The following is a 55992-nucleotide window of genomic DNA, read 5'->3' as shown; positions in this document are numbered from 1 at the left end:
TTCGTCACCTCGTTCTCGGGCAACGCCTTCGCCCTGCTGTGGGGCTTCCCGTTCCTCGTGGCGGGCCAGGGTCTGGATGCCGCGACCGCGGGCGGTCTGTTCTCGGTCTACGTCGTGTGCGGCATCGCCTTCGGGCCGATCGTGGGCGCGATCTCGGGTCGCTTCCCCCGGGCCCGCACGGCTCTCGTGCTCTCGCTGGTCGGCGCGCAGGCGGTGTCGTGGGCGGTCGTCCTGGCGTTCCCCGATCGGGCGCCGCTGCCGCTGCTCGTCGTGCTCGCCGCCGCCATGTGCGTCGGGGGACCCGCCTCGATGGTCGCGTTCGACATCGCGCGCGACCACAATCCGCGCGAACGGCTCAGCACCGCCACGGGCGTCGTCAACGGCGCGGGATTCCTCTCCAGCATCCTCGTCATCCTGCTGATCGGCGCCGTCCTCACCCTGCAGGCGGGGGGAGGCGAGTACTCGCCCGGGGCGTTCCGGCTGGCCGAGCTCGTGCAGGTCCCGTTCTGGGTGGCCGGAATCGTCCTTGTGCTGCGGGCCCACCGCACGGTGCGGGCGTCGTCGTCCGATTGAGTCCCCCGCGGACGAACGGTCGGATGCCGCGGACGAACGGTCGGGCGCGCGACGCCGCCGCTCGCGAGCATCGATACATGACCACCACCGCCCCGGTTCCCGTCTCCGTGCCGTCCACCACGCGCTACGGCGGACTCATCGTCGTGATGCTGCTGAGCTTCCTGCTGGTCACGGCCGAGTTCCTGCCGAACGGCGTGCTGACCGAGATGGCCGCCTCGCTCGGCATCACGCCCGGGCAGGCGGGCCAGACCGTCACCGTCACGGCCCTCGCCGGGCTGCTGTTCGCCCCCACCGTGGGCCTGCTGCTGCCCCGCCTCGATCGCCGCACCCTGCTCACCGCCGCCGCGGCCGCGGCGACGGTGTCGAGCCTCGTCGTGGCCGCCGCCCCCAGCCTCATCGCCATCCTCGCCGCGCGCTTCCTGCTCGGCGCCGCGATCAGCGCGTTCTGGGCCATGTCGATCACGGTCGCGGCGCGCCTGTCGAGCCCCGACCGCATCGGGCGGGCCGTGATGTTCGGCTCGGCGGGACTGTCGCTCGCGACGGTGGCGGGTGTTCCGATCGGCGTCGCCCTGAGTGAGGTGCTCGACTGGCGGGTCGCCTTCCTGCTCATCGGTGTCATCACGGCCGTCGTCGGCGTCGCGGTGCGCGTCGTGCTCCCGCCCGTACCGGCGGCCTCGGCGTCGAGCCTGCGCATCCTCGTCGACACGCTGCGGCGCCCGGGCGTGGGCGGCGGCATGATCGGTCACGTGCTCGTCGTGCTGGGCCACTTCCTCGCCTACACGTACGTGCGTCTCGCTCTGGAGCGCGTCCCGGGGGTCGACGGGGGCACAATCGTGCTGCTGCTCGCGTTGTTCGGGGTGGGCGGGTTCGTCGGCAACCTCGTCATCGGGATCGTCGTCGACCGCGCCTTCGTGCGGCTCTCGGTCATCGGACCGCTCGTCATCGCGGTCGCCGTCGCGGTCGTCGTCCTGCTTCCGGCGGCGATCATCGCGGTCGCGGCGGCCGTTCTCGTGTGGGGCTTCTTCTTCTCGTCGTGGCTGATCATCGTGAACACGTGGGTGGGGCACCGCATGCCCGACCGTCTCGAAGCGGGCGGCAGCCTCGTGGTCACGGGCTTCCAGCTCGCCATCACGATCGCGGCGGGCGTGGGCGGAGTGCTCGTCGACTCGGTCGGGGTGGTGACGGTGGATGCCATCGGCATCGCGCTGCTCGTGATCGGCGCCGTGCTGTTCGGGGTCTCGGTGCGCGAGCGCCGCGCGGTCGCGGGCTGAGGGTGGAGCCGGCCGGGCCGCCCCGCCGCGGCCGCGCCGTCTAGGGCGTCAGATCGCGACGGTCGCCCGGCGGCCGGCCCGCCACGCCGACGGGGCGACACCCGCGTGGCGGCGGAACGCGCGGCTGAAGCCCTCGTCCGACGCGTAGCCGAGCACCCGCGAGGTCTCGGACACCGGCGTTCCGGCCTCGAGCAGGTCTTTCGCCCTCTCCATGCGCACCGCGCTCACGTACGCGGCGGGAGAGAGTCCGATGTGCCGGCGGAACCGCTCGGCGAACACCGACCGCGACATCGCGCCGAGCGACGCCAGTTCGCCGATGCTCCAATCGTGACCGGGGTCGTGGGCGATCGCGGCGACGACCCGCGCGAGGAACGGGTCGTCGGCGCGGGGCGGCCAGGCCGCGTCGCGGTCGGTCGAGGCCCAGGCCCGCAGCGCTGAGAGCAGCACGGTGGTCACCATGAGCTTGCAGATGGTCTCGTCGCCCTGTCGCTCGGCGGTCTCCGCGTTCGGGGTCGTGCCCAGGTGCGCCGCCAGCGCCGCCGCCGCGGGCTCCGCGTGCGCGAAGCCGCTGACGAAGACGAACGGCGGCAGGCTGCGCGCGTCGCCCGACGGGGCGACCTCGAGGGGGACGACCGTCACCTCGGCGCCGGACTGCGAGGCCAGGGCGAGCCCGTGGCATCCGAGGCTCACGAACGCGTCTCCGGCCAGCAGGGTCCGGCCGCCGACGGTCGTGGCGACCGACCCGCTCGCGGCGTCGACCGTGCAGGCCGTCCGCGCCGAGACCGATCCGCTGATCTCACCGACGCGCACGTAGACGAGGGCCGCACCGCCGCGCGGCAGCGCGAGTCGCTCTCGGGGGGCGAGCGTCAGTCGATGCGCGCGACCGGGGCGCACGTCGAGCGTCGACAGGGCACGATCCAGCGCAGGCTCCGGCGTCATGCCTGCGCAAACCTCCGCGACCCGCCCGCTATTCCGGGCGACCCGCACGCCCGGGGTCCCGCCCTCCGCGATACGGATGGCCTCCGTCGCCGATCTCGGTGACAATGGAGGGCATGCGATCCCCCCGCCCGCTGCTGTTCGTCGCGCTCGCCGTCGCCGGCGTCGCCCTCTCATCGTGCACGGGCCACGTGGCATCCGAGCCGTCCACCGCCGTCGCCGAGTCGCCGTCGCCGCACGGGAGTCCCTCTGCCACGGCCACGCCGGTGCCTGATTCCGGGCCGGTCGAGGCCTTCCGCGCGTGGTGGACCGCGGTGCGCTCCTCCGACACCGTCGCCGCCTGCGGGGCGCTCACCCCGGGCCTGCAGGAACGGATGCTGACGGAGTACACGACGTCGACGGGACTCGAGGTCGAGGACTGCGCCGAGCTCGTGCGCCAGAGTTCGCTGTTGTACGCCGCGGCGGGGATGTCGCCCGATGTCGATGTCGCCGTCGTGACGGAGCAGGGCGATGACGCCGTGCTCGACGTCACCTACGCGAGCGGAGACTGCGGCACGGTGCACCTCTCGCACACCACCGGGGTGTGGATGCTCACCGAACTCAGCCAGGAGTGCGCCGCGCGCTGACCGTCGCCGACCTCGGGGTCGACGCGCGATCAGCCGAAGAACTCCGCGGCCGTCGCCACGCCGACCGAGATCGAGAGCAGGCCGGCGGCGACGCCCGCGATGAAGCCGGCGGCCGCGAGTTCCCGCGCCATCCGCGCGTTCAGGCTCAGGATGCCGCACACCGCCGACACCGCGGCGAGCACCCACATGCCGATCTGGATCCACATCAGTCCCTCGAGCTCGGCGATCGCGCTGACCGTGACCAGGAACAGGTACCAGGCGATCACGACGACGCCCGTGACCAGGGCGATGACCGACACGACTCGCAGATCGCCCTTGGGTCGCGGCGGCGCGGGCGGTTCGGGGCGGGGCGGGATGCCGAGGGCAGGCTCGAGCGAGTCGGGGAGGTCGTCGTCTGCCATGAAGCGATCCTCGCACCTCGAACGCGATCACGGGCGGCGGTTGCGCGCGCACCCGGCCCCGTTCGGAGAGCCGCCGCCCTGTCGCGCCTAGGCTGCTGCCGGTGAGAACCATCGGCATCGACCTCGCCGCGAGCACCCCCGGCACCGCCTTGGCCGAGATCGTCTGGTCGGGCGGCGGCGCGCGACTCACGCGGCTCGAGGCGGGGGTCGACGACACCGACATCGTGGCGTCGGTCTCGGACGGCGACGCCTGGCTCGGCATCGACTGCCCCCTCGGGTGGCCCGACGCGTTCGTCGACTTCGTCCAGGCCCACCATGCCGAGACGGCCCCCGCGCTCGGACCGGTCGACGGGGGAGCGGACTGGCGGCGCCCCCTCGTCTACCGGCACACCGACCACGTCGTCCGCGAGCGCATCGGTCGCTGGCCGCTGAGCGTATCGACCGACCGGCTGGGCGTCACGGCGCTGCGGTGCGCCGGGGTGCTGCGGCGCCTGGCCGAGGCCGGCTTCGCGGTCGATCGTGCGGGGGAGGGGCGCCTGTTCGAGGTGTACCCCGGCGGCTCGCTGCGCGTGTGGGGCTTCGACACGACGGGGTACCGAGTGGATGCCGCCCGCCGCAGCGCCCTGCTCGACACGGTGCGCGCGCGGGTGCCGTGGTTCGACGTCGGGCCGTTCGCCGCGCTCGCGATCGCCAAGGCCGACGCCTTCGACGCGGTCATCGCCTCCCTCGCGACGCGCGCGGGGGCGCTCGGCCTGTTCGAGCCCCCGGCGCCCGAGATGCTCGCCGTGGCGAGGCGGGAGGGGTGGGTCGTGTTGCCGACTGGGGGGTTGGAGGGTCTTGTGCGGGACTCCCCTCCACGCTAACGTACAACCAAATGGTTGAACAACAACACCTCGACACCGCCGACATCGACCGCGTCTTCCACGCGCTCGCCGACGCGACGCGTCGCGACATCGTGCGGCGCACGCTCGTCACCGAACAGTCGGTGTCGGACCTCGCCGCGGGATACGCCATGTCATTCGCCGCCGTGTCGAAGCACATCGCGGTGCTGGCCGAGGCCCGGCTCATCACCAAGCGTGCGGAGGGGAGGGTGCGACTCGTGCGTGCCGACCCCGCCGCCCTCGCCCGGGCACAAGAACTGCTGCGCTCGTACGAGAACCTCTGGCGCGGCCGCATCGACCGGCTCGATGCGCTGCTCCTCGAGGAACCGGATGCCATGGCATCCACCCCCACGCCCGAACCGACCGAGAACTGACCCGACGAAGGAGTCCGTCATGCCCGTCACATCCGTCGAGAGCGACACCGAAGCGCTCACCATGAGCCTGGTCGCCGACTTCCCCGTCGGTCCCGAGCGCCTGTGGGCCGTGTTCACCGAGCCGCGCCAGCTCGAGCGGTTCTGGGGTCCTCCCGGCTGGCCGGCGACCTTCGACGCGTTCGACTTCTCGGTGGGCGGGCATGCGAAGTACCACATGACCTCGCCCCAGGGTCAGCACGCCGGTGGGGCGTGGGAGTTCACGCGCATCGACGAACCGCGCGGATTCGAGGTCATCGACTCCTTCGCCGACGACAACGGCGACCCGATCGAGGGGATGCCGTCGATGCGCATGGTCTTCTCGTTCGAGGCCACGCCCGAGGGCTCACGGCTGACGAACGTGAGCCACTTCGCCTCGGCCGAGGCCCTCGAGCAGGTCGTGGCGATGGGTGCCGTCGAGGGCTCCACCCTCGCGATGAACCAGCTCGACGCCTTGCTGCTCGGACTCCGCGAGTTCGCCCAGGGCACGGGCACGCAGCTCGAGGTGCTCGGCGACCAGCACGTGCGCATCACGCGCCTCATCGACGGCCCGCGCGAGCTGGTGTGGCGCGCGCACGTCGACCCCGCGCTCATGCGGCAGTGGATGCTCGGCCCTGACGGCTGGCGTATGACCGTCAGCGAGGTCGACGTCTCGGTGGGCGGTCGGTACCGCCTCGCGTGGGAACCCGAGGCCGGTACCGAGGGCGAGGGCTTCGGCTTCGACGGCGAGACCCTGCTCATCGACGAGCCGCGCCGCATCGTGCAGACCGAGCACATGACCGGCACCGAGTACCCCTCGACCACGAACGATCTGTCGTTCTACGAGGAAGACGGAGCCACCCTCGTGACGCTGCTCATCGAGTACCCGGATGCCGCGACCCGCGACGCCGTCCTCTCCACCGGCATGGTTGACGGCATGGAGCAGAGCTTCGAGAGGATGGAGCGCGTCGTCCTGGCGTAGCCGGTGCACGACTCCTGCAGATCGGCTGTCGCTCGGCGGAAGAGGCCGTGGCGCGTCGGATGTGCAGGAGTCGTGCTGATCGGGCGGGGGGACCCGCCCGGCTGACGACGTTCCGCGAACGGATGCCGCGGCCTCGGGGCTGCGGCATCCCGCCCGCAGACGGGCTCTCGCGGACCCGCGCGCCGAAGCTCGCAGAAGTACGCGAACCTCGCAGATTCCGCGGGGAAGTCTGCGAGCAAGGCGCCGTTCTGCGAGCTCCGGCCTCGCCTCAGCTCTTGATGTACCCGTTCGGGTTCAGCACGTACTTGCGCGGGGCGCCCTTGTCGAAGTCGGCGTAGCCCTGGGGCGCGTCGTCGAGGCTGATGGGCGTGGCGTTGACGGCCTTCGCGATCTGCACCTTGTCGTGCAGGATCGCCATCATCAGCTGCCGGTTGTACTTCATCACCGGGCACTGGCCGGTCGTGAACGTCAGCGACTTGGCCCAGCCGAGGCCGAGTCGCAGCGAGAGCGAACCGACCTTCGCTGCGTCGTCGACCCCGCCCGGGTCGCCCGTCACGTACAAGCCCGGGATGCCGAGGGCGCCACCGGCTGCGGTGACCTCGAACAGTGAGTTCAGCACCGCCGCCGGGGCCTCGTGCGATGAGTCGGAGCCGTGCCCGCGCGCCTCGAAGCCGACCGCGTCGACCGCGGCATCCACTTCGGGGGTGCCGAGGATTTGGTCGATCTGGTCGCGCGGGTCACCCTTCGACACGTCGACGCTCTCGAATCCCAGCGACCGCACCTGCGCGAGGCGTTCGGCGTTGAGGTCGCCGACGAGCACCGCCGCCGCGCCCAGCAGCTGCGCGCCGACGGCCGCGGCGATGCCGACCGGACCCGCGCCCGCGACGTACACGGTCGATCCCGGGCGGACGCCGGCCGTGTAGGCGCCGTGGAAGCCGGTGGGGAAGATGTCGGACAGCATCGTCAGGTCGAGGATCTTCTCGAGCGCCTGCTCGCGGTCGGGGAAGACCAGCAGATTCCAGTCGGCGTAGGGGACGAGCACATACTCGGCCTGCCCGCCGACCCACCCGCCCATGTCGACGTATCCGTAGGCACTGCCGGGGCGGTCGGGGTTCACGTTCAGACAGATCCCGGTCTTGCCCTCTTTGCAGTTGCGGCAGCGGCCGCACGCGATGTTGAAGGGCACCGAGACGATGTCGCCGACCTTGACGAACTCGACATCGGGACCGACCTCGATCACCTCCCCGGTGATCTCGTGGCCCAGCACGAGACCCGCGGGGGCGGTGGTGCGACCGCGGACCATGTGCTGGTCGGAGCCGCAGATGTTCGTGGAGACGGTGCGCAGGATCGCGCCGTGGGGGACCTTCCGGCCGACGTTCGCCGGGTTCACGCCCGGGCCGTCCTTGAGCTCGAACTCGGGGTAGGGGGTATCGATGACCTCCACCACTCCGGGTTCTTTGTACGCCACTGCCTTGTTACCGGACATCGTCGTCCTCTCCGGCCGGTCGACCCGACCTGGTCGCGTCGTGTGGGCGGACCCGCAGCGACACCCGACGCGACGTGCGACCGGATTCGGCCGTGAGCGATGCGGGGGTGCCCTCAGCCAAGACGCCGATGACCGGAACGTCAAGGGATGGCGCGAGACGCCACTCGATGCGTCATCCGCGCGACCCGTCTACTCCGAGGGTGAGGCCCGGCGGACGGCGTCGCGAACGGCCCTCTCGACCTCGGCTGTCACCTCGACCACCGCGAACGACACCGGCCACATCGGACCGTCGTCGAGGTGCGCGGTGTCGTCGAAGCTGACCGTGCCGTAGCGCGTCTTGAACTTCGACGCCGGTTGATAGAAGACGACGACCTTGCCGTCCTTCGCGTAGGCCGGGAAGCCGTAGAAAGTCTTCGGATTCAGGTGCGGCGCCTCCTCCAGCACGATGACGTGGAGGCGTTCGGCCATCGCCCGGTCGACGCCCTCGAGGTTGTCGATCGCCTCGAGGCAGGCCTCGTTCTCCTTCTCGAGCTTCGCCGCGCCCTTGAGCCCCTTCGTGGCCTTGAGCTCCTCGGCGCGCTGTTTCATCGCCGTACGTTCTTCGTCGCTGAATCCTGCTCCGCCTGCTGCCATGGCATCCACCTCTCGTCTGTCTGCGGGCAGGATAGCGCCGTTGTCGGCGCGGATACAGGGCCGTGCGCGACGGCGCGCGAGGCGCCGCGCGAGGCGCGCTCGCTCACGGATCTGCGCAAAGTCAGTGGCGATGGGGTGGATGCCACTGAGGTTGGGCGGATCGCTGAGGTTGCGCCGCGCTGCGCCGGGCTGGGCGGGCCGGCCCCGGCGTGGAGCCGCGGGGGTGCGCGTCCACAACGCGACTCAGGCCAGCCGCAGCCCCTCTTCGAGCGCGACCCAGGCGAGCATCGCGCACTTCACGCGCGCGGTGTACTTCGACACCCCCGACAGCGCGGCGGCGTCGGCGAACGTCTCCTCGTCGAGGGGGATCTTGCCGCGCGAGCGCATCGCCTCGCGGAACTGCGTGATGAGAGCATCGGCGTCGGCGCGCGGCATCCCGTCGTCGCCGCCGTCTTCCTGCAGCAGCGCGACGAGCATCGACGCCGACGACTGCGAGATCGAGCAGCCCGCGCCCTCCCAGGTGACGGATGCCACGCGCTCGCCGTCGTCGGACAGCTCCACGCGCAGGGTGATCTCGTCACCGCAGATGGGGTTGCGCTGGTGCACGGTCGCGCTGCGGGCTCCGGGCTCGGCGAGGCCGAAACCGCGGCGGTTCTTCGCGTGGTCCAGGATCAGCTCCTGGTACAGGGATTCGAGGCCGCTCACGCGCTCACCCCGAAGAAGCCGCGAACGCCGGACACGGCATCCAGGAAGGTGTCGATCTCGTCCTCCGTGGTGTGGATGGCGGCGCTCGCGCGCACCGACGCCGTCAGGCCGAATCGGCGGTGCAGCGGCTGTGCGCAGTGGTGACCGACGCGCACGGCCACGCCGCGGGAGTCGAGGAACTGGCCCACGTCGTGCGCGTGCACGCCGTCGACCGCGAAGGCCTGCAGGGCGATGCGCTCGGCGGCATCCGTGTCTCCGAGCAGGCGGATGCCGTCGATCGAGCGGAGTCCCTCGCGCATGCGTGCTTCGAGCGTCGCCTCGTGGGCGTGAGCGGCGGCGAGATCGTGCTCGCCGAGCCAGCGCACCGCGGCGGCCAGCGCCACCGCCTGCGACACCGGCTGCGTGCCCGCCTCGAAGCGCTGCGGCGGCGGGAGGTACTCGGCCTTGTCGAGGGTGACGGTGGTGATCATCGACCCGCCGGTGGTGAAGGGCGGCAGTGCCTCGAGCACCTCGTCGCGACCCCAGAGCGCACCGATGCCGTAGGGGCCGTAGACCTTGTGCCCCGAGAAGACGGCGAGGTCGACTCCGGATGCCGGCAGGTCGAGCGCGAGGTGCGGAGCCGACTGGCACGCGTCGAGCACCGTCAGCGCGCCGACGCCGCGGGCGAGGGTGACGAGCTTCGCGACGGGGTTCACGATGCCGAGCACGTTCGAGACGTGCGGGAACGCGACGACCTTGGTGCGCTCGCCGATGAGGTCGGCCGCGGCGTGCATGTCGAGCATGCCGTCGTCGAGGACGGGGATGTGGCGCAGGCGCGCGCCCGTGCGCGCGGCGAGCTCTTGCCACGGGATGAGGTTGGCGTGGTGTTCCGCCTCGGTCACGACGATCTCGTCGCCCTCGCCCAAACGCCCCGCGTAGCCGAGGGAACCGGCGATCAGATTCAGGCCGCCCGTGGCCCCCGAGGTCCACACGAGCTGTTCGGGCTCGGCGCCCACGAACTCGGCGACGGTGATCCGTGCGTCCTCGAACAGCTCGGTCGCGTCGGCCGCGAGCGTGTGCGCACCGCGGTGCACGGCGGAGTTCGCGCGCTCGAGGAAGGCGCGCTCGGCATCCAGCACGGCACGCGGCTTCTGGCTGGTCGCTCCCGAATCGAGGTACACGAGGGGCCGGCCGTCGATCTCGGTCTCGAGGATCGGGAAGTCGGTGCGCACGGCGGCGACGTCGAAGGGGAGTGTCACCCCTCCAGGCTACGCGGGGATGCGTCCGCCCCGGCCTGCCGGAGCTCCCGCAGTCCGGCCTTCCCCCTCGACCACCGATCGGGGCCCGGGCCGAACTCCGGAGAAACAGGGCCTCGGGGGGAGTGCGACCGCCGATCGGGCGCTCCGCGCGCGGGATCTCCGGAGTTTCGCACGCTCCGGAGGCGTGAGGTTCGCGCGGCGTCCCGCATGAGAACCGTCAGCGCGACGGATCGCGGCGGGCACGGCGCGTAGACCGGATGCCATGACCCTCACGGCCCTGCTCCCCACCCTCCGATCCAGCATCCCGGCGCCCTTCGACTCCGCGGCGTGGCCCGCGGGTTCCGTGCCCACCCTCGACGACGTCACGGTGCGGGCGATGTCGGTCGGCCGTTACGCCGACATCTGCGGCACGCCCTGCGTGTGCACGGGACCCGCCGTCATCCCGGCGTCGGGTGGGGTGGCATCCGCGACGCTGTCGACGACGGTGATCGTGGCGACGGTGGTGCAGGCCGCACCCGACGCGCTGCGCCTCGATGCGTGCGCCGCGGGACTCGACGTGGTGTGGCGCGAAGCGCGTCTGCTCGGCCGCGTGTCGCGCGCGTACGACGAGCCCTTCGCCGTGATCGACGCGCACGGCAGCGAGGCGTGCGCCCGGGTCGTGCTCCCCGGTGACGTGCGGGTGGGCGACCGCATCGCCGTTCCCTGCCCCGGATGCCACACCCTCGGGGAAGTGCGTTGATGCTGCTGCACTCGATCGTCTACGCCTGCCGCTGCGCACGGGTGCAGGCGGAGTTCGAGGCCTGCGCCGACGACGAGGACACGCCGACGCGGTGACGGTTCAGCCTCGCGCGAGCAGTCGCGCGGGCACCGTCGAGGCTGCGGCGCGAGCAAGGTCGAGGGGGACGCCCGCCGCCGTCGCCATCTCGATCGCGCGCTCCATCGTCAGGGTGGAGCCGGCGAGGGTGTCGGTGCCGGCGAGCACGGGGCGCCCGTCTTTCACCTCGACATCGAGGCCGCCGAGGCGATACTCACCGTCGCCGAGTCCGGTGGCCGACATCGCGTCGGTGACCAGGATGACGCGTCGCGGCGCGGCCGCGAAGAGCGTGCGGATGACCTCGGGGTGCACGTGACCGCCGTCGGCGATCACTTCGAGGGCGACGTGGTCGCGCCCGAGCGCCGCGCCGACGGGGCCGGGGGCACGGTGACCGAGGCCCGGCATGGCGTTGAACGCGTGCGTCACGAGCCGCGCGCCGCGATCGAACGCCGCGGCGGCGACATCGTGATCGGCCTCGGTGTGCCCCACTGCGACGACGACGCCCGCCGCCACGAACGCGTCGACGGCATCCATCGCCCCGGGTAGCTCGGGGGCGAGCGTGACCTGGCGCACGATGCCCTCGCCCGCCGCCAGCAGCCGCTCCACGGCCTCGGGCGACGGCGGCACGAGAGCTGCGGGGTCGTGGGCACCGCGGCGCGCGGGCGCGAGGAACGGCCCCTCCAGGTGAACGCCCGCCACGCCCGGCAGCGCGGGAAGCGCCGCGCGCAGGTCGCGCAGCCGGCGCTCGAGGCGGTCGATGGGGGCGCTCACCAGGCTGAGCAGCAGCCGCGCGGTTCCGTGCGCGCGATGGTGGGCGACGGCGGCGGCGAGCCCCTCGAGGTCGGCGTCGTCGAACGAGTGCCCGACCGCGCCGTGGCAGTGCAGATCGACGACCTCGGCGGGGAGGGGCGCGGCGGCGGTCTCGCTGGTGCTCATGGGATGTTCATCCTCTCGCGCCGGAGGCTCGGGCAGGAGTCGTGCGCGGCGCACCGGCCTCAGAGCACCAGCCGGTACCCCATCCCCTGCTCCGTCAGCAGGTGCACGGGCGCCGAGGGGTCGGCCTCGAGCTTCTTGCGCAGCTGCGACATGTACAGCCGCAGGTAGCCGCTGTCGGCGACCTGCTCGCTGGCCCAGATCTCTTTCAGCAGCGTCTGCCGGGTGACGAGCGAGCCGGGGTTGCGGGCGAGGAACTCCAGCATGCGCCACTCGGTCGGGGTCAGGTGCACGCGGGTGCCGTCGCGCAGCACGGCCTTCGCGGCCAGGTCCACCTCGACCGCGCCGAAGCGCACGATCGCCTCGCCCGAGGCCGGCGTGACCCGCCGGGCGTGCACCCGCAGCCGGGCGAGCAGCTCGTCGATCTGGAACGGTTTGGTCACGTAGTCGTCGGCGCCGGCGTCGAGCGCGTCGACCTTGTCGGCCGAACCGGTGCGGCCCGACACGACGATGATCGGCACGCTCGTCCAGCCGCGCAGCGCCTGGATCACCTGCACGCCGTCGAGGTGCGGCATCCCGAGGTCGAGCAGCACGATGTCGGGATGCGATTGAGCGGCGAGCGTGATGGCCGCGGCACCGTCGGCCGCGGCGACGACGTCGTACCCGTGGGCGGCGAGGGTGATGCGCAGGGCGCGCACCAGCTGAGGGTCGTCGTCGGCGATGAGCACCTTCACGGCGTCCTCCTTCGGATGGCGGATGCCACCGACACCGCGCTCTGATCGGCACCGGCCGCGTCGCCGCCCTCGACGGGGAGGGCGATCACCATCGTGAGTCCGCCGCCGGGGGTGTCTTCGGGGGTGAGGGTGCCGCCCATGCCTTCGGCGAAGCCGCGCGAGAGGGCGAGACCGAGGCCCAGCCCCGCGGTGTTGTCGGTGTCGCCGAGGCGCTGGAAGGGCGCGAACATGTCGTCGCGCCGTTCGGCCGCGATGCCCGGTCCGTGATCGATCACGCGGATCTCGGCCGTGCCGCTGAGGCGGCTCGTGGCGATGCGCACCCGCGTGCCCGCGGGCGAGTAGCGATCGGCGTTGGCGAGCACGTTCACGAGCACGCGCTGCAGCAGCACGCCGTCGGCGCGGAGGGCCGGCAGGTCGGGGTCGAGCGCGAGCTCCACCTCGTCGGGACCGAGGCCGAGCTCGTCGAGGGCGGCGATCACGACGTCGGCCGCGTCGACGGGGGCGAGCGACACGGCGAGCACCCCGGCCTGCACGCGGCTCACGTCGAGCAGGTCGGTCACCAGCAGCGACAGCGTCGCCAGGCTCTCGTCGGCGGTCTCGATCAGTTCGCGGCGGTCGCTGTCGGAGAGCTGGTCGCCGGCGGCGCGAAGCCCCCCGAGGGCCGCGACGGCCGACGCCAGGGGTCGGCGGAGGTCGTGGCTGACGGCCGACAGCAGGGCCGTGCGCACCTGGTCGGTCTCGGCGAGGGCTCCGGCTTCGGCGGCGGTCTCGGCCAGGTCGGTGCGTTCGAGGGCGGCGGCCAGCTGCGCGACGACCACGTCGAGCAGTCGGCGCTCGCTCGCGTCGAGATCGCGGCCGTGCAGCTCGAGCATCGCCCGGTCGGCACCCACCGGCACGGTGGTCGACCGACCGTCGCGCACCGGCTCGCCGTCGGTGGCGATGACCTGACCGTCGGCGGTGATCAGGCGCACGCCCGCGAGACCGAACGCCTCGCGCGCGCGGCTGATCAGGGCGGGAACCGCGCTCTCGCCCCGCAGCACGCTGCCGGCGACCGTGGCGAGAAGCTCCGCCTCGGCCGAGGCGCGGCGGGCGGCGCGGGCGCGACGGGCGGCCTGATCGACGACGATGCTCACCAGCATCGCGATGATCACGTAGAGCACGAGGGCGATCGCGTGCACGGGATCGCTGATGGTGACGGTGTAGAGCGGCGCGATGAAGAGGAAGTCGAGGGTCACGCCCGACAGCACCGCGGCGAACACCGCCGGCCAGATGCCGCCGATCAGCGCCACGATCACCACGAGCAGCTGGTACGCCAGCACGTCGGTGGTGATCGAGTCGTCGGAACCGGTCGACAGCAGAAGGAGCGAGATGAGGGGGCCGCCCACGAGCGCGGTGACGAACCCCAGGATGCGACGCTTCGCGCTCAGCGCGGGCCCGGTCAGGCGGGGGAGGGCGAACCGCCCGCCGGCGCGCGCGTGGTTGACGATGTGCACATCGATGTCGCCGGAGGCGCGGATGACGGTGGCGCCGATGCCGGGACCGGTGAGGGCCGCGCCCAGCCGTCCGCGGCGGCTGACGCCGATCACGAGCTGCGAGGCATTGACCGACCGCGCGAAGTCTACGAGGGCGGTGGCGACGTCGTCGCCGACGACCTGGTGGTACGAGCCGCCGAGCTGCTCGACGAGGGCCCGCTGTGCGTCGAGGGCGCCGGGCGTGCTCGCCCGCAGGCCGTCCTGCGTCGACACGTGCACGGCGAGCAGCTCGCCTCCGGCCGAGCGGGCGGCGATCCGCGCGCCGCGGCGCAGCAGGGTCTCGCCCTCGGGGCCGCCGGTGAGGGCCACGACCACGCGCTCGCGCGCCTGCCACGACCCCTCGATGCCCTGCTCGACGCGGTAGCGCTGCAGGGCCGAGTCCACCTCGTCGGCGAGCCACAGCAGGGCCAGTTCGCGCAGCGCCGTGAGATTGCCCAGACGGAAGTAGTTCGACAGGGCGGCGTCGATGCGCTCGGCGGGGTACACCGACCCGGCCGACAGGCGGTCGCGCAGGGACTGCGGCGCCAGGTCGACGACCTCGATCTGGTCGGCGGCGCGCACCACGGCATCCGGGACCGTCTCGCGCTGCACGACCCCGGTGATCTTCTCGACCACGCCGTTGAGCGAGGCGATGTGCTGCACGTTCAGCGTGGTGATCACGTCGATCCCGGCCGACAGCAGCGCGTCGACGTCGAGCCAGCGCTTGTCGTGGCGCGAGCCCGGGGCGTTGGTGTGCGCGAGCTCGTCGACCAGGGCCAGCGCGGGGCGCCGGTCGAGGACGGCATCCAGGTCCATCTCGTCGAGCGCCACCCCGCGGTGCTCGACGGCGCGGCGGGGGAGCGTCTCCAGGCCCTCGGCCTGCGCGGCGGTGGCGGCGCGGCCGTGCGTCTCGACGATCGCGATGACGACGTCGCGGCCCTCGGCGGCGAGCCGGCGCCCCTCTTCGAGCATCTCGTAGGTCTTGCCGACGCCGGGCGCGGCCCCGAGCAGCACACGCAGATGCCCGCGCCTCACGAGGCGCTCCCGTGGCGTCGGTCGCGCGAGGTGTCCGACCCCGTGGCGGGGATCGCCCGGTCCCGCGGCGGCGACACCCCGTCGAGTGTCCACGACACGCCGCATCCGCGCGCGGCCAGCGGCGTGTTCCGGACACTCGACCGGGGTTGCCCCGACGGGCGACGCACGCGAACCCGCCGTCGCGCACGGAGCGCGACGGCGGGGACCACGACGAGAGCCATGTCAGCGATTCTCGTCGCTCATCGGGCGTCGAGCGCGCGATTGAGCTCGACGACGTTGACGCGCGGGTCGCCGAGATATCCGAGATCGCGGGGCAGGGTGTGCTCCGAGACGAGGGTCGACACCTCCGATGCCGGGATGCCGCGGGCCTCGGCGACCCGCTCGACCTGGCGCTGCGCGTTCGCGACCGAGATGTCGGGGTCGAGGCCCGAGCCCGAGGCGGTCACCGCGTCGGCGGGGATCGTGCCGGCACCGTTCAGGGCGTCGAACGCCGCCTGGTGTTCCTGGATCGAGGCGATGAGGTCGCTGTTCTCCGGCCCGAGGTTCGACCCCGTCGAGGCCGAGGAGTCGTACCCCGCGGCCGAGGGACGCGACTGGAAGTACTGCGGCAGGGCGGTGCCGTCGGCATCCTGGAACGACTGGCCGACCAGCTGCGAGCCCTGAACGCTCCCGTCGGCCGAGCGGATGAGCGACCCGTTCGCCGCGAACGGCAGGGCGACCTGGCCGATCGCGGTGATGAGCAGCATGTAGCCGACGCCGAGGACGACGGTGAAGACGAGCATCGCGCGGACGGCGACGCCGGTGGTCCGCAGGGTGGTGCGCATGACGGGGCCTTTCAGAAACCGGGGAGCAGGCTCACGACGAGGTCGATGAGCTTGATGCCGACGAAGGGGACGAGGACGCCGCCGAGCCCGTACACGAGCAGGTTGCGGCTGAGGATGCTCGAGGCGCTGGCCGCGCGGTATTTCACTCCGCGCAGCGCCAGGGGGATGAGCACGATGATGACCACGGCGTTGAAGATGATCGCGCTGAGCACGGCCGAGGCCGGCGACGACAGCTGCATGACGTTCAGCACCGCGAGGCCCGGGAACACGCCCATGAACATCGCCGGGATGATCGCGAAGTACTTCGCGATGTCGTTGGCGAGCGAGAACGTCGTCAGCGCGCCGCGCGTGATGAGCAGCTGCTTGCCGATGCGCACGATGTCGATGAGCTTGGTCGGGTCGCTGTCGAGGTCGACCATGTTGCCGGCCTCCTTCGCGGCCGAAGTGCCCGTGTTCATCGCGACGCCCACGTCGGCCTGAGCCAGCGCCGGGGCGTCGTTCGTGCCGTCGCCGGTCATCGCGACGAGGTTGCCGCCCTGCTGCTCGCGCTGGATGAGCGCGAGCTTGTCTTCGGGCGTGGCCTCGGCGAGGAAGTCGTCGACCCCGGCCTCGGCGGCGATCGCCTTGGCGGTGAGGGGGTTGTCGCCCGTGATCATCACGGTGCGGATGCCCATGGCCCGCAGCTCGCCGAACCGCTCGCGCAGCCCGTCCTTGACGACGTCCTTGAGGTGGATGACGCCAAGTACGCGGCCGACGCCCGACGAGAGCGTCGCGACGACCAGCGGCGTTCCGCCCGACTGCGAGATGGCGTCGGTCTCGCTCTGCAGCTTCGCGCGCAACGCCTCGGCGACGGGGGCTCCGGATGCCGCGAGCCAGGCCACGACGGCGGACGCGGCGCCCTTGCGCACCTGCGTGCCGTCGACCAGGTCGAGGCCGCTCATGCGGGTCTGCGCCGTGAAGGGCACGGGTTCCGCACCCCGGGGCAGGTCGGCGACGATCCCCTGGGCTGCCGCGAGCTCGACGACCGACACGCCCTCGGGCGTGGGGTCGGCCTGCGACGACAGCGAGGCGTACTCCGCGAGCTCCGGCCCGCCGACGCCCGTCAGGGCGACGAACGCCGACGCGCGACGGTTGCCGTAGGTGATGGTGCCGGTCTTGTCGAGCAGCAGGGTGGTGACGTCTCCCGCGGCCTCGACGGCGCGGCCCGACATGGCGAGCACGTTGCGCTGCACCAGGCGGTCCATGCCCGCGATGCCGATGGCGCTCAGCAGGGCGCCGATGGTCGTGGGGATGAGGCAGACCAGCAGTGCGACGAGCACCGGGATCGAGACGGGGGATGCCGCGTACGAGGCGATGGGGTTCAGCACCAGCACGACGATCACGAACACGATCGACAGGCTCGCGAGCAGGATGTTCAGCGCGATCTCGTTGGGGGTGCGCTGACGCGAAGCGCCCTCGACCAGCGCGATCATGCGATCGACGAACGTCTCACCGGGCTTCGAGGTGATCTTCACGACGATGCGGTCGCTGAGCACGCGGGTGCCGCCGGTGACGGCGCTGCGGTCGCCGCCCGACTCGCGCACGACCGGGGCGGATTCGCCGGTGATCGCCGACTCGTCGACCGTGGCGATGCCGTGCACGATGTCGCCGTCGCCGGGGATGAGCTCGCCCGTCTCGACGAGCACGACGTCGCCGAGGCGCAGGTCGCCCGAGGGGACGTCTTCGGTCGCGGCGGCGGATGCCGAGGGGTCTTCGGCGGAGTACGAGACGACGCGGCGGGCCGAGGTGGTCGTGCGGGTCTTGCGCAGCGTCGCCGCCTGCGCCTTGCCGCGGCCCTCGGCGACCGACTCGGCGATGTTCGCGAAGAACACGGTGAGCCAGAGCCAGACGGCGATACCCCAGGTGAAACCGGCGGGGAGCGTGGTGTCGCCGCCTCCGAGGAACGGCTCGGCGAGAGCGATGAGCGTGGTCAGAGCCGCGCCCACCCAGACGAGGAACATCACGGGGTTGCGCCACTGCGCCGCGGGGTTGAGCTTCTTGGCCGCCCCCGGAAGGGCGGCGACGACCTGGGCGGCGCTGAACGCACGCCGCGGGGTGGGCTGCTCGGGATCGGCGGCGGGGGCCGGAGCGTGGGTGAGGGTGGACATCAGCGGGCAAGTCCTTCGGCGAGGGGTCCGAGAGTGAGGACCGGGAAGTAGGTGAGCGCCGTGACGATCACGGCGACGCCGGCGAGCAGACCCGCGAACTGCGGGCGATGCGTCGGCAGGGTTCCGGCGGTGGCGGGCACGGCATCCTGTGCCGCGAGGGCACCGGCCAGCGCCAGCACGAACACGATCGGCAGGAAGCGTCCGAGCAGCATCGCCACACCGAGCGCGGTGGTGAACCACGGGGTGTTGGCGGTGAGGCCGGCGAAGGCCGAGCCGTTGTTGTTCGCCGCCGAGGTGAAGGCGTAGAGCACTTCGCTCAGACCGTGCACGCCCGGGTTGAGGATCGAGGTCGACTCCACGTCGTCCCGGATGCCGGGAACCCCGAAGCTCAGCGCGGTCCCGGCCAGCACCAGGGTGGGCGTGACGAGGATGTACAGGCTCGCGAGCTTGATCTCGCGCGGCCCGATCTTCTTGCCCAGGTACTCGGGGGTGCGGCCGATCAGCAGCCCGCCGACGAACACCGCGATCACGGCGAGGATCAGCATTCCGTAGAGCCCCGAGCCGACGCCGCCGGGGGCGACCTCGCCGAGCATCATGTTGATCATCGGCATCATGCCGCCGAGGGCGGTGTTGCTGTCGTGCATCGAGTTCACCGCGCCGGTCGAGGTCAGCGTGCTCGTCGACGAGAAGAGCGTCGAGCCGAAGATGCCGAAGCGCACCTCCTTGCCCTCGAGCGAGCCGCCCGCGAGCTGGGGAGCGGTGCCGGCGCCGGCGAGCTCGGCCCACGTCATCAGGGCGGTGGAGGCCACGAAGATCGCCCCCATCACGCCCAGGATCGTGTATCCCTGGCGGTTGTCGCCGACGATGCGCCCGAAGGCGCGGGGCAGCGAGAACGGGATCACCAGCATGAGGAAGATCTCGAACAGGTTCGTCCACGGCGTCGGGTTCTCGAACGGGTGGGCGGAGTTGGTGTTGAAGAACCCGCCGCCGTTGGTGCCGAGGAGCTTGATCGCCTCCTGCGAGGCCACCGGCCCACCCGGGATCGACTGGGCGGCTCCCGTGAGGGTCGTGGCATCGGTGAAGCCGTTGAGGTTCTGGATGACGCCGCCCGCGAGCAGCACGACGGCCGCGACGATCGAGAACGGCAGCAGCAGGCGGTAGGTGCCGCGCACCAGGTCGACCCAGAAGTTGCCGATCACGCCGCTGCGGCGATACGCGAACCCGCGCACCAGGGCGACGGCGACGGCGATGCCCACGGCGGCGCTCACGAAGTTCTGCACGGTCAACGCCGCGAACTGCACGGTGTAGCCGAGCGTCGTCTCGCCCGAGTAGGACTGCCAGTTGGTGTTCGCGACGAACGACGCCGCGGTGTTGAACGACAGTGCCTCGCCCGGTGCCTCGAGACCCAGCGAGAAGGGCAGCACGGTCTGCAACCGCATGATCGCGTAGACGAGGACGACGCCCACGAACGAGAACAGCAGCACCGAGCGCAGGTAGGCCTGCCAGGTCTGCGCGCTGCGGGGGTCCACGCCGATCAGGCGGTAGGCGCCCCGCTCGACGGCGAGGTCGCGCGCGCCGGTGTAGATGCGGGCGATGTAGTCGCCGAGGGGGCGGTACGCCAGTCCCAGGGCGACGATGAGGGTGAGGCTGGTCAACACGATGGACCAGATCATTCCGACGTCCATGTCAGAACTTCTCGGGGCGGACGAGGGCGACCACGAGGTAGACGACGGCGGCGGCCGCGAGCACGGCGGCGAGGATCGTGAAGAACATCACGGCCGGTCCCCGCTGTTCTCGCGGGCTGTCGGGGCAGACGGCGGGGTGGGGCGAGGAGACGAGGCGCGGACCTCGGGGCCCAGCTTCTCGACCCCCTTCGCGACGAGGGCGACCAGCGCGAAGATCGCGACGGTCGCGGCGAGGAAGACGGCATCGAGCACGACGACTCCAGGATCGAGAACAGAACCGCGGGCGGACCGCGGGCGCCGCGGGGCGGCACGTGTTCCGATACAACCGGCGGGAGGTTCGGCATCCGGGCGTCCTCACGGTTTCCCTACGGGTGTGCGGCGGACGCATACGGCGCGCTTACGCGGGGGCTGCACGACTCCGGCAGAACGCGGTGTCGGGGCTCGCGGCCGCGCGGTGGGGTGGGGGTTGCAGGAGTCGTGCGCGCGCAGCGCAGTAGCCCGGGCGCATGATGGAGTCATGCTCGCGTCCGACGGTCCCGGTGTCGCGGTCACGGCGACGCTCGTGATCCCCGCGTCCGAGCTGTCGTGGCGGTTCTCGCGCTCGTCGGGCCCCGGCGGGCAGGGAGTGAACACCGCCGACTCTCGGGTGGAGGTGATGTGGGATGCCGTGGCCTCGACCGCTCTGTCGCGCGCGCAGCGCGAGCGGGTCCTGGACCGCCTGGGGAACCGCCTCGTCGACGGCGTGCTGACCATCGCGGCGTCGGAGCACCGCGCGCAGGCGCGCAACCGCGACGCCGCGCGCGACCGGCTCGCCGCGATCCTCGCCGAGGCGGTGCGGCCGCCCGCCCCTCCCCGCCGCGCGACGAAGCCGACGCGGGGCTCGAAGGAGCGCCGCCTTCAGGCCAAGCAGCGCCGCACCGACGTGAAGCGGATGCGTCGGCGACCGACCGACTGAGGTCGGAGGGCCGGCCCGGCCGCTCCGCCGCGTCAGTCGGCGGTGCCCCCGGAGCCGCCCTCGGCGCGGCGGCGGCGCACCTGCTCCTCGAGGTCGGCGAGGTGCATCTCGCGCTCGAGGTCGGCGATCTGCTGCTCGGTGGTGCGGGACGCGCTCGGCGCTGCCGGTGCGGGCGTGTCCTTCTGCCAGCGGCGCGGGTCGCCGAACGACATCGGCGCGGAGCGCGCCTCGTACTCGCGACCGAGCGCGAACCACAGGATCGAGCCGATCAGCGGCAGCAGCACGATGAAGAAGATCCACGCGAACTTCGGCAGATGTTTCACCTGGTCGTCGCGCCGGGTGATGACGTCGACCAGGGCGATCACCAGGACGGCGACGGTCAGCAGGGCGAGTACTGGCATGGCATCCACCCTGTCGCAGAGTCGCGGCCGCGTCCACCGACGTGTCGCGGGCGGGCCGAACTCCGACGCCCCCACCACGAGGGCGGGGGCGTCGGACGGGACTCAGGATGCCGAGGGGGGCGGCGCCTTGCGCGAACGCGGCGTCGGGGTGTTGTCCACCGGCTGGCCGCCGCGCTGCTGGCCCGGCAGGGGGCGGGAGCGGCGACCGTAGATGACCTCCGACGAGTCGAGCAGCCACGGCACGAGGGTGATCGAGACGCCGTGCACGAGCATGAGCTGGTGCGCCAGGCGACGCGAGCGCCGGTTGTGCAGGATCGACTCCCACCAGTGCCCCACGATATACTGCGGCAGGTAGACGGTGACGATGGCCGAGCCGTTCTTCTCGCGGTACTTCTTGATGAACGTCGACACCGGCGAGGTGTACGTGCGGTACGGCGAGTCGATGATCACGAGGGGGATGGGCACCTCGTGCTCGGCCCAGTCGCGCTGCAGCCTCGCCGACTCCTCTTCGGTGATCGCGACGTGCACGGCGAGGGTCTTGTCGTGGTTGGCGGCCAGGGCGTAGTCGATCGCCTTCGACGTGGGCTTCTGCAGGCGGTTCACCAGCACGATCGCCACGTCGCCCGACGAGCCGAAGTGCACGGTGTCGTCCATCTGGATCTCGTGCTCGACGTCGCGGTAGTACCGGTTCACGCCGATCATCAGCACGGCGAGGATCGGAATGGCGATGAACACCAGCCAGGCGCCGTGCGTGAACTTCGTGACCGTGACGATCAGCAGCACCAGCACCGTCATCGCGGCGCCGACGGAGTTGATCCACAGGCCCGAGATCGCGGAGCGGTGCTCGATGGCCGCGGACTGCTGCTTCGCCGCCTCGGCGGGCAGGAGCTTGAACTCGCGCAGAGCGCGCCGCCAGTGCCGCACCATTCCGATCTGCCCGAGCGAGAACGACACGAACACGCCGATGATGTAGAGCTGGATCAGCGTGGTGAGGTTGGCCTGGTAGACGATCAGCACGCCGATGGCGACGATGCCGAGGATGATCATGCCGTTCGAGTACACGAGGCGGTCGCCGCGGGTGTTGAGCGCCTTCGGGGCGTAGCCGTCGCGGGCCAGGACCGCGCCCAGCAGCGGGAAGCCGTTGAAGGCGGTGTTGGCGGCCAGCAGCAGCACGCACGCGGTGGCGGCCTGGATGATGAAGAACGGGATGCTGCCCATGCCGAAGGTCGCCGCGGCCACCTGCGCCATGAGGCTCGGCTGCGGGTTGTTGGCGCAGTCGAAGCCGATGAGGTGGCAGGGATTCTCGGCGTAGTGCACGCCCGAGATCAGCGCGAGAGCGGTGAGACCCGCGAAGAGCACGATGGCGATGCCGCCCATGAGGCTCAACGTCGTCTGCGCGTTGCGGATCTTGGGCTTGCGGAACGCGGGGACGCCGTTCGACACCGCCTCCACCCCGGTCAGCGCCGAGCAGCCGCTCGAGAAGGCGCGCAGCACGAGCAGGATGAGCGCCGCCTGGGTGAGCGACTCGGCCTGCACGGCGTAGTTCGCGCTCGAGGCCTCGGGAGCGTCGCCGAGGAACGTGCGGGCGAGGCCCACGACGATCATCACGCCGACCGACCCGATGAACAGGTAGGTGGGGATCGCGAAGACGCTCGATGCCTCGCGCACGCCGCGGAGGTTCACGATCACGATGAGGATCACGAAGCCGACGGCGATCTCGACGCGGAACGGGTTGAGTTCCGGCAGTGCCGAGATGATGTTGTCGACCCCGGATGCCACCGACACGGCCACCGTGAGCACGTAGTCCACGAGCAGGGCCGCGGCCACGACCACCCCGGGCACTTCGCCCAGGTTCTTGCTGGCGACCTCGTAGTCGCCGCCGCCCGAGGGGTAGGCCTTGATGAGCTGCCGGTAGCTCAGCACCACCACGATGAGGAGCACCACGACGGCGACCGCGACCCACGGGCTGAGGGTCAGCAGGGCCGTTCCGCCGATGAGCAGGATCATCAGGAGCTCCTGCGGGGCGTACGCCACCGAGGAGAGCGCGTCGGAGGCGAAGATAGGCAGCGCCATCTTCTTGGGCAGGAGCTGGTCGTCGAGTTTTTCCGACGTCAAAGGCTCGCCGATAAGGATGCGCTTGGCCATCGGCGTCTCGACGCCGGGCTCGCGACTTTCTTCAGTCACGGCGCGTGACACTACGCGCACTGGACGGGCGGCGCAATCCGACGCGCACGTCGTTCATCGCATGGCAGTCAGACCGTGATCAACGCGACAACACGGTGCCGGGTCGGCTCGAGGTGCGAACCGTGGGTCAGGCCGGGGCGGCCGCCTCGGCGATGAACGCCGCGACCGCGTCGGCGCCGGCGTGGTCGTCGGCGCCGATCGTCACGACGGCGTCGCCGGCGAAGACGATCATCTGCCCGTACGCCCCGTGCAGCCGCCACGCGGCGCCGGGTCCGTCCCACCCGGCCAGGGCGTAGCGACGGTACCCGTCGCCCTGGCTGCCGGTGTCGATCCAGGCCGAGTGAAGGGCATCCACCGTCTCGGCCGGGACGAGTCGTTCCCCCTGCCAGACGCCGCGGTCGCGCACCAGCAGGCCGAGGCGCGCCATCTCGTCGGTGCGCAGGGCGAGGCCCTCGCCGGCGAGGATGCGCCCGTTGTGACAGCGCTTCCAGGCGAGGTCGGCGAGGCCGAGCGGGGTGAACAGCCGGGGGCGCAGGTACTCCTCGACGTCGCCCGTGCGGTGGGCCAGCACGTGCATCGCGGTGTACGTGCTGGCGTTCGAGTACTGGAACACGCGGCCGCGCGACGGGCGCGAGAGGAACTCGGCGGCGAGGTCGGGCCAGTCGGTCATCATCGTCGGCGACCACGGCAGGTCGATGCCGCTCGACATCGACAGCAGGTGGCGCACGGTCACGTCCGGCGCGGCGGTGGGCACGATGCCCGCGACGGGCTCGTCGAGATCGAGCAGCCCGTCCGCGGCGGCGATCCCCGCCGCGAGCACGCACACGGCCTTCGCGACCGAGTGGATCTCTTCGCGCTCGTCGGGCGTCCAGCGGTGCTCGGCGACGTCGTCGCCCACGCGCACGTGCAGCCCGTGGGCGCCGAAGCCGGTGTCGTCGATGTGGCGCACGAGCGCCGCGCGCAGGTCGTGGGCCGGGGTCATCCCCCCAGGCTACGGGCGGGCCGTGTCAACCCGCGGGGTCGTCGGGCGGCGACGCCGCACTGGTCTCTAGGATCGCGGGGTGAACGACATCGTGGGCTCGGGGCTGCTCGCCGTCATCGCGGGCGGGGTGGTCGCCGTGCTCGCCCTCGTGCCGTTCGTCGCCGTGAGCTACCGGCGCCGCGGGGGTCTGACGCTCTGGCGCACGCTGCTCTGGGCGGGGGCGGCGGTGTACTTCTGGGCGATCTGGACGTACACGCTCATTCCTCTGCCCGACGACGACCTCTATCGCTGCGCGGGAGTCAACCTGCGGCCGTTCGAGTTCGTCGACGACATCCGCGCCGCCGTCGCCGTGTCGGGGCGCTACCTGACCGATCCGACGGTGCTGCAGGTGGCGTTGAACGTGCTGCTCTTCCTGCCGCTGGGCTTCTTCCTGCGGGTGCTCGGGGGTCGCGGCATCCTGGTCGCCGGTCTCGTGGGACTCGCGACCTCGGCACTCATCGAGACGACGCAGCTGACGGGCGTGTGGGGCCTCTTCCCCTGCGCGTACCGCGTGTTCGACGTCGACGACCTGATCGTGAACACCTCGGGGGCCCTGCTCGGCTCGCTGGTCGCCTTCGCGGTGCCCGCGGCGCACCGAGGGGTGGCGAAGAGCCCGGATGCCGAGGTGCCCCGCCCCGTGACCCGCCGCCGCCGTCTGCTGGGACTGGTCTGCGACGTCGTGGGCATCTCGCTCGTCGGCGTCGCGGTGTCGGTGCTCGTGCAGGCGGTCACGGTGCTGCTGCTCGGCGAGTCGGCCACCCTGGCGACCGACGAGGCGGCCTCGTGGGCCGGGACGGTGGCGGGCGCGGCGCTCTGGCTGGGGGTCGTGCTGGTGACCGGCCGGTCGATCGGCGACCTCGCGACGCGCGTGCGGTTCACCAACGGCATCCTGCCGGTCTGGGCCGCCCGCCCGCTGCGATTCCTCACCGGGGCGGGCGCCTACGCGGTGCTCGCGGCGCTGCCGGCGCCGTGGTCGATCGCGGCGTTCCTGCTGGCGCTGGTGACCGGCGCACTTCTCGTGGTCTGGCCCGACGGCCGCGGCCTCACCGGCTGGATCGGTCGCCGGCGCCTGGTCGACGATCGGGCCGGGGTGGTGAGTCCCTCGGTCGACACGAGCGCATCCGGGTGACCCGGCTCGGTCTGTGCGGCGTCGACGACGGCGTGCGCGTGCACCGAGTTTTGCCCCTCGGTGGGACACGAGTGAGGCCGCGCCGACCGACGCCGCGGACCGCCCGCTACCGTAACCACATGAGGGAGCCGCTGTCGGCCGCGGATGCACGCATCCTGGCGCTGGAGTCCGATGTCGTGCGCGGGCATGCGCTGAAGCTGCTTTTGCTCGAGCCCGGTGAGGCCCTCGATCTCGAGGCGGTGCGTGAAAGCGTCGCCGCCCGACTGTCGGCGTTCCCGCGCGGGCTCCAGGTGGTCGTCGACGACGGCGACGGACCGGCGTGGATCGAGGCGACCGACGTCGATGTCGCGCAACACGTGCGCCGTCACGCGGCCGACGACCCTGCGGCGCTGCGGGCGGTCGTGGGCCGGCTCATGTCGGAGCCCCTCGACCGCTCCCGCCCGCTGTGGACCATCGACCTGGTGGGGCCCCTCGCCGATGGTCGAGAGGCGGTGGCGGTGCGCCTGCACCACGCCCTCGCCGACGGGCTCACGGCCGTGCGCTTCCTCGAGGCGGTGATCTTCGAGCCGCACGACGCCCCGGCGCACGAGGTCGGCCTGCGCGATCCCGACGCCCGCCCGACGCGGTGGAGCGAATGGGAACGGATGCCGATGACCCTCGCGCGGGAGCTCGCTCACCCCGGCTCGCACTCCCCGTTCGACCGCCCGATCAGCGCGCGCCGCGCCCTCGCCTTCGTCGACGTGCCGCTCGCCGAGGCACGCGCCGTCGGCGCTTCGCGCGCCGACCACGCCACGATCAACGACGTGCTGCTCACGGTCATCGCGGGGGCCCTGCGACGCCGCCTCGTGCACCACGGGCACGTGCCGCGGCTCAACGCCCAGGTTCCCGTGAGCCTGCACGAACGCGGCGAGGACGCCGCGGCATCCGGCAATCGCGACTCGTTCGTCGACGTCGGCCTGCATCTCGACGAGCCCGACGACCTGCGCCGGCTCGACCTGCTCAGCGCCCAGACCCGCGCCCGCAAGCACGCGCACGACGCGCGCGCCCTCGACGAGCTGTTCCACGCGCTCGCGGCGGCCGGGTCGGCCGGCGCGCTGCTGCGCGGTCTCGCCGACGACCCGCGCGAGTTCGCTCTCGCCATCTCGAACGTGCCCGGGCCGCGCGTGGCGGTATCGGTCGCCGGCCGCCGGGTGGGCCACGTGTACACGTCGTCGGAACCGGGGCCGAGGCACGCCCTGCGCGTCGCCGCGATCTCGAACGACCGCTGGCTCGGGGTGGGGTTCTGCGTCGACCCCGAGGCCGTGCCCGACGTCGAACTGCTGGCCGAGGCCGCGCACGACACGTGGGACGCCCTGCGCGCGGGCACGCGGTGAGCGGCGCGCGCTGAGACGGTCGCGTATCGCTCGGCGTCGGCGCCGCTGAGCGCGCGGGGCGGCACCCGCCCGGTCGCGGGGCACTTAGGCTTTTCGAGAAGGAGGCGCATGTCGTCGAGAGCGGGGCGGGCCCAGCGCGCAGGACGCGGAGTCGCTGCGGCGACCCTGGCGACTTTCGTCGCGACCGTCTCGCACGCCTCCGTCGCCGCTGAACTGCCGTCGCTGATGAACATCGCGGTGGCGCTGTGCCTGGCCGCGCCCGTGTGCGTGCTCCTGGCCGGCCGCTCCCTGTCGTGGCGGCGGCTCTCGCTCGCCGTCGTGCTCAGCCAGGCGGTGTTCCACGGACTGCTCGCCCTCGACCTGCGCGGGGGCGGCTCCGCCGCACCGGTGGGCCACCACGGTGCGGTGACCTCTTTCCTCGATGCCGCGGCCTCCGGCTCGCTTCCCCCCGACCACAGCGGGCACTCGCCGTGGATGTGGGTCGCGCACGCGTGCGCCGCGGCGCTCACGATCTTCGCTCTGGGAACGGGCGAGCGCGCGCTGCGCGCCATCGCCGGCTTCCTGCTCGCGACCTTCCGCGCCCTGCGGCCGGTCGCGTCGCCTCCGGTGGCGGTGAGCGTTCCCGCCCCGGCGGCCGAGCCGCCGCTTCGCGCGACGGGTATCGCCGTGCTGTCGGTGATGAGGCATCGGGGTCCGCCGCTCGCGGCGTGACCTCGAACCCTCATCCTTTCGCGCGACGCGACACTGTCGCGCGCGCAGCGTCAGAAAGCAGCACCATGTCCCGTACCCCCTTCCTTCGTCGTGCCCTCGTCGGCCTCGCCGCCGGCGCGGCCCTCGCGATCGCGGTCCCCCTCGCGGCATCCGCGCACGTCACCGTCAACCCCGACACCGCCACCCCGGGCAGCTACGCCACGGTCAACTTCCGCGTTCCCACCGAGTCCGAGACGGCGTCGACCGTCAAGCTCGAGGTCACCCTGCCCACCGACACACCGTTGAGCGCCGTGCTCGTGCAGCCCGTCCCGGGCTGGACGGCCACGGTCGAGAAGGGCGCCCTGCCCGCGCCCGTCGAGGTCGACGGCAACACCCTCACCGACGCCGCGCTGAAGATCGTGTGGCAGGCCGACCCCGGCGTCGGCATCGGTCAGGACCAGTTCCAGGTCTTCTCGGCCGTGCTGGGACCCGTGCCCGACACCGGTCACGTGGTGCTGCCCGCCGCGCAGACCTACTCCGACGGATCGGTCGTCGACTGGGCCGCGACGCCCGACGAGGTCGCCGCCGATGACACGCTCGAGCCGGCTCCGGTGCTCTACATCAACGACACCCCTCCCACGGGCGCGCACAGCCACGGCACGGCGTCCGCCGCGCCGTCGCACGAGCACGACGCCGGTGAGGCCTCGTCGGCCTCGGGCTCGGCATCCGAATCGTCGGGTGTCGCGCTGGGACTCAGCATCGCCGCGCTGATCGTCGCCGCCGCCGGAGCGGTGCTCGGCGCCCTCGCCCTGTCGCGTCGCCCGAAGCGCAGCTGACCGTGCGGGCACCGCGCGCCCTCGGGCGCTCCCTGGCGGTCGCGGCGATCGCGCTGGGCGCCGTGCTCGGCGGGGCTCAGGCCGCGTCGGCGCACGACAGCCTGGTCTCGACCTCGCCCGCCTCCGGCGACACGGTGTCGACGGTGTCGGAGGTCACCCTCGACTTCAGCGCCAATCTGCTGGGGTACGACGGCGGCAACATCGTCGTCGTGCTGGGACCCGACGGCCGGCACTACGAGGCCGACTGCGTCGCGCTCGCCGGGCCCACGCTGAGCGTGCCCGTCGAGCTGGGGGCACCCGGCGACTACACGGTCGAGTGGCGCGCGGTGTCGTCCGACGGGCACCCGGTCTCGGGGACCTTCCCGTTCACCTCCACCGCCGCGGGCACGTCCGTGGGTTCGGACGACTCGCCCTGTGCGAGCGCCGTCGGCTCCGCGGCTGCGCCGGCCGAGTCCGCGTCATCCGAGACCGGCGGACCGTCGGGCCTCACGGTGGGGCTCCTGGTCGGTGGCGGCGTCGTGGTTCNGGCCGGGGGGAGGAGTGAGGGGGTGGCCGGGGAGCGCTGCTCCCCGGCCACCGTTCGCGGAAACGTGTCGAGTGGGATGCCGCACCCGGGCGCCGGGGGCGCGACCTACAGGCTCTGCCCCGGCACCGAGAACGTGTCGCAGGCGTTCACGCCGCCCTCACGCCCGGTGTCGAACCAGCGCTGACGTTGCTCGCTCGAGCCGTGCGTCCAGCTCTCAGGGTTGATCGCCCCGCCCGATTCCGCCTGGATGTGGTCGTCGCCGACGGCCGAGGCCGCGGCCAGCGCATCCGTGATCTGCTGCTGCGTGGGCGGCTCGAGGTACGGGGTGCCGTCCTCGTCGACCTGCTCGCCCGCCGCGGCCACCCAGGCCCCCGCGTAGCAGTCGGCCTGCAGCTCGGTGCGCACGCCGTTGCTGTCGGGACCTGTGCCGTCGTTCGGGTACTGCTCCATGACGCCGGTGAGGTTCTGCACGTGGTGGCCGTACTCGTGGGCGAGCACGTACAGCTGGGCCAGCGGGCCCGCCGTGGTGTCGTACTGCTCGCGCAGCAGGGCGAAGAACGTGGGGTCGACGTAGACCGTCTGCTCCGGCGGGCAGTAGAAGGGCCCGGTGGCGTTCGAGGCCGTGCCGCACTGCGTCGAGGTGGCACCGTCGACGATGATCAGCTGCGGCGGGGTGTACCCGTCGAGGCGCTCCTGCCAGAACTGGTCGACGCTGAGCGAGGCGGCCGCCAGTCGACACGAGTCGTCGGTGTTGGCATCCTGGCCCGTCTCACAGCTCGTCAGGGCCTCACCCCCACCCGCGGGGGCCGCGGGCGCCTGGCCGCCGCCGATGAGCCCGGTCAGGTCGGTGCCGGTGAACAGCGAGAAGAGCAGCACCACGATCGCCCCGAGGCCGACCGTTCCACCGCCCACCGCGGCGATCGTGCCGCCGCGGCGCTTGGCGGTGTTGTTGCCGACGCGGGCGTTGTCGTTGAAGGTCACGTCCGACACCGTAACGGGCGCGACGCCCGTGACGACAGGGCTGGTGCTCGGCGCGATCGGCGCGCTCGTCGTCGCGCCGCACTGTCCACCCCTGCCCCCACTGCTCGTAAGATTTCGCGTAGCGCGCGTTCTCGCCGTATTTCGCTCATACGTATTCACGAAATGAGATCGTTACCCGCGGTTGTGTGCACTAAGGCTTCCCTAATGGCTGTGCATACGTATACGGTTTGGCCATGTCATCCACCAGAACGCGTGCTTTCGCACTCGTCGCCACGGTGGCCTTGGGCGCACTCGCCCTCTCCGGATGCGGCGCGGGCAGCCGTACGGGGAACGAGAACGCCACCGAGGTCAGCTGCGACTACACCGCACCCGAATCCGCGACCACGGTCAACGTGCTCGCATACAACTCCTCCGCCATCGACCCGTTCACGAACACGATGGTCTCCAGCTGCACCAAAGACGACGTGACGGTCAAGCACGACCCGATCGACTTCGGCGGGCAGGTCACCAAGACGACGGCGACGCTCTCGGGCGACACCGGCACCTACGACATCGTCGAGACGTACGGCTTCGTCATCCCGGGTCTCGCGACCGAGGAGAAGCTCGTCCCCCTCGACGACCTGTTCGCGAAGTACGCCGACCAGTACGGGCTCAATGAGATCAGCGAGTCGATGCGCACCGGCATGTCGTACGACGGCAAGCTCTACGCCCTGCCCATGCAGGCGCAGATGTTCGTCATGGCCTACCGCGCCGACGTCTTCGACGAGCTCGGCCTCGAGATCCCGACTACGTTCGACGATGTCGTCAGCGCGGCCGAGGCCATTCGCGCCTCCGGAAAGATGCAGTACCCGGTGGCGCTGCCCTGGCTCGCCACCGCCGACGTCTCGACGAGCTTCCAGGCCGCGATGAACTCCCTCGGCGGCGACTTCGTCGACGAGTCGGGTGAGGTCACCCTCGACGGCCCCGAGGCCAAGCAGGCGATCGAGGGCATGCTGTCGCTCGTTCCGTACATGGACCCGCAGGTCGCGACGTTCGACCAGCCCAAGGTGCAGCAGCAGATGTACAACGGCACCGCGGCGATGTCGATCATGTTCTCGGGCCGGATGAACGACCTGACGCTCTCGACGAACAGCAACCTCGCGGACTCGTTCGCGTTCGCTGCCCCACCGAAGGTCACCGCCGACGCACCGTACGCCTACAACCGCCTGTCGATCGACGGATGGTCCATCCCGTTCAACACGGCGCTCGACCACGACATGCTGTTCGTCATGATGGCCTCGGCCGTCAGCGAAGACGCCTCGACCGCGTCGGTGCCTGCGGCCTACCCCGCCCGCGAGGGCATGGTGACCGCGGAGAACTCGCCCTACGGTGAGGCGGCGAACGACTCGATCGCTGCGGCGATGCCCCCGATCGTGTCGCCCATCCTGGCCGACCTGACCAACGAGATCCGCCCCATCCTGGTGCAGATCCTGTCGGGCAACGTCTCGGTCGACGACGGTCTGGCGCAGATGCAGGCCGCGGGCGAAGCCTTCGTCGGCTGATCCGCCCACCACTCGAAGCGACAGATCGATGACCGCGGCCTGGATGCGAGTCCAGGCCGCGGCCGATCGAGGGGAGACCTCCTAATGAAGGCACGCGAATTCTGGTTGCTCTTCGCGCCGAGCCTCATCATCATGGCCGGGCTGCTGGTGGTTCCGCTCGTGCGCACCGTGCAGTGGAGCTTCGAAAGCGTCCGTTACGGCAGCCCGGGGACGTTCGTCGGACTGCAGAACTTCGCCGACGCGCTGACCGATCCGCGCTTCGGCAAGGCGGTGCTGTTCACCGTCACCGTCACCGTCGTCACGACCGTGATCCTGATCGTTCTCGGCTACCTCATCGCGACCGGGGTGAACCGCCTGTCGCTCTCGCGGCCGCTGGTGCTCGGCATCATGCTGGTGTCGTACGTGCTGCCGAACCTCGTGGGCGCCGTCGCCTACTCGTGGCTGTTCGACGACAACTTCGGCGGGGTGGTGAACCGCCTCATCGGGCTCATGGGCGGCACCCAGGTGCTCTGGTTCACCGACCAGGTGCCCAACGCCCTCCTCGTCATCTCGAACACCGTGTGGCACATGCTGCCGTTCGCGATGCTGATCATCCTCGCGGGACTCCAGGGCGTGCCGGTCGAGTTGCGCGAAGCCGCGCGGATCGACGGGGCCAACGCCGTGCAGACTCACCTGAGCGTGATCATCCCCACGCTCCGCGGGGTGCTGGGCTTCGTCACGCTGATCTCGATCATGGATGTGCTGCGCATGTTCGACAACCTGATCCCCCTGTCTCCCCAAGCCCAGGCGATCGGCAACGAGTCGATCATGCTCTACGTCTATTCCGTCGCCTTCGCGGACGGGGCCACGAACCTCGGCCTGGGAAGCGCGATCAACGTGCTGACCATACTGCTCATCCTGGTCATGCTCATCCCGTTCATCCGCGGCATCTTCAAGGAAGCGAGGGCCGAGCGATGACGCTCACCACCGGAGACCTCTCCACCCGCGCCATCACCACCGGCGACATCGACGGCAAGAACCCCCGGGGCCGCCGTCGACGGCTGAACCGTCCACCGGTCGTCACCGGTGCTCTGCTCGCGGTGCTCTGCGTGGTCATGCTGAGCCCGTTCATCTGGATGATGCTGTCGGTCACGAAGCCCACGAACGTCGCCTTCGCGAACCCACCGGTGCTGTGGGACTACCAGCCGACGGTGCAAGCCTTCGTCGACCTCTGGGAGACCACCTACTTCGCCGACTACCTCGTCAACACCCTCACGGTGGCGATCGTCTCCACCATCGTCGCCCTGATCATCGGCATCCCGGCGGCGTACGCCCTGTCACGGTTCCCGAGTTACGTCTCGGCGTTGCTGCTGGTGCTCGCGCTCATCTTCCGCGCGCTCCCGCGCTTCTCGGTGGTTCTGCCGATGTATGACATCAGCCGCGCCCTCGGCATCTACGACACCACCGTCGCCCTGGCCATCGCCCTGGTCGCGATCAACCAGCCGTTCACGATCTGGCTGCTGCGCAACTTCTTCGCCGAGATCCCGCGCGAGCTCGACGAGGCGGCCATGATCGACGGCTGCTCCCGCATCGGGATGTTGCGGCGCGTCATGATCCCCCTCATGGGTCCCGGCATCCTCACCGCCGGCATCTTCGTCTTCCTCTTCGCGTTCCAGGAGTACCTGACCGCCCTCGTGCTCACCGACTCGTCGTCGAAGACCGTGCCGGTGTTCATCGCGACGCAGCTCGGTCAGACGCTGCCCATGCTGCAGCAGGCGGGTGCGGCATCCATGCTCCTCACGATCCCGGTCGTGGTGATCGCGTTCGTGGCGCAGAAGTACCTCGTGGCGGGGTTGAGCGACGGTGCGGTGAAGGGCTGACGTGCAACCGTTGGTCCTGCTGGCGGGGATGAACTGCACGCGGGACCTCTGGACGCAGGGCGGTCTCGACGACGCACTGACCCCCGACCTCACCATCGACCACCTCGATCGCCAGATCGACCGGCTGCTCGACGAGTTGCCCCCGGTCTTCGTGATCGGGGGTCTGTCGCTGGGGGCGATCGTGGCGATGTCGCTCGTCGTGCGCGCCCCGCACCGGGTGGCCGGCCTGCTCGTGGCCGCCGCCAACGCGAAGGCCCCCACCGACGCGCAACGCTCCGCGTGGCGGGGCTGGGAGGACCGGCTCGCCGCCGGGGAGTCGCCCCGCGCGCTGCAGCGCGGCATCCTCCCCGCGCTGCTCTCGTCGCGGGCACGGGCCGAACGCCCCGACCTCGTCGAGCGCACGCTGCGCATGGGCGCGGACACGCCGGCCGACGCCCTCGGGGCGCAACTGCGCCTGCAGGCCACGCGCGTCGACCTGCGTCCCGCGCTCCGATCGGTGAACGTTCCCACGCTGGTGGTGTCGGGGGCCGAGGACGCGCTCTGTCCGCCGGCGTTTCACGAGGAGATCGCCGAGGCCGTGCCCGGCGCGCGGCTCGAGACCGTCGACGCCGGACATCTGATCCCGCTCGAGCGCCCCGACGCGTTCGGCGCGATCGTGCGCCGCTTCCGCACCGAGGTCAGTCGCGCGCGGAGCGCAGGTTGCGCAGGTGCCCCATGAGCGACGCCGCGAGGTTGTAGACCACGAGGCCCGCGCCGTCGGCGAAGGCGGCGGCCGCGGCGGCCGGGGAGCCCACGATGTCCATCCGCAGGGATCCGGCGGCGGCGACGGCCGCGTTCACCCGCACCGTCGCCTCGGCGACGGGGAGGTCGTGGGGCCCCGACGAGGCGGCGAGGTCAGCCGGGCCGATCATGATGCCGTCGAGGCCGGGGGTGCGAACGATCTCGTCGGCCGCCGCGATGCCCGCGGGCGACTCGATCATGCCGAGCACGAGGGTGTTGGACAGGTACCAGTCGCGGTGCGCGGCGGGATCGGTGAGGCCGAAGCGACCGGCCCTGCTGTACGTGGCGAAGCCGCGGGTGCCGACCGGCGGGTAGTGGCTGGCCGCGACGACGGCGGCTGCGGCCGCGGCGTCGTCGAGATGCGGCATGAGAACGCCCTCGGCCCCCTGATCGAGGACGCGCAGGATCATGCCGGCATCCCCCTCTCCGACGCGGACGAGCACGGGGATGCCGTGGACGGCGGCCACCGCGATGTGCTGGCGGAGAGCGACGACGTCGGCCGGGCCGTGTTCGGCATCGAGGAGGACGAAGTCGAAGGCCGAGACGGCGATCATCTCGACCAGCTCCTCGGCCGGCATCCGCAGGAGAGCACCGATGAGGCGTTCGCCCGCCAGGGCGCGCGCACGGAGCGAGACGGGACGGTCGTCGTCGGGCATCACGCGATCATCCCGGCGGAGAGGTCGACGTCGGCGCCGCACATTCCCGGCATCGCGAGCATCGCGACGACGGCCGAACCGACCTCGTCCTCCGTGACCATGCGGCCGAGGGCCGCGCGCGAGACGAAGGCCTCCTCGGCCTCCTCGACGGTGCGGCCGGAACGCTCGGCTTCGAGGCGGAAGTTGCGGGACATCCGGTCACCGGCGACAGGACCCGGCGACAGGCTGTTGACCGTCACGCCCGCGGGGCCCACCTCGAACGCGAGCGAGGCGGTGAGGCCGAGGATCGCCATCTTCGAGGCGGTGTACGGCGTGCGATGGGCCAGGGGGCGCTTGCCCGACACCGATGCGACATTGATGACGTCGCCCGCTCCGCGAGCGACCATGCCCGGCAGGAATGCTCGCGCCATGAGAAAGGTCCCGCGGACGTTGACGGCGAAGACCTCGTCCCACTCGCCGGCGGTGACGTCGGTCAGCGCGGCCACGGGGCCCGCGATCCCGGCGTTGTTGACCAGGATCGACACCTCTGCGCCCTCGAGGTGATCGGCCAGGCGCCGCACCGAGACCTCGTCGGCGACGTCGCAGGTGAGCGCACGGGCCCTCTCGCCGAGGCGCGCGACGACGGCGTCGAGCCGGGTGGCATCGCGGCCCACGATCACGACCTCGGCGCCGGCCGTGTGCAGGGCGGTGGCGATGGCGGCGCCCAGGCCGCTCCCGCCGCCCGTGACGAGGGCGATGCGGCCCCGAAGGTCGCTCATCGGGTCTCCGCCGCGCGGCTCTCCTCGATCCACGCGAACGAAGTGCCCGCGTGGCGCGCGGCGCGCGCGTCGCCCGAGCGCGCGTGCCCCTCGAACAGCTCGACGCGCGCGGCGCGGCCGCACACCTCGCCCAGCAGGGCGGAGGAGGCGGTGTCGGTGATCTCCTGGTACGTGATGGTGCGCAGGTACTTCCCTACCCAGAGACCGCCGGTGTAGCGCGCCGCCCCGAGGGTGGGGAGCACGTGATTGGTGCCGATGACCTTGTCACCGTACGAGACGCACGTGTTCTCGCCGAGGAAGAGGGCGCCGTAGTCGTGCATCTTCTCAAGGGCCGCGCGCGGTTCCTTCGTGAAGACCTGCACGTGCTCGAACGCGAAGGAGTCGGCTAGGGCGTACGCCTCGTCGAGGTCGTCGACGACGACGACCTGGCCCCAGTCGCGCCAGGCGGGCTCCGCGTAGTCGCGGGTCGACATGCCGGGAAGAAGCTGTTCGACGATCTCCATCACGCGCTCTCCCAGGGCGGTCGAGGTCGTGATGAGCACGGCGGGCGACTCGGGGCCGTGCTCGGCCTGCGAGAGCAGGTCGACCGCGGTGAGGAAGGGGTCGGCGTCGTCATCGGCGACGATGAGGATCTCGGTAGGGCCGGCGAAGAGGTCGATTCCCACCTCGCCGAAGAGCTGGCGCTTCGCCTCGGCGACGTAGGCGTTGCCGGGGCCGGCGATGAGGTTGACGGGGGCGATGGTCTCGGTGCCGACGGCCATCGCGGTGACCGCCTGCACGCCGCCGAGGATGTAGATCTCGTCGGCACCGGCCAGTTTCATGGCGGCGACGGTCGCGGCGGGGATCTCACCGCGGATGGGCGGGGTGCACGCGACGACGCGCTCCACGCCCGCCACCTTGGCCGTGATGATCGTCATGTGGGCGGAGGCCGTGAGGGGGTACTTCCCGCCGGGGATGTAGGCGCCGGCGGCCTGGACGGGCACGTGCTTCTGCCCGAGGTGGACGCCCGGCAGCGTCTCGACCTCGATGTCGACGAGGGAGTCGCGCTGGGCCTGGGCGAAGCGGCGCACTTGGTCCTGGACGAAGCGGATGTCGTCGATAACCTGCGGATCGAGGGTTGCCATGATCTCGACGATCTGATCGTCGTCGAGGCGGAACGGGCCGTCCCACCGGTCGAACTCGGCGGCGTACCGGCGGACGGCCTCGTCGCCGTTTCCGCGGATGTCGGCGATGATGCCGCTCACGCGGGCCGCGACGTCACTCTGCGCGGTGTCGGTGAACGACTTCGTCGGTGCGTTCTTGAGGTGGAGGGGCATCGTCGCATCCTTTGCTCTGCATACGTATGTTGCCATCATGACTGCGTATGCACAAGAGGTCAAGCTTTCGATAGACTGCGACCCGCAGCATCGCGTCGGCAGGGGGAGACATGGCCGTCACCAGCAGAGATGTGGCCCGACTCGCCGGAGTGTCGCAGCCCACCGTCTCGCGCGCCCTCCGCGACGACCCGCGGGTGTCCGACGAGACGAAGAAGCGCGTGCGCGACGCGGCCGACCTCCTCGGGTATGTCCCCAGCGAGGCGGGACGGGCGCTGTCGTCGGGGCGCACCCGTCGCATCGGACTCCTGGTCACCGACCTCGACAACCAGTTCTACGCGCACATCATCGCCCCCCTGCACCGTGAGCTCGACGCCCGCGGGTACCAGCTCGTGCTGCACACCGAGACGACCGACGAGTCGGTGGCCGAGCGGCTGATCGCGAACGGTCTCGACGGGGTGATCCTGGCGACGACGACCGTGGAGTCGGTCGTTCCGCTGCGCCTGCGCGACCGCGGGCTCCCCTTCGTCTACTTCAATCGCACGGCCGCCTACGTCGATGCGGATGCCACCGTCGTGGCGCCCGAAGCGGGATTCCAGGTCGCCGTCGATCGCGCGCTCGCGCTCGGCCATGAGCGCATGGGAGCCGTTCTGGGCCCGCAGAACACCAGCACCGGCCAGTCGCGCGAACGGGCCCTGCGTTCGGCCCTCGGGGCGCGGGGGATCTCGCTCGACGCCGCACGGGTGCGGTTCGGGCCGTTCGACACGGCATCCGGCGACGCGGCGACGGCCGAACTCCTGGCCCTCGACGAGCCGCCGACGTTGATCTTCTGCGGCAACGACGTCGTGGCCTACGGCGCGCTCAACGCGGCGCGGCGCGCGGGGGTCCGCGTGCCCGACGATGTCTCGATCATCGGCTTCGACGATCTGCCCGCGGCATCCTGGCCGATCATTCAGCTCTCCACGATCGCGTACGACTTCGTGCGGATGGCGCGGGAGGCCGGTCGCCTGATGGTCGAGCGCATCGAGGATCGCCCCGACGCCTTCGCGCACGTGGAGTTCGAGACGACGTTCATCGAGCGGCGCACGCTGGCGGCGGCGCTCTCGCGCTGACGGTCGTCGCCGCCGGCTCCGGCCGCGCGATCGGTCTCTTCGCGGACTGTCCCGATCCCTTGCGTCGTCGTTGTGCATACGCATACACTGCCAACATCGTCCCCGTCGCGCCCGTATCGGCGCCCCAGCCCAAGGAGAACCGAGTGCCCCTCGACCCCGTCGCCTACCAGCCGTACGCGGACCCCGACGACTTCATCCGCGAGGTGACCGACCTCATCTGGGTGGACCGGTCGATCAGCTTCATCCGCGAGAACTACGAGCCCGACTCGATCGTGCACGGGGCGTACGGCACCTCGAACACCCGCGACGAGGTCATCGAGGGAACGCTCATGCGTATCTCGGCCACGCCCGATCGCACGGGGCAGGCCGAGGACGTCATCTGGGAGGCGCGCGGCGACGACGCGTTCCTCAGCTCGCACCTCGTTCTCTCGGGTCACCTGCAGTCCTCGAACTACAGCCGCACCATCGCGAACTGCCTCTACCGCCGGGGGCGCATGGTCGAGGAGTGGGTCGTCCGCGACACCCTCGCCGGTGCGCTGATCCTGCAGAGCGACCTCGATGAGCTCGCCCGTGCGCAGGCGTTCCGCGGCTACACCGGCACCTGGACCGAGCCCGCGCCCGCGGACCCGGTCGCGGTCGGCGACTCGGGCCCCCGCCCCGACGACCACCGTTCCGAGGTGGAGCGCGTCATCGAGATGATCCAGACCGTTTGGAACGACCGCGACCTGCAGAAGGTCGACACGTTCTTCCACCGCGACCTCGTGCTGCTCACGGTGGGCAATCGTCTCGTCATCCGGCCCGAAGGCTACCGACGGGCGCTGCTGCGCTTCCTCGAGTCGTTCCCCGCGGGACGGTTCGAGATCCGCGACATCCAGACCAACTACGACGTGCGGTACGCCGGCCTTCGCGTCGCGGTCACGTGGAAGTTCGTCGGCGACTACAACGGCGTCGCCAACTACGGCCCGCTCACGGGGCGCCCGGTCGACGTGCTCGGTATCTCGCAGTTCACCTTCCATCAGGGTGCGCTCGTCAAGGAAGTGCGGCTGTGGGATGACATCGCCCTGCGGGCGCAGATCGCCGGAACGCGGGGCGACGAGCCCTTCGCCCTCGGAAACATCTACTGAATCAACGGAGGAAGAACATCATGAGTACCGATCGTCTGAGCCACGACACCGTCGTCGACGGGGCCGAGATCGAACGCCGCACCATTCGCAAGAGCGACTGGGCGCCGCACCGCGCCGCCTTCATCGACTGCCGGACGCCCGGCTCCGACCGCAAGGAGAACTACGCGTTCATCGGTGGCGGGGTCTCGCAGAACGCCGGCCAGATCATCAACCTCACCGAGGAGCACGGCTTCAACACCGGCGCCGCCGGCATGCCCAACGGCATCTCGAACAACCTGCACCTGCACTTCACGGCCGAGGTCTTCGTGAACCTCGGCGGCGAGTTCCGCCTGCGCTGGGGTATCGACGGCACCCAGGGCGAGTACGTCAGCACCGACGGCGACATCATCTCGATCCCGACGTGGATCTTCCGCGGCTTCACGAACGAGGGCCCCGACGACGGCATCCTCTGGACCGTCCTCGGTCGCGACGTCACCGGCGGCATCATCTGGGGCCCCTCGGTGCTCAAGGAGGCGGAGTCGTACGGTCTGCACCTGACCGCCGACAACCAGCTCATCGACACCGTCGCCGGCGATGAACTGCCCGATGATGTCGCCCTCATCACGCCCATCCAGCAGAAGTACGTCGACGAGCTGACCACCTACAGCGTCGAGCAGATGCGCGGGCGGGTCATCCAGCCCGGTGACCGGGTCTACAGCTCGAACGCGCTGCTGTGCGCGAGCCTGCCGGGCGGAGCCGCCGAGCTCAGTCTCGCGATCGGCTACGGCATGACCGAGGACCGCCGCCAGGTTCCCCGTATCCACGAGCCGCACTCCTTCAACATGGCGTGGGTGCGCGCGGCCGCCGACGAGGGCCTCCTCCGTCACCGCCACGACAAGAACCAGGCGCTGCTGGTGAAGAGCGGCCGCTGGGCGGTCACCCTGAACGGCGACCCGGCCACCACCGTCGAACTCTCGCCCTCCGACTCGTTCTCGGTGCCGGCCGGCGCCTGGCGCGCGTTCCGGTGCATCGAGACGGGGGAGTCGGGTGCCGGTGAGTTGCTCGTCGTGAACTCCGGCGACGACCGCGTGTACCTCGAGTGGGCCCCCGAGGTCGTCGACGCCGCCCGCGACGCCGACTGGATGATCGACCCCAACGGCTACCTCGCCCCCGTGGGCGTCATGGTCACCGCGACGGAAGACGACTGATCACGGAGCGCGAACTCCGGGTCGCCGCGACCTCTCCCCCCGTGCGGGTCGGAGAGGTCGCGGCGAACCTCGTCGCCGTGCGCGAGTCGCTGGCCGACGCCGCGGCGGCCGGGGCGGCGCTCATCGTCGCGCCCGAGCTCGCGATCAGCGGGTACGTCTTCGCCGCGGCCGCCGAGGCGCGGGCGTCGTCGCTGCACCGCGACGATCCGCGGTGGGCCGAGCTCGCCGCCGTGCTCCCCGAGGGCGTCGTGGCCGTCGTCGGCTACGCAGAGGTGGCGGCGGGCGAGCTGTACAACACGGCCGCGGTGCTGACCCGCGACGCCCGTCTCGGCGATTACCGCAAGGCGCACCTGTGGGGCGAGGAGTCGCTGTTCTTCACGCGCGGTGACACGGCGGGCGCCGTCTTCGACACCCCGGTCGGGCGTCTCGGCGTCGCCCTCTGCTACGACAACGAGTTCCCCGAGGTGCCGCGTCGGCTCGCGCTCGCCGGCGCCGAGGTCCTGGCGCTGCCGGTGTGCTGGCCCCTCGTGCCGCGGCCCGCGGGCGAACACGCCCCCGAGACCATCCAGGCGATGGCCGCCGCCCGGTCCTCACGCCTCGCAACGATCGTCGCCGACCGCCACGGGGCCGAGCGCGGCGTCGCGTGGACGGGTGGGACCGCGATCATCGACGACGACGGATGGATCGCGAACAGCCCGACGGGCGGCGCGGGCATCGTGGTCGAGACGCTGCGGGTACGGCATCCGTCCGACAAATCCCTGCCGCCGCACAACGATCTCTTCGGGGACCGGCGGCCGGAGCTCTACTTCTGACGCCCTACTCCACGGCCGCGCGCCCGGGATGGGCGTCCAGCTTCGCCCGGAGCATCTGCTGGGCGAGGTCGGCCATGCGCCGCGCCCCGGGTGAGAGGTACGCCCCCTCGCGCTGCGCGAGGGCGATCGTGTCGTACAGCGGTTCGGCGAACGGCGTGAGCGTGATGCCGGTGGGGAAGCCCGCCGACTCGGCGATCGTGCGCGACACGATCGTGTCGGCGGCACCGGCCGCGACCAACCCGAGCGCGGTCTCGACGTTCTCGACCTCGATCGCCGGGTCGATCGTGCGTCCCTCGAGGCGCGCGCGTTCGCGCAGTTGCCGCCGCGTCGGGTCGCTCCATCCGGCGTAGGCGTCGTAGAGCACGAGCTTCGCGTCGGCGAGCTGCGTCGTCGTGACCGGCTTCGTCGGCGCATCGGTGCGCCCCGAGGCGTAGAGCACCTCGTCGCGGAAGAGCGGGGTGATCGTCAGCCCCGTCTCATCGACCGGTAGCACCAAGAGTCCCGCCTCGATCTCGCCGGCGGCGATCGAGCGCGCCACCAGCGCCGAGTTGATCCCCACCAACCGCACGGTGACCCCCGGATGCCGCTGGTGGAAGCGCTGCACGAGGTCGGAGAGGTCGTAGTACGCGGCGTTTCGGAGCACCCCGAACGTGCACGTGCCGCCCTCGAGCGCGTTGCGGGCGCGCATGGTGTCGATGCCGCTCCGGATCGCCGCGACGGCCTGCTCGGCATGCTCGCGCAGGGCGAGGGCCGACTCGGTGGGAGCGAGCCGGCGACCGCCGCGGGTGAACAGCCGCACGCCCAGTTCGCGTTCCAGCCGGGCCACGNGACTCGGTGGGAGCGAGCCGGCGCCCGCCGCGGGTGAACAGCCGCACGCCCAGTTCGCGTTCCAGCCGGGCCACGAGCTCCGAGACCGAGGCCTGCGTGGTGTCGAGCTCGACGGCGGCGGCGGGGAACGACCCGGTCTCGAGGGCCGCGAGGAAGGCCGTCAGCTGGGTGATCGTCACAATCCAATGGTAAAGCCTATGGCATCCATCGTTCCTATCGTTCTTGTGGGGGAGGATGCCGAGACCCTAGCGTTCCCGTATGCAGTTCACGCCCGCGCTTCTGGAGCGCCTCAACGGTTCCTTCCACCACCTCAAGACCCCGCTGATCGATGCGCCCGCGGCCCAGCGGGATCCCGCCGTGATCGAGACGGTGTCGGCAATGCTGTCCGACATCCAGAGCCGCGGTCTCGACGCCGTGCTCGACTACGCCCGCTCGCTCGACCGCTACGCCGGCGGCGACATCGAACTGTCGGAGGAGCAGATCACGACCAGCGGTGACCGCCTCGCGCCCGATCTGCGCGCGGCCATCGAGCTGGGCTCGGAGCGCACGCGCGCCTTCGCCGCCGAGCAGCGGAGCCACCTCACGGACTTCGAGACCGAACTGCTCCCCGGTCTCGTCACGGGGGCGCGATACGTCCCCGTCTCGCGCGTCGGCGCCTACCTGCCCGCCGGACGCTTCCCCCTCACCGCCAGCGCCTTCATGACCGTCGGCGTCGCCAAGGCGGCGGGCGTTCCCACCGTGATCGCCTGCACCCCGCCGCAGCCCGACGGCGGGGCGAACGACGCGGTCGTCTACGCCGCCCACCTGTCCGGCGTCGACCGCGTCTTCGTGCTCGGGGGCGTGCAGGCGCTCGCCGCGATGGCCTTCGGGCTGCTCGGCGACCTGCCCGTCGACATGCTCGTCGGCGCCGGCAACGCGTACGTCGCCGAGGCCAAGCGGCAGCTCTTCGGCACCGTGGCCATCGACCTGCTCGCCGGCCCCTCCGAGGTGGCGGTGCTCTCCGACGACAGCGCCGACCCCGAGATCGTCGCCGCCGACCTGCTCGGGCAGGCCGAGCACGGCCCGAACTCCCCGGCCGCGCTCGTCACCACCTCCGACGCGCACGGACGCGCGGTCATCGCCGCCGTCGAACGTCAGCTCAGCACCCTGGCGACCGAGCCCATCGCCGGTCCCGCCTGGCGCGACTCCGGCACGGTCACGGTCGCCGCCGACCGCGAGACCGCGGTCGTGCTGATGGACGACCTCGCCCCCGAGCACCTGGAGGTCATCTCGACCGACGACGCCTGGTACCACGACCGCCTCCGCAACTACGGGTCGATCTTCCTCGGGCCCTGGAGCACGGTCGCCTACTCCGACAAGGGCATGGCCGGCACCAATCACGTGCTGCCGACGGCCGGTGGCGCCAAGCACAGCGCGGGGCTCTCGGTCTCGCGCTTCGTGAGGCCGCTCACCTACCAGCGCATCACCCGCGAGGCGACCCCGCAGCTGGCCGAGGCGGTACAGGTGATCTCCGACTCCGAGGGCATGGCCGCGCACAGCGCCACCGCGACGATGCGCCTGGCGACCTACGCCGACTGACGCGCTCGGGACGCGGTCGTTGTCGGGGGCGCATCGGCGGACCTCCCGGATCCCGCGGTGGGAGGAGACGTCAGCCGATGCGTCGCACCGCCGCGTCAGCCGGCGGCGGTGCGGTGCTCTCGCGCACGACGAGCTGCGGGCGCTCCGACGAGAAGCGGCGCCCGGTCTCGCCGGCGATCTCGTTGAGCAGCAGTTGCAGGCCGCGGCGGCCGAGGCCCGCGAAGTCCTGATCGACCGTGGTCAGCGGCGGCGTCCAGAGCGCCGCGAGAGGGTGGTCGTCGAAACCGGCGACCGAGATGTCGTCGGGCACACGCCGACCGGCGGCGACGATCCCGCGGATCACGCCCATGGCGATCTCGTCGTTGCCGCAGAACACGGCGGTGACCGAGGGATCCTCGGCGAGCCGCCGACCGATCTCGATCCCGGACCGCGGGTCCCAGGTCGCGTCGCTGAGCGCGGGGATGACCGCACCGCGACGTTTGAGGGCTCGTCGCCACCCGGTCGTGCGCCCGTCTTCGCGGCGCGACGGCGGCACGCGCACGTGGTGCACGGTGGCGTGCCCCAGATCGAGCAGGTGGTCGGTGAGCTCTTCGGCCGCGCGCGACTCGTCGAGCACCGCCTGCCGCAGACCCGACTCGCGCACCCCCGACAGCGCGACCAGCGGCAACGACACCGGGATGCGGTGCAGGGCGGCGACACCGGGCGGGTCGAACTTAAGCACGCAGACGCCCGCGAGCGGCTGGGCCAGAGTGGCGGCGATCGCCCGGTCGATCTCGCCCTCGTCGGTGCTCTCGACGACGGTGATCATGACCGTGTAGTCCTCGGCGCGGGCGGCCTCTTCGATACCGCGGATCGTCTCGGCGTAGCCGTACTGCGACGTGTCTCCGGCGATGACCGCGATGACCTGGGCCTTGCGCGACGCCAGCACCCGGGCGGCGGCACTGGGGCGGAAGTCGAGGGCCGCGATGGCCGCCTCGACGGCCTCGCGCTTCGACGTGCTCACCTTCGCCGCGCCCGTGAGCACCCGCGAGACCGTGGGAGCTGATCGTGCGCGGGTGGGACCCGGGATGCCGATCCACTCCACCACGGGGCCGGCGATCGCGCGACGGGCCGGATCGCCCGCGGCGGTGTCACTCCAGAATGAACGCGCGCCCGTTGATGAACAGGGTGTCGGGCTCGGAGGCATCCATCTGGAAGACGGCACTGCTCTCGAAATCGGCCTGCTCCCAGGCGACCAGTCCCATCGGCGCGACGGCGGAGGTGACGAGCAGCCCTCTGGCGAGGACGGAGAGCATCTGACGACGAGTCATCGGGAATCCTTCTCTAAGCCGTCGACGCCGACGGCTCCTTCGCGGGTTCGGAGGAACCCTGGTCGGTGGGTCTGGGTGAGATCTCATCTACGCTAGCCCCGCTTTGTTCTCGGTAACAAGTGGTTTTCCTGAGAGACGACAAGTGGGCCCCGGCCGAAGCCGGGGCCCACCCTCCTCACCCACCGGTGAGGCGCATCAGACCTCAGCCGCAGCTGCGCGTGCATGGTGTCGGACAGCTCCGTCATGACGGGGGAGCCGTTGCCCGCGTCCAGTCCGTCGAGTTCTTCGACTTCCAGACGCAGAACTCCTTGCCACCCAGCCGGGGAAGCCGTCGGACGTTGCGTAGATGGAGTACGTGTCGCCGAACACCGCGATGTTCGGGTCGGTTGTACACCCGGACGTTGTCGTAGCAGCCCCGGAAGTACTCATCCGTGCCGTAGAGCGACCTGCCGAGGTATCCCGCGAGGTTGGTGCCGAGCTCGCTCACCGACGCGTTCGGGGCGAGATTCTCACCGACCTTCACCCCGTCGATGTATATGCGCAGCGTCTTGCCGTCGTAGACGAGGTCGTACTTGTGCCACTGACCACTGGAGATGCTGGCGGTGACGTCGGACTCCGCCTGCCACGTCGCCTTCGTGATGGCGGTACGGGCCTCGGGCGGAGCCGATCTCCACCGAGGTGGAGCGTGCGGATCGCGACGCCGATGAAGGATTGCCCCGCGCGAGTGGTACCGCTAACGTGAGCACCACAATCGGCATCCGTCGTCTCGTCCGACGGGAGCGCACGAACGTTTTTCGAGGTCGTCCTTCCCGGGGGCGACCCACGCGTCGCCGCGGTGACGCAGCACCCCACCGCTTCGCTTCGGTCCCCACCGTCGAAGCTGCGCGTACAGCGCCAAGAGAAAGGTCTCGAAGATGAGATCACAGGTCACTCGCCCTCCCCGAGCCGCTCGTTCGCGTCGCGTGTCGAAGGCGCTGGTTGCGTCTCTGACCGGCGTGCTCGTCGTCTCGACGATGAGCATGGTCGCGCCCGCCGCTCACGCCGCCGATGTGCCGGCGCCCACCGCGCACTACGACATGTCGCACTCGGGCACGTCGCTTCTCGACGTGTCGGGCAACAACCGCAACGCCTCGCTCACCGGGTTCACCGACGCGTCGTTCGCCGACGCCGAGGGCGATGCCGTGCTGCGCTTCAAGGCCGACGGCTACGCGGCGCTTCCGAAGGGCCTGGTCACCGGCAGCGACAACGACTTCACCGTCGAGTACACGGTCGCCGCGCAGTCGGCGGCGAACCACTTCGGCTGGGTCATCGGCGACGGCATCGGACCGTGGAACACCACGCAGCTCGGCAACCACATCTTCCTCAGCCCGCGCTCGGCGCAGGGCGGTTACACCGACCAGGCGCTCGCCGCCATCCGCGTCAAGAGCGGCAGCAGCAACGGCGAGACGCGCATGCCCGCCGGCGGCGGGCTCAACCCGGGGTTCACGACCCTGACGATGGTCGGCAGTGGCAACACGTTGACGCTGTACCGCGACGGCAGCGTCATCTCGACCCTCACGCACGCCAATTCGCTCAGCTCGATCATCCCCACGGGCACCGTGCTCGGCTACCTCGGCCGGTCGCTCTACCAGGGCGATTCGCTGCTGCGCGCCGACGTCACTGACGTCAAGTTCTGGGACGCGGCGCTCACCTCCGAGCAGGTCGGGTCGAGCATGCCCACGGCATCGCAGAAGTCGTCGACCACCTCGGCGCTCCTGCGCGGCGACGTCGCGACGAACATGCTGCGCTCGAACACCTCGCTCGACAGCGTCTCGAGCAACCTCAACCTCGCCGCGTCCGTGAACGGCGTCGCCTTGACCTGGGCGTCGTCCGACCCCGCCGTCGTGTCGACCACCGGTGTCGTCTCGCGATCGATCAGCGCCAACACCCCAGTGACCCTCATGGCGACGAGCTCGCTCGGCACCCTGACCTTCGACGTCACCGTCATCGCCCCCGACGTCGCCACCGATCTGGATGCCATCTCCCTGGCATCCCGCACGACCGAGAACCTGCCGCTGGCGACGAAGGGCTCCGTCAACGGCGCCGCGATCAGCTGGACCTCGTCGAACCCCGCCCTGGTCACCTCGACCTCGGCCGCGTACGTCACTCCGGCCGTCGGCGCCTCCGACCCGTACCGTCGCGGCGGTGTCGTCGCACGCCCCGCGTACGGCGCGGGAGACGCGAAGGTCACGCTGACGGCGACGGCCACCCTGAACGGGCAGTCCGCGCAGAAGACCTTCGACATCACGGTCGCCGAGAAGGGACGCTGGGCTCCGGATGCCGGATACGCAGCGGCGTACTTCAAATCCGACGGTGACGAGAAGATTTACCAGGCGGCGACGTCGGGCAACGACTTCTTCTCGTTCTCGCCGGTGAACTCGGGCCGGCCCGTCATCACCTCGACGACCGACACGAAGGGTCTTCGCGACCCGTACATCCTGCGGTCCAAGGACGGCGACAAGTACTACATGGTCGCCACCGACCTGTGCATCAGCTGCGGCACGGGCTGGGGCCCGGCGCAGTCGAACGGGTCGCTCAAGATCGAGGTCTGGGAATCGACTGACCTGGTCACCTGGGCCCGCACGAACGGCGCCAACGAGGGCATTACCATCAACCAGCCCGAGGCGGGCATGACCTGGGCGCCGGAGGCGTACTGGGACGACGCGCTGCAGTCGTACGTCGTGCACTTCTCGTCGCGTCTGTACAACAGCGCGGCCAAGACGAACACCGACAACCTGCACGCCCGCGTGTTCTCGGTGCTCACGCGCGACTTCAAAACCTTCACCTACCCACCCGCCGAGTGGCAGAACACCGGCTTCGCACGCATCGACTCGACCGTGCAGAAGATCGGCGACTACTACTACCGCTTCACCAAGAACGAGGAGGGCGGTGCGGCCGACGGCCTCGAGGCGGGCAAGGACATCTTCCTCGAGCGGTCGAAGGTGCTGACCGCGCCGACGACGAGGTCCGACTGGAACGCTGATCCCGAGACGACGTGGCAACTGACGGACACCAACATGACGCGCCTCGAGACGAACGAGGTGGGTGAGGGGCCGCAGATCGTCAAGCTCAACGAGGGTGACCCGAACAATGCCGGAGGCGACGGATACGCCTTCCTCGTCGACAACTTCGGTGCGGGCGGGTACCGCGCCTTCGTCACCACCGGCGCCGCGATCGCGAGCAGCTCGCAGAACGACCGCTTGTCACGTCGTGCCGACTGGAACGTCCGCCCGGTCGGCGGCCTGCCCGCCAGCCCACGCCACGGTTCGTTCGTGAGCGTGAACCAGTCGGTCCTCGCCGCCATGCGCGACTGGACATCGGTCAAGGCGGTCGCCTCGACCACGACGCTCACGAGCGAGGGGCGAACGGCCACCGCCGTCGTCGCCGCCGCCGACCGGGGCGACGTCGCGGGCACCGTGACCTTCTCGGGCGAAGGGTGGACGCAGACGGTGAAGCTGAACCAGCGATCCGCCTCCGTCGAGGTGCCGGCCACGGTGCGCTCGGTGACGGTTCGCTACGACGGGTACGCCGACGGCCGTGTCACCGCTTCGTCGTCCGAGGCGCTGTCACTGGGTCTCGACCTGTCCGCCGCCGTGGCGAACCGCTGTGTCGCCGGCAAGGTGACGCAGGTCGTCACGGTGATCAACGCCGACTCCGTCGCCGCCGATGTCACGGTCGCCGGTGCCTTCGGCAGCAAGAAGATGACCGTCGCGGCGGGCAAGACCGCGTCGGCGACGTTCTCGACGCGCGCGACATCGGTCGACGCCGGCACGATGTCGATCGACGCGGTCGCCAGCGGCACGAAGGCCCGCGTGACGACGCTCGCTGTGCCGACCCCCCGGGGCAGCTGCGGCTGATTCTGCGCCGCTGGCGGGTGGCCCGATTCGATCGGGTCGCCCGCGGGCGCCCGAGGCTTCCCGAGCAGTCCGCGAGTCGGGAGACCACCGCTGTGGCCAGAAGAGGGGTCACGGTTCGAACGCGCGCCCTCCGTCGCGGGACCCTTGATCTCGATTTCTCGACCGCCATCAAAACACTTGTCTTCGGACAGTGTTCTCGCTAACATTCAGGATGTCGCGGGGCGGAGGATGTCCCGGATCCTTCCCGTGACGACCGGAGCGTCCGGTGAGCTTGCTAGTCGTTCGACGTCGGTGTCGAACGAAGAATCGGAGTACACAATGAAGTTTTCCAAGGGTGCCGCGGCTCGTATCGCCGTGGCTGCTGCCGGTGGCCTGATGCTCGTGGGCACGGCTGGTGCCGCGTTCGCCGCCGAGGTCGGAGACCAGGACGTCGACGTCAACGTGCAGATCGCGCCTGTCGTGGGTCCGGGCAGCCTGAGCCTGACCGTCGCCGGCACGTCGTCCACGCTGACGGAGTCCCCGTCCGGCGACGCCCAGGTGCGCCAGTTCGACGGCGCCCTGCCAACCGTCACCGTCACCGACACCCGCGACGTCGCCGACATCCCGGCGGACCGATTCTGGTACGTGGTCGGTCAGGCCTCGGCCTTCACCGGCCCGGGCGGCGCCACCATCTCCCCCTCCCACCTCGGCTGGATCCCCAACATCGTCGATGGCGGTGACACCGGTCTCGTGGCCGAGGGTGAAGAAGTCAAGACCTCCGAGGACACCGGCGCCGATGCGGTCGGCCTCGTCGACAAGGAGCTGCTGTACACCGCACTCGAGTCGGCCGCCGTCAAGGGGGGCGGAGAGTCTTCGTGGACCGCCGACGCCGCCCTGGTGTTGAAGACCGATGCCGGTGTCACGCCGGGCGCGTACTCGTCGACGCTGACCCTGTCGCTGTTCGAGGACGCGGTCCCCCCGGAACAGCAGTAACTTGACGAACAGAGGGGCCGGGTCCTCGCTGGACTCGGCCCCGAACTTCGTGCACAGCGACACATGTCGACCGTCTTCAAAGAAACTCCGGGGTGGTGACTCGGCGTCATGTTCTGGAAAATCCCTCTTCTCGTGCGTGTGACGGCTGCCCTGGCCGCGCTCGTCGCTCCTGTTCTGCTTCTCCCCCTCGCCGCGCAGGCGGATGCTGGTGCCGACATCACATGGTCGGTCACCCCTGCCGATCAGTCGGGCCCGGACGACCGGGGTGTCATCGAGCAGCAGTTGGATCCCGGCGCTTCGCGCGAGGATTACCTGGCGGTGCGAAACCTGAGCCGAACCGAAGTGGTTTTCGCGCTCTCGGCGGCCGACGGCTACTACACGGCGAACGGACGGTTCACGATGTTGCCCTCCGACCGTGAGTCCGTCGGCGCGGGACTGTGGATCGATCTGCCCGACACGGTCACGGTCGGGCCGAACGCCACCGTCGTCGTCCCCTTCACGACTACCGTGCCCGAGGGGGCCATCCCGGGCGATCACGCTGCGGGTATCGCCGCGTCCGTCACCTCGGCGGGGACGGACGCGAGTGGCTCCGAGGTGGGCGTGGAGAGTCGCGTGGGCTTCCGGCTGATGACGCGTGTCACCGGAGACATCGTGCCGTCCTTCTCCGTGACGGGCGTTGACTCGGCGTACGACATGACGTGGAATCCGTTCCGTCCAGGCTCGGCCCGCACCACGTTCACGGTTTCGAACACCGGGAACGCCAGTCTGCAGCTGGGCGGGACCGTGGGGGCGGGCACGGGATCGGCGGTCTTCCCCGTCGAAGGAGCACCGCGCCAGGAACTGTTGCCGGGGGAGTCGCGCACGTTCGCGGTGGCAGTCAGCGACGTCTGGCCCACGGTCTTCGTCCCGGGATCCGTCGATCTCGCTCCCACGGCACGCGATCTCGGGCACAACCCCGTCGCCGTCTCGCCCGGGTCGGCATCTGCTCCGCTCTGGGCCATCCCCGTTCCGCAGGCGCTCGTTCTTCTCGGAATCGGGTTCATCGTCGCGGCGCTCTTCTGGAGACGTCGCCGTTTCGCGACCGCTCTCGACCGCGCGCGCGAAGAGGGACGCGCGGCGGCGAGCCACGGCGCAGCGTCGTCAGATCCTCCCGTAGGCGGCGCGGACGACGGGTTCGGCTCTCCGGTGCCGTCGTCCCCGACGCCCGAGGAGGTGTCCCGTCGCGCGCGCCGCCTGGGCTCGGGCGGGTCCTCCACAGGGAGTTCGTCATGATCCTCGCTCCCGCCGCGGCGTCCACGGGCGACGGCGGTGTGAACATCGATGTCGACATCACCCCCCTTCCCACGCCGATGCCGAGTCCTCCGGTTTCACCCACGCCCGTCGACGGCGTGCCGTCTCCGTCCCCCTCGGAGGTGCCCGACGTCGGGTGGCTGGCCCTCACGGGCGTCGAGCCGGTCTGGTGGCTCATCGGCGGTGCCGCGCTCCTCCTGATCGCCGGAGTCGTTCTGCTCGTGGCCCGTCGGCGCGCACGACCGTGATCCCCTCGCCTCGCTCTCTCGTTCCGTCTCGTCACCGTCGCGTCGAGCCGCACCCGAAAAAGCCGGCGCAATTCTGAGGGTCGCACAACAATCCCGGCGCACTCGGCGCGTAATATCTTTGTGATCGCTATCTCTCTCGATGGGCTCCGCGGTGCGCCGCCTTCTTCAGAGTGGTCGGCGGGCGCCATGATCACGACGTCGGGATCGGAAGAACACCATGCCCCAATCCTCGAGTCGCGGGTGGCAGCGGCCCAGCATCTATGACGTCGCCCGCCGCGCCGGTGTGTCGCATATGACGGTGTCCCGCGTCCTGAACGCCCACCCGAACATCCGGGAAACCACCCGCACGCGTGTGCTGCAGGCGATCGACGAGATGAACTACACGCCGAGTTCGATCGCTCGTGCCCTTGCCACTCGGCGTGCACGTCGCATCGGCGTGCTCATCGACGGCCCCGTTCAAAACGGTCCGAACAGCACCTTGCGCGCGCTCGAGATCGCCGCCCGCGAGGTGGGCTACGCCGTGAGTGCCTTCTCGATCGGCGACGACGACGCGTCGCAGATGGACTCCGGTGTCGTGGAACTCGTCACTCAGGGGGTCGATGCCCTCTGCGTCATCGCTCCGCGCGAGTCGTCTCTCGACCTGCTCCGCCAGCAAGCCACGGGACTGCCCACGATCGTCATCAAGGCCGAGGCGGACGAATCGTGGCACACGGTCGGCGTCGACCAGCGCGCGGGTGCCCGTCTCGCCGTCGATCACCTGGTGGGGCTCGGGCATCGCACCATCGCGCACCTGGCCGGCCCGTTGGACTGGCTCGACGCCCGTGAGCGTGTGCAGGGGTGGAGGAAGTCGTTGGCGGAGGCGGGCCTGCCGGAGGGGCCTTACGTCATCGGTGACTGGACCTCGGATTTCGGGTTCGAGTTCGGGCGGTCATTCGATCTGGGAGAGACGACCGCCGTCTTCGCCGCCAACGACCAGATCGCCCTCGGCGTCGTGCACGGGCTGCATAGTCGCGGGCTTCGGGTGCCGGATGACGTCAGCGTCGTCGGCTTCGACGATCTGTCGGATGCGCGCCATTTCCTCCCGCCGCTCACCACGGTGCGGCAGGACTTCGCGGCGCTCGGCAAGCTTGCGCTGCAGCAGATCATCGCTGCAATCGAAGGCGACATCGAGCCCAGCCATGACATGATCCAGCCGAACCTCATCGTCCGCGAATCGACGCAGGCGGTCACGCCGCGCTGAATCGGCGAACCGCGGCGGGGGATACGCGCACCCGTCACGTCGTGATCGATTCGTGATGTTCGGGGGCTGATTTCGCCGAAATCTCACTTGCATTCGCGATTGTTAGCGCACACACTGGACCTTGCAAGAGAGTGCTGCCACACAGCTGCACGACATTCCTCTCCAACCCGAATGCTGGAGAGATCTCAAGGAGGAGAACCTATGTCCATTTCGAAGCGCATGCGAGGCGTCGTCGGTCTGTTCGGTGCGGGTGCGGTTGTGCTCAGCCTGGCGGGCTGTGCCGGCGGTGCGGATGCAGGCAGCGACGCGAGCAGCGAAGGCGACGTCACGACCGTCGGTTTCGTCGCCGTCGGTCCCGAGGGTGGATGGCGCAACGCCAACGAGCAGGCCGTGAAGGACGCCTTCTCGGCGGACGCCGGCTTCGACCTCAAGTACGCCCCGGCCGCCAGCCCGAGCGACCAGAAGTCGCAGCTCGACGCCTTCACGACCTTCGTCAACGACGAGGTCGACGTCATCCTGCTGACGGCCACCGAGGCCTCGGGTTGGGATTCCGCCCTCGAGCTCGCGAAAGAGGCCGAGATCCCCGTCGTGCTCCTCGACCGTGGTGTCGACGCGTCCGACGACCTGTACGTCACGCGTATCGCCCCCGACAACAAGCAGGTCGCGGCATCGGTGGGCTCGTGGGCGGTCTCCGCCTTCCCGACCGGCGCGAACTACTTCGTCCTCGAGGGCGTCCCCGGCCTCTCGGTCGTCAACGAGCGCAACGAGGGCTTCGACTCCGAGGTCTCCAGCGCCACCGGCTTCACCAAGGTCGGCGCTCAGACCGCCAACTGGAAGACCGACGAAGGCAAGTCGGTCGTCGAGACCGTTCTGAAGGCCAACAACAACGACATCCAGTTCATTTTCGCTCAGAACGACGAAATGGGTATCGGTGCAGCTCAGGCCGTCTCCGCCGCGGGTCTGACCCCCGGCACCGACGTGAAGATTGCCACCATCGACGGCACCAAGGGTGCGCTCGAGGCCCTGTCCGCCGGTCAGCTGAGCTTCGTCGCCCAGTACAACCCGTTCTTCGGTGACACCGCCGTCGACGCTGCCAAGAAGGCCCTCGCCGGCGAGACGGTCGAAAAGACCATCATCGTCAAGAGCGCGACCTTCGACTCGCCCGCCGCGGCCGACACCGCGCTGTCCGAGGGCCTGGGCTTCTAAGCCCCGTCCCACCCGCTCGACAGCACCACTTCAGGAGTGGGGGCGGCCCGCCGGGCTGCCCCCGCTCCGCATTCCCCACCCGCTCCGTACCAGCGAGGAAGTTCGTCAGCGATGGCAGAATCCCTACCGATCGTCGAAGTCCGCGGCGCATCGATCACATTCCCCGGCGTCAAAGCCCTCGACGAAGTCAACTTCCGACTGCTGCCGGGAGAGGTCCACACCCTCATGGGTGAGAACGGGGCGGGAAAGTCCACCCTGATCAAGGCGCTGACCGGCGTCTACCAGATCGACTCCGGGTCGATCCTGATCTTCGGCGAGGAGCGGCGCCTCACAGGCACCGCCTCGGCGCAGGCGGCCGGCATCTCGACCGTCTACCAAGAGGTCAACCTCTGCACCAACCTCACCATCGGTGAGAACGTCATGCTGGGCCACGAGATCCGCGGGCCGTTCGGCATCAACTGGCGCGCCACGCACGCTCGCGCCAAGGAGGCGCTGACCGGTATGGGTCTCGGCCACCTCGACTCCCGTGCTCCGCTGTCGTCGATCTCGATCGCCCTGCAGCAGCTCGTCGCCATCAGCCGCGCGATGGTCACCGATTCGAAGGTGCTCATCCTCGACGAGCCGACCTCGAGCCTGGATGCCGCCGAGGTCGAGGTGCTCTTCACCGTCATGCGTCGCCTGCGCGACCAGGGCGTCGCCATCCTCTTCGTCTCGCACTTCCTCGATCAGGTGTACGCGATCAGCGACCGCATCACGGTGCTCCGTAACGGCGGTTTCGTGGGCGAGTACCTGACCCGCGACCTCGACCGCACCCAGCTCATCTCGAAGATGATCGGTAAGGACATCGAGACGCTGCGCGCCCTCGGCTCCAACCGGCAGGTCGACGCCCGTGACCGCAGCGAGACCCCCGTGTACGCCGCCGAGGGCATCGGTCGCGCCGGGGCGCTCTCCCCCACCGACATCGAGATCCACAAGGGCGAGGTGGTCGGCTTCGCCGGCCTGCTCGGCTCCGGTCGCACCGAACTCGCCCGCCTCATCGCCGGCGCCGACCGTTCCGACTCCGGCACCGTGCGCCTCAAGGGCAAGAAAGTCACCGTCAACTCGCCCGTCTCGGGCCTGGGCAACCACATCGCCTACTCGACCGAGAACCGTCGCGACGACGGCATCATCGGCGACCTGAGCATCCGCGAGAACATCATGCTCGCTCTGCAGGCGAAGCGTGGCTGGTTGCGTCGCATCCCCGCCAAAGAGGTCGACCAGCTGGTCTCGACCTACATGGAGCGGTTCAGCGTCCGGCCGAACGACCCCAACCGTCCGATCCGCCTGCTCTCGGGGGGAAACCAGCAGAAGGTCCTCCTCGGCCGCTGGCTGGCGACCGACCCCGAACTCCTGCTGCTCGACGAGCCCACGCGCGGCATCGATGTCGGCGCCAAGGCCGACATCCAAGAGACCGTCGCGGAGCTTGCCGAGGCGGGGATGAGCGTCGTCTTCATCTCGTCCGAGCTCGAAGAGGTCGTTCGCCTGTCCGAGCGCATCGTGATCATGAAGGACCACGAGAAGGTCGGCGAGATCGTCAACGGCCCCGACGTCACGGCGGAGCGCGTCGTGTCGATCATCGCGGCAGAAACCGAAGAAGAGGCGGAGGCCCAGACCGCGGCCCTCACCGAGGGAGAAACCCACTGATGTCCGTTCTCAAGTCGCTGCTGCGCACCCCGTGGTTCTGGGGCGTCATCGGTATCGTCCTGCTGCTGTCGCTCAACGTCATCAAGGATCCGACCTACCTCGCCGTCGGCATCAACCCGACGACCCAGCAGCTCTCGGGCAACCTGCTCGACATCCTGCGGATCTCGGCGCCGATCATCATGATCGCCCTCGGCATGACCTTCGTCATCGCCACCAAGGGCATCGACCTCTCGGTCGGCTCGATCATGGCCGTCGGTGGCGCCGCCGCCATGGAGCTGCTGCGGTCGCTCAACGCGTCGACGTCGATCGGTGCCATGTTCATGGCGATCGGCCTCGCCCTGCTGCTCGGCGCGGTGCTCGGTCTCGTGAACGGCCTGCTGGTCTCGGTCGTGGGTCTGCAGCCGTTCATCAGCACCCTCGTGATGATGCTCGCCGCTCGCGGTATCGCCCGCGTGATCACCGGTGGACAGAACACCAACTCGCAGAACCAGCCGTTCCAGCAGATCTCCAACGGCCAAGTGTTGGGCCTGCCGATCAGCTTCGTCGCGGCGATCGTCATCGTCGTCATCGTGGCCGTGATCATGCGCCGGACCGCTTTGGGACTCATGATCGAGTCGATCGGTGTGAACCCCGACGCGAGCCGCCTCGCCGGCATCCGTCCGCGCCCCATCCTGATCACGGTCTATGTGCTCTCGGGCA

At 70.6% G+C, this 55992-nt stretch carries 55 protein-coding genes and 1 pseudogene (1 of these 56 only partly in view); 30 read left to right on the top strand and 26 right to left on the bottom strand.

Translation table 11 applies throughout. From position 1 onward, the window contains the following. A protein-coding gene (locus IFR11_RS13520) for an MFS transporter (RefSeq protein ID WP_191916505.1) crosses the window boundary here: on the top strand, window positions 1–573 show its 3' end. 693 nt of this gene lie to the left of the window's left edge; only the last 573 of its 1266 coding nucleotides appear in the window; its start codon lies off the left edge, out of view; it ends in the stop codon at window positions 571–573. A gap of 77 nt (window positions 574–650) precedes the next feature. Continuing rightward, window positions 651–1844, top strand: coding sequence for an MFS transporter (locus IFR11_RS13515; protein WP_191916504.1), 1194 nt, complete (start codon window positions 651–653; stop codon window positions 1842–1844). A 48-nt stretch (window positions 1845–1892) separates the two neighbouring features. Here IFR11_RS13515 and IFR11_RS13510 read toward each other — a convergent pair whose 3' ends face one another. Beyond that, window positions 1893–2783: a helix-turn-helix domain-containing protein gene (locus tag IFR11_RS13510; RefSeq protein ID WP_191916503.1), complete on the bottom strand. Its 891-nt coding sequence runs from the start codon at window positions 2781–2783 to the stop codon at window positions 1893–1895. Between the two features lie 113 nt (window positions 2784–2896). On the opposite strand from IFR11_RS13510, the gene IFR11_RS13505 reads away from it, so the two are divergent. Next, on the top strand, window positions 2897–3406 hold the full coding sequence (locus IFR11_RS13505) for a hypothetical protein (protein WP_191916502.1): 510 nt from the start codon (window positions 2897–2899) through the stop codon (window positions 3404–3406). 29 nt (window positions 3407–3435) lie between these two features. Here the strand turns inward: IFR11_RS13505 and IFR11_RS13500 are convergent, their stop codons facing one another. Next, window positions 3436–3807: a hypothetical protein gene (locus IFR11_RS13500; protein ID WP_055832164.1), complete on the bottom strand. Its 372-nt coding sequence runs from the start codon at window positions 3805–3807 to the stop codon at window positions 3436–3438. 101 nt (window positions 3808–3908) lie between these two features. Here IFR11_RS13500 and IFR11_RS13495 point away from each other — a divergent pair, with 101 nt between their 5' ends. The 3 genes from IFR11_RS13495 to IFR11_RS13485 are packed head-to-tail and all read left to right on the top strand — an operon-like array spanning window position 3909 to window position 6059. Then, a complete protein-coding gene (locus IFR11_RS13495) occupies window positions 3909–4670 on the top strand; it encodes a DUF429 domain-containing protein (protein ID WP_191916501.1) in 762 nt (253 codons plus the stop codon). 11 nt (window positions 4671–4681) lie between these two features. Further along, a complete protein-coding gene (locus tag IFR11_RS13490; RefSeq protein WP_191916500.1) occupies window positions 4682–5062 on the top strand; it encodes an ArsR/SmtB family transcription factor in 381 nt (126 codons plus the stop codon). Between the two features lie 19 nt (window positions 5063–5081). After that, window positions 5082–6059: an SRPBCC family protein gene (locus IFR11_RS13485; RefSeq protein ID WP_191916499.1), complete on the top strand. Its 978-nt coding sequence runs from the start codon at window positions 5082–5084 to the stop codon at window positions 6057–6059. Window positions 6060–6327: 268 nt separating this feature from the next. Here IFR11_RS13485 and fdhA read toward each other — a convergent pair whose 3' ends face one another. From fdhA to IFR11_RS13465, 4 genes are all read right to left on the bottom strand, one after another. Next, entirely contained in the window at window positions 6328–7545 is a 1218-nt protein-coding gene (gene fdhA / locus IFR11_RS13480; RefSeq protein ID WP_055832152.1) for a formaldehyde dehydrogenase, glutathione-independent, read from the bottom strand. A 189-nt stretch (window positions 7546–7734) separates the two neighbouring features. Then, on the bottom strand, window positions 7735–8178 hold the full coding sequence (locus IFR11_RS13475; protein WP_055832149.1) for a hypothetical protein: 444 nt from the start codon (window positions 8176–8178) through the stop codon (window positions 7735–7737). Between the two features lie 243 nt (window positions 8179–8421). After that, window positions 8422–8883, bottom strand: a complete 462-nt coding sequence (sufU, locus tag IFR11_RS13470) for a Fe-S cluster assembly sulfur transfer protein SufU (RefSeq protein ID WP_191916498.1) — start codon at window positions 8881–8883, stop codon at window positions 8422–8424. Beyond that, on the bottom strand, window positions 8880–10121 hold the full coding sequence (locus tag IFR11_RS13465) for a SufS family cysteine desulfurase (protein ID WP_191916497.1): 1242 nt from the start codon (window positions 10119–10121) through the stop codon (window positions 8880–8882). The genes sufU and IFR11_RS13465 overlap by 4 nt, the downstream gene beginning before the upstream one ends. A 262-nt stretch (window positions 10122–10383) precedes the next feature. On the opposite strand from IFR11_RS13465, the gene IFR11_RS13460 reads away from it, so the two are divergent. After that, entirely contained in the window at window positions 10384–10860 is a 477-nt protein-coding gene (locus IFR11_RS13460; RefSeq protein WP_191916496.1) for a hypothetical protein, read from the top strand. A 99-nt stretch (window positions 10861–10959) separates the two neighbouring features. Here the strand turns inward: IFR11_RS13460 and IFR11_RS13455 are convergent, their stop codons facing one another. The 8 genes from IFR11_RS13455 to IFR11_RS13420 all read right to left on the bottom strand — a co-directional run bounded on the left by IFR11_RS13455 (window position 10960) and on the right by IFR11_RS13420 (window position 20056). Continuing rightward, entirely contained in the window at window positions 10960–11871 is a 912-nt protein-coding gene (locus IFR11_RS13455; RefSeq protein WP_191916495.1) for an N-acetylglucosamine-6-phosphate deacetylase, read from the bottom strand. A 59-nt stretch (window positions 11872–11930) separates the two neighbouring features. Next, window positions 11931–12602, bottom strand: coding sequence for a response regulator (locus IFR11_RS13450; protein WP_055832141.1), 672 nt, complete (start codon window positions 12600–12602; stop codon window positions 11931–11933). Beyond that, a complete protein-coding gene (locus IFR11_RS13445) occupies window positions 12599–15148 on the bottom strand; it encodes a DUF4118 domain-containing protein (protein WP_191916494.1) in 2550 nt (849 codons plus the stop codon). Before IFR11_RS13445 ends, IFR11_RS13450 begins: the two co-directional genes overlap by 4 nt. Before the next feature lie 239 nt (window positions 15149–15387). Continuing rightward, window positions 15388–15972, bottom strand: coding sequence for a potassium-transporting ATPase subunit KdpC (gene kdpC / locus IFR11_RS13440; protein ID WP_191916493.1), 585 nt, complete (start codon window positions 15970–15972; stop codon window positions 15388–15390). A gap of 11 nt (window positions 15973–15983) precedes the next feature. Then, window positions 15984–18119, bottom strand: a complete 2136-nt coding sequence (gene kdpB / locus IFR11_RS13435) for a potassium-transporting ATPase subunit KdpB (RefSeq protein WP_191916492.1) — start codon at window positions 18117–18119, stop codon at window positions 15984–15986. Continuing rightward, window positions 18119–19792 (bottom strand): potassium-transporting ATPase subunit KdpA, encoded by a 1674-nt coding sequence (gene kdpA / locus IFR11_RS13430; RefSeq protein ID WP_191916519.1) that lies wholly within the window; start codon window positions 19790–19792, stop codon window positions 18119–18121. The genes kdpB and kdpA overlap by 1 nt, the downstream gene beginning before the upstream one ends. Window positions 19793–19805: 13 nt before the next feature. Further along, the gene (gene kdpF / locus IFR11_RS13425; protein ID WP_191916518.1) at window positions 19806–19892 is read right to left on the bottom strand and encodes a K(+)-transporting ATPase subunit F; all 87 of its coding nucleotides are present in this window, start codon (window positions 19890–19892) and stop codon (window positions 19806–19808) included. After that, entirely contained in the window at window positions 19892–20056 is a 165-nt protein-coding gene (locus IFR11_RS13420) for a hypothetical protein (RefSeq protein ID WP_156459319.1), read from the bottom strand. Before IFR11_RS13420 ends, kdpF begins: the two co-directional genes overlap by 1 nt. 265 nt (window positions 20057–20321) lie before the next feature. Between IFR11_RS13420 and arfB the strand changes: the two genes are divergently transcribed. Further along, a complete protein-coding gene (gene arfB / locus IFR11_RS13415; RefSeq protein ID WP_055832130.1) occupies window positions 20322–20759 on the top strand; it encodes an alternative ribosome rescue aminoacyl-tRNA hydrolase ArfB in 438 nt (145 codons plus the stop codon). Between the two features lie 32 nt (window positions 20760–20791). Here the strand turns inward: arfB and IFR11_RS13410 are convergent, their stop codons facing one another. From IFR11_RS13410 to IFR11_RS13400, 3 genes are all read right to left on the bottom strand, one after another. After that, window positions 20792–21160 (bottom strand): PLD nuclease N-terminal domain-containing protein, encoded by a 369-nt coding sequence (locus tag IFR11_RS13410; protein ID WP_191916491.1) that lies wholly within the window; start codon window positions 21158–21160, stop codon window positions 20792–20794. Window positions 21161–21262: 102 nt separating this feature from the next. Then, window positions 21263–23305 carry an APC family permease gene (locus IFR11_RS13405; protein WP_191916517.1) on the bottom strand — a complete coding sequence of 681 codons (2043 nt, stop codon included), beginning with the start codon at window positions 23303–23305 and terminating at the stop codon, window positions 21263–21265. Between the two features lie 166 nt (window positions 23306–23471). Next, on the bottom strand, window positions 23472–24326 hold the full coding sequence (locus tag IFR11_RS13400; protein ID WP_191916490.1) for a serine hydrolase domain-containing protein: 855 nt from the start codon (window positions 24324–24326) through the stop codon (window positions 23472–23474). Between the two features lie 79 nt (window positions 24327–24405). Here IFR11_RS13400 and IFR11_RS13395 point away from each other — a divergent pair, with 79 nt between their 5' ends. The 5 genes and pseudogenes from IFR11_RS13395 to IFR11_RS16895 all read left to right on the top strand — a co-directional run. Then, window positions 24406–25494, top strand: coding sequence for a VanZ family protein (locus IFR11_RS13395; protein WP_055935375.1), 1089 nt, complete (start codon window positions 24406–24408; stop codon window positions 25492–25494). Window positions 25495–25613: 119 nt separating this feature from the next. After that, window positions 25614–26867 carry a wax ester/triacylglycerol synthase domain-containing protein gene (locus IFR11_RS13390; protein ID WP_191916489.1) on the top strand — a complete coding sequence of 418 codons (1254 nt, stop codon included), beginning with the start codon at window positions 25614–25616 and terminating at the stop codon, window positions 26865–26867. A 108-nt stretch (window positions 26868–26975) separates the two neighbouring features. Next, window positions 26976–27578, top strand: coding sequence for a hypothetical protein (locus tag IFR11_RS13385; protein ID WP_055935380.1), 603 nt, complete (start codon window positions 26976–26978; stop codon window positions 27576–27578). Between the two features lie 65 nt (window positions 27579–27643). Beyond that, window positions 27644–28393, top strand: a complete 750-nt coding sequence (locus IFR11_RS13380; protein WP_191916488.1) for a YcnI family copper-binding membrane protein — start codon at window positions 27644–27646, stop codon at window positions 28391–28393. A gap of 2 nt (window positions 28394–28395) precedes the next feature. Beyond that, window positions 28396–28918 (top strand): annotated as a pseudogene (locus tag IFR11_RS16895) (copper resistance CopC family protein); the annotation flags it as partial. Window positions 28919–29024: 106 nt separating this feature from the next. Here the strand turns inward: IFR11_RS16895 and ypfJ are convergent. Beyond that, window positions 29025–29900, bottom strand: coding sequence for a KPN_02809 family neutral zinc metallopeptidase (gene ypfJ / locus IFR11_RS13370; protein ID WP_055937582.1), 876 nt, complete (start codon window positions 29898–29900; stop codon window positions 29025–29027). 233 nt (window positions 29901–30133) lie between these two features. On the opposite strand from ypfJ, the gene IFR11_RS13365 reads away from it, so the two are divergent. The 4 genes from IFR11_RS13365 (at window position 30134) to IFR11_RS13350 (ending at window position 34018) form a co-directional block, all read left to right on the top strand. Beyond that, window positions 30134–31441, top strand: a complete 1308-nt coding sequence (locus IFR11_RS13365; protein ID WP_191916486.1) for an ABC transporter substrate-binding protein — start codon at window positions 30134–30136, stop codon at window positions 31439–31441. A gap of 84 nt (window positions 31442–31525) precedes the next feature. After that, window positions 31526–32398 (top strand): carbohydrate ABC transporter permease, encoded by an 873-nt coding sequence (locus IFR11_RS13360; protein ID WP_191916485.1) that lies wholly within the window; start codon window positions 31526–31528, stop codon window positions 32396–32398. Next, window positions 32395–33300, top strand: coding sequence for a carbohydrate ABC transporter permease (locus tag IFR11_RS13355; protein WP_191916484.1), 906 nt, complete (start codon window positions 32395–32397; stop codon window positions 33298–33300). The genes IFR11_RS13360 and IFR11_RS13355 overlap by 4 nt, the downstream gene beginning before the upstream one ends. 1 nt (window position 33301) lies before the next feature. After that, window positions 33302–34018, top strand: coding sequence for an alpha/beta fold hydrolase (locus tag IFR11_RS13350; protein ID WP_191916483.1), 717 nt, complete (start codon window positions 33302–33304; stop codon window positions 34016–34018). Here the strand turns inward: IFR11_RS13350 and IFR11_RS13345 are convergent. From IFR11_RS13345 to hisD (IFR11_RS13335), 3 genes are read right to left on the bottom strand one after another with little or no spacing between them, the layout of a single operon-like run. Next, window positions 33978–34736, bottom strand: a complete 759-nt coding sequence (locus tag IFR11_RS13345; RefSeq protein ID WP_191916482.1) for an HpcH/HpaI aldolase family protein — start codon at window positions 34734–34736, stop codon at window positions 33978–33980. The genes IFR11_RS13350 and IFR11_RS13345 overlap by 41 nt on opposite strands. Continuing rightward, entirely contained in the window at window positions 34736–35494 is a 759-nt protein-coding gene (locus tag IFR11_RS13340; RefSeq protein ID WP_191916481.1) for an SDR family NAD(P)-dependent oxidoreductase, read from the bottom strand. The genes IFR11_RS13345 and IFR11_RS13340 overlap by 1 nt, the downstream gene beginning before the upstream one ends. Beyond that, window positions 35491–36810, bottom strand: a complete 1320-nt coding sequence (hisD, locus tag IFR11_RS13335; RefSeq protein ID WP_191916480.1) for a histidinol dehydrogenase — start codon at window positions 36808–36810, stop codon at window positions 35491–35493. Before hisD (IFR11_RS13335) ends, IFR11_RS13340 begins: the two co-directional genes overlap by 4 nt. 110 nt (window positions 36811–36920) lie before the next feature. Between hisD (IFR11_RS13335) and IFR11_RS13330 the strand changes: the two genes are divergently transcribed. From IFR11_RS13330 to IFR11_RS13315, 4 genes are all read left to right on the top strand, one after another. Then, complete coding sequence (locus IFR11_RS13330; protein WP_191916479.1) at window positions 36921–37919, top strand: LacI family DNA-binding transcriptional regulator; 999 nt, start codon at window positions 36921–36923, stop codon at window positions 37917–37919. A gap of 143 nt (window positions 37920–38062) precedes the next feature. Next, window positions 38063–39043: an ester cyclase gene (locus tag IFR11_RS16815; RefSeq protein WP_191916478.1), complete on the top strand. Its 981-nt coding sequence runs from the start codon at window positions 38063–38065 to the stop codon at window positions 39041–39043. 20 nt (window positions 39044–39063) lie between these two features. Further along, window positions 39064–40230 (top strand): cupin domain-containing protein, encoded by a 1167-nt coding sequence (locus tag IFR11_RS13320; protein WP_191916477.1) that lies wholly within the window; start codon window positions 39064–39066, stop codon window positions 40228–40230. Next, window positions 40122–41042 carry a nitrilase-related carbon-nitrogen hydrolase gene (locus tag IFR11_RS13315; protein ID WP_342030305.1) on the top strand — a complete coding sequence of 307 codons (921 nt, stop codon included), beginning with the start codon at window positions 40122–40124 and terminating at the stop codon, window positions 41040–41042. The genes IFR11_RS13320 and IFR11_RS13315 overlap by 109 nt, the downstream gene beginning before the upstream one ends. 4 nt (window positions 41043–41046) lie before the next feature. On the opposite strand, the gene IFR11_RS16810 is transcribed toward IFR11_RS13315, so the two are convergent. Then, window positions 41047–41730 (bottom strand): LysR family transcriptional regulator substrate-binding protein, encoded by a 684-nt coding sequence (locus IFR11_RS16810; protein WP_249405345.1) that lies wholly within the window; start codon window positions 41728–41730, stop codon window positions 41047–41049. A 140-nt stretch (window positions 41731–41870) separates the two neighbouring features. Continuing rightward, window positions 41871–42049 (bottom strand): LysR family transcriptional regulator (locus IFR11_RS13305; RefSeq protein ID WP_342030306.1); only part of this gene is annotated, 179 nt, incomplete at its 3' end. A 79-nt stretch (window positions 42050–42128) separates the two neighbouring features. Here IFR11_RS13305 and hisD (IFR11_RS13300) point away from each other — a divergent pair. Further along, complete coding sequence (hisD, locus tag IFR11_RS13300) at window positions 42129–43448, top strand: histidinol dehydrogenase (RefSeq protein WP_191916475.1); 1320 nt, start codon at window positions 42129–42131, stop codon at window positions 43446–43448. Between the two features lie 70 nt (window positions 43449–43518). On the opposite strand, the gene IFR11_RS13295 is transcribed toward hisD (IFR11_RS13300), so the two are convergent. The 3 genes from IFR11_RS13295 to IFR11_RS16890 form a co-directional block, all read right to left on the bottom strand. Next, window positions 43519–44535 carry a LacI family DNA-binding transcriptional regulator gene (locus tag IFR11_RS13295; protein WP_342030304.1) on the bottom strand — a complete coding sequence of 339 codons (1017 nt, stop codon included), beginning with the start codon at window positions 44533–44535 and terminating at the stop codon, window positions 43519–43521. Window positions 44536–44578: 43 nt separating this feature from the next. Then, on the bottom strand, window positions 44579–44758 hold the full coding sequence (locus tag IFR11_RS13290; RefSeq protein ID WP_191916474.1) for a hypothetical protein: 180 nt from the start codon (window positions 44756–44758) through the stop codon (window positions 44579–44581). Window positions 44759–44999: 241 nt separating this feature from the next. Beyond that, window positions 45000–45398, bottom strand: a complete 399-nt coding sequence (locus IFR11_RS16890) for a LamG domain-containing protein (RefSeq protein ID WP_441005401.1) — start codon at window positions 45396–45398, stop codon at window positions 45000–45002. Between the two features lie 274 nt (window positions 45399–45672). On the opposite strand from IFR11_RS16890, the gene IFR11_RS13280 reads away from it, so the two are divergent. The 8 genes from IFR11_RS13280 to IFR11_RS13245 form a co-directional block, all read left to right on the top strand. After that, a complete protein-coding gene (locus tag IFR11_RS13280; protein WP_191916473.1) occupies window positions 45673–48654 on the top strand; it encodes an immunoglobulin-like domain-containing protein in 2982 nt (993 codons plus the stop codon). A 318-nt stretch (window positions 48655–48972) separates the two neighbouring features. Next, the gene (locus tag IFR11_RS13275; protein ID WP_197978722.1) at window positions 48973–49626 is read left to right on the top strand and encodes a hypothetical protein; all 654 of its coding nucleotides are present in this window, start codon (window positions 48973–48975) and stop codon (window positions 49624–49626) included. A gap of 108 nt (window positions 49627–49734) precedes the next feature. Further along, window positions 49735–50898, top strand: a complete 1164-nt coding sequence (locus IFR11_RS13270; RefSeq protein WP_191916472.1) for a hypothetical protein — start codon at window positions 49735–49737, stop codon at window positions 50896–50898. After that, window positions 50895–51164, top strand: coding sequence for an LPXTG cell wall anchor domain-containing protein (locus IFR11_RS13265; RefSeq protein WP_191916471.1), 270 nt, complete (start codon window positions 50895–50897; stop codon window positions 51162–51164). Before IFR11_RS13270 ends, IFR11_RS13265 begins: the two co-directional genes overlap by 4 nt. A gap of 217 nt (window positions 51165–51381) precedes the next feature. Continuing rightward, entirely contained in the window at window positions 51382–52404 is a 1023-nt protein-coding gene (locus IFR11_RS13260; RefSeq protein ID WP_191916470.1) for a LacI family DNA-binding transcriptional regulator, read from the top strand. Between the two features lie 201 nt (window positions 52405–52605). After that, window positions 52606–53610 carry an ABC transporter substrate-binding protein gene (locus IFR11_RS13255; protein ID WP_191916469.1) on the top strand — a complete coding sequence of 335 codons (1005 nt, stop codon included), beginning with the start codon at window positions 52606–52608 and terminating at the stop codon, window positions 53608–53610. Window positions 53611–53721: 111 nt separating this feature from the next. Beyond that, window positions 53722–55293 (top strand): sugar ABC transporter ATP-binding protein, encoded by a 1572-nt coding sequence (locus IFR11_RS13250; RefSeq protein WP_191916468.1) that lies wholly within the window; start codon window positions 53722–53724, stop codon window positions 55291–55293. After that, on the top strand, window positions 55293–55992 hold a 700-nt coding region (locus IFR11_RS13245; RefSeq protein ID WP_191916467.1), incomplete at its 3' end, for an ABC transporter permease. The genes IFR11_RS13250 and IFR11_RS13245, both read left to right, overlap by 1 nt.

This window comes from Microbacterium sp. CFBP 8801 (assembly GCF_014839455.1).
Lineage (GTDB): Bacteria > Actinomycetota > Actinomycetes > Actinomycetales > Microbacteriaceae > Microbacterium.
This window is presented reverse-complemented; position numbering and strand designations above follow the sequence as displayed.

Coding starts and splice junctions, on each gene's coding strand:
- IFR11_RS13410 (WP_191916491.1), bottom strand. CDS start 21,160: ATGCCAGTACTCGCCCTGCTGACCGTCGCCGTCCTGGTGATCGCCCTG.
- fdhA (WP_055832152.1), bottom strand. CDS start 7,545: ATGTCCGGTAACAAGGCAGTGGCGTACAAAGAACCCGGAGTGGTGGAG.
- IFR11_RS13400 (WP_191916490.1), bottom strand. CDS start 24,326: ATGACCCCGGCCCACGACCTGCGCGCGGCGCTCGTGCGCCACATCGAC.
- IFR11_RS13500 (WP_055832164.1), bottom strand. CDS start 3,807: ATGGCAGACGACGACCTCCCCGACTCGCTCGAGCCTGCCCTCGGCATC.
- arfB (WP_055832130.1), top strand. CDS start 20,322: ATGCTCGCGTCCGACGGTCCCGGTGTCGCGGTCACGGCGACGCTCGTG.
- IFR11_RS13275 (WP_197978722.1), top strand. CDS start 48,973: ATGAAGTTTTCCAAGGGTGCCGCGGCTCGTATCGCCGTGGCTGCTGCC.
- IFR11_RS13385 (WP_055935380.1), top strand. CDS start 26,976: ATGTCGTCGAGAGCGGGGCGGGCCCAGCGCGCAGGACGCGGAGTCGCT.
- kdpB (WP_191916492.1), bottom strand. CDS start 18,119: ATGTCCACCCTCACCCACGCTCCGGCCCCCGCCGCCGATCCCGAGCAG.
- IFR11_RS13515 (WP_191916504.1), top strand. CDS start 651: ATGACCACCACCGCCCCGGTTCCCGTCTCCGTGCCGTCCACCACGCGC.
- hisD (WP_191916475.1), top strand. CDS start 42,129: ATGCAGTTCACGCCCGCGCTTCTGGAGCGCCTCAACGGTTCCTTCCAC.
- IFR11_RS13390 (WP_191916489.1), top strand. CDS start 25,614: ATGAGGGAGCCGCTGTCGGCCGCGGATGCACGCATCCTGGCGCTGGAG.
- IFR11_RS13255 (WP_191916469.1), top strand. CDS start 52,606: ATGTCCATTTCGAAGCGCATGCGAGGCGTCGTCGGTCTGTTCGGTGCG.
- IFR11_RS13380 (WP_191916488.1), top strand. CDS start 27,644: ATGTCCCGTACCCCCTTCCTTCGTCGTGCCCTCGTCGGCCTCGCCGCC.
- IFR11_RS13475 (WP_055832149.1), bottom strand. CDS start 8,178: ATGGCAGCAGGCGGAGCAGGATTCAGCGACGAAGAACGTACGGCGATG.
- IFR11_RS13510 (WP_191916503.1), bottom strand. CDS start 2,783: ATGACGCCGGAGCCTGCGCTGGATCGTGCCCTGTCGACGCTCGACGTG.
- IFR11_RS13460 (WP_191916496.1), top strand. CDS start 10,384: ATGACCCTCACGGCCCTGCTCCCCACCCTCCGATCCAGCATCCCGGCG.
- IFR11_RS13355 (WP_191916484.1), top strand. CDS start 32,395: ATGACGCTCACCACCGGAGACCTCTCCACCCGCGCCATCACCACCGGC.
- hisD (WP_191916480.1), bottom strand. CDS start 36,810: ATGCCCCTCCACCTCAAGAACGCACCGACGAAGTCGTTCACCGACACC.
- IFR11_RS13365 (WP_191916486.1), top strand. CDS start 30,134: ATGTCATCCACCAGAACGCGTGCTTTCGCACTCGTCGCCACGGTGGCC.
- IFR11_RS13260 (WP_191916470.1), top strand. CDS start 51,382: ATGCCCCAATCCTCGAGTCGCGGGTGGCAGCGGCCCAGCATCTATGAC.
- IFR11_RS13345 (WP_191916482.1), bottom strand. CDS start 34,736: ATGCCCGACGACGACCGTCCCGTCTCGCTCCGTGCGCGCGCCCTGGCG.
- IFR11_RS13505 (WP_191916502.1), top strand. CDS start 2,897: ATGCGATCCCCCCGCCCGCTGCTGTTCGTCGCGCTCGCCGTCGCCGGC.
- IFR11_RS13330 (WP_191916479.1), top strand. CDS start 36,921: ATGGCCGTCACCAGCAGAGATGTGGCCCGACTCGCCGGAGTGTCGCAG.
- IFR11_RS13250 (WP_191916468.1), top strand. CDS start 53,722: ATGGCAGAATCCCTACCGATCGTCGAAGTCCGCGGCGCATCGATCACA.
- IFR11_RS13485 (WP_191916499.1), top strand. CDS start 5,082: ATGCCCGTCACATCCGTCGAGAGCGACACCGAAGCGCTCACCATGAGC.
- kdpC (WP_191916493.1), bottom strand. CDS start 15,972: ATGCGCACCACCCTGCGGACCACCGGCGTCGCCGTCCGCGCGATGCTC.
- IFR11_RS13490 (WP_191916500.1), top strand. CDS start 4,682: ATGGTTGAACAACAACACCTCGACACCGCCGACATCGACCGCGTCTTC.
- kdpF (WP_191916518.1), bottom strand. CDS start 19,892: ATGTTCTTCACGATCCTCGCCGCCGTGCTCGCGGCCGCCGCCGTCGTC.
- IFR11_RS13360 (WP_191916485.1), top strand. CDS start 31,526: ATGAAGGCACGCGAATTCTGGTTGCTCTTCGCGCCGAGCCTCATCATC.
- IFR11_RS13265 (WP_191916471.1), top strand. CDS start 50,895: ATGATCCTCGCTCCCGCCGCGGCGTCCACGGGCGACGGCGGTGTGAAC.
- IFR11_RS13405 (WP_191916517.1), bottom strand. CDS start 23,305: ATGGCCAAGCGCATCCTTATCGGCGAGCCTTTGACGTCGGAAAAACTC.
- IFR11_RS13340 (WP_191916481.1), bottom strand. CDS start 35,494: ATGAGCGACCTTCGGGGCCGCATCGCCCTCGTCACGGGCGGCGGGAGC.
- IFR11_RS13290 (WP_191916474.1), bottom strand. CDS start 44,758: ATGACTCGTCGTCAGATGCTCTCCGTCCTCGCCAGAGGGCTGCTCGTC.
- IFR11_RS13270 (WP_191916472.1), top strand. CDS start 49,735: ATGTTCTGGAAAATCCCTCTTCTCGTGCGTGTGACGGCTGCCCTGGCC.
- IFR11_RS13320 (WP_191916477.1), top strand. CDS start 39,064: ATGAGTACCGATCGTCTGAGCCACGACACCGTCGTCGACGGGGCCGAG.
- IFR11_RS13280 (WP_191916473.1), top strand. CDS start 45,673: ATGAGATCACAGGTCACTCGCCCTCCCCGAGCCGCTCGTTCGCGTCGC.
- IFR11_RS13455 (WP_191916495.1), bottom strand. CDS start 11,871: ATGAGCACCAGCGAGACCGCCGCCGCGCCCCTCCCCGCCGAGGTCGTC.
- IFR11_RS16810 (WP_249405345.1), bottom strand. CDS start 41,730: ATGCGCGCCCGCAACGCGCTCGAGGGCGGCACGTGCACGTTCGGGGTG.
- kdpA (WP_191916519.1), bottom strand. CDS start 19,792: ATGATCTGGTCCATCGTGTTGACCAGCCTCACCCTCATCGTCGCCCTG.